Annotated in this window: 56 protein-coding genes, 2 tRNA genes and 1 riboswitch (1 of these 59 running past the window's edge); of the genes, 34 read left to right on the forward strand and 24 right to left on the reverse strand. The window is 70.0% G+C overall.

The genetic code is table 11. From position 1 onward, the window contains the following. The first annotated feature begins 164 nt into the window (after window positions 1-164). Window positions 165-725, forward strand: coding sequence for an NUDIX hydrolase (locus AB0N02_RS41055; protein WP_363958799.1), 561 nt, complete (start codon window positions 165-167; stop codon window positions 723-725). Here AB0N02_RS41055 and AB0N02_RS41060 read toward each other — a convergent pair. After that, the gene (locus AB0N02_RS41060) at window positions 706-1923 is read right to left on the reverse strand and encodes an XRE family transcriptional regulator (RefSeq protein ID WP_363958802.1); all 1218 of its coding nucleotides are present in this window, start codon (window positions 1921-1923) and stop codon (window positions 706-708) included. The two genes, AB0N02_RS41055 and AB0N02_RS41060, sit on opposite strands and share 20 nt — an antisense overlap. Window positions 1924-2193: 270 nt before the next feature. Between AB0N02_RS41060 and AB0N02_RS41065 the strand changes: the two genes are divergently transcribed. From AB0N02_RS41065 to AB0N02_RS41115, 11 genes are all read left to right on the forward strand, one after another. Beyond that, window positions 2194-2451 (forward strand): hypothetical protein, encoded by a 258-nt coding sequence (locus AB0N02_RS41065; RefSeq protein ID WP_363958805.1) that lies wholly within the window; start codon window positions 2194-2196, stop codon window positions 2449-2451. Further along, a complete protein-coding gene (locus AB0N02_RS41070) occupies window positions 2448-2750 on the forward strand; it encodes a hypothetical protein (RefSeq protein ID WP_363958808.1) in 303 nt (100 codons plus the stop codon). The genes AB0N02_RS41065 and AB0N02_RS41070 overlap by 4 nt, the downstream gene beginning before the upstream one ends. Window positions 2751-2840: 90 nt before the next feature. Then, window positions 2841-3557, forward strand: a complete 717-nt coding sequence (locus tag AB0N02_RS41075; protein ID WP_363958811.1) for a GntR family transcriptional regulator — start codon at window positions 2841-2843, stop codon at window positions 3555-3557. 19 nt (window positions 3558-3576) lie between these two features. Beyond that, entirely contained in the window at window positions 3577-4065 is a 489-nt protein-coding gene (locus AB0N02_RS41080) for a hypothetical protein (protein WP_363958814.1), read from the forward strand. 149 nt (window positions 4066-4214) lie between these two features. Continuing rightward, a complete protein-coding gene (locus tag AB0N02_RS41085) occupies window positions 4215-4667 on the forward strand; it encodes a plasmid replication, integration and excision activator (RefSeq protein ID WP_363958817.1) in 453 nt (150 codons plus the stop codon). Beyond that, the gene (locus AB0N02_RS41090; RefSeq protein WP_363958819.1) at window positions 4664-4996 is read left to right on the forward strand and encodes a hypothetical protein; all 333 of its coding nucleotides are present in this window, start codon (window positions 4664-4666) and stop codon (window positions 4994-4996) included. Before AB0N02_RS41085 ends, AB0N02_RS41090 begins: the two co-directional genes overlap by 4 nt. Before the next feature lie 87 nt (window positions 4997-5083). After that, the gene (locus tag AB0N02_RS41095; RefSeq protein WP_363958822.1) at window positions 5084-6526 is read left to right on the forward strand and encodes an FtsK/SpoIIIE domain-containing protein; all 1443 of its coding nucleotides are present in this window, start codon (window positions 5084-5086) and stop codon (window positions 6524-6526) included. Beyond that, window positions 6526-6708, forward strand: coding sequence for a hypothetical protein (locus AB0N02_RS41100; RefSeq protein ID WP_363958825.1), 183 nt, complete (start codon window positions 6526-6528; stop codon window positions 6706-6708). The genes AB0N02_RS41095 and AB0N02_RS41100 overlap by 1 nt, the downstream gene beginning before the upstream one ends. Then, complete coding sequence (locus AB0N02_RS41105; protein ID WP_363958827.1) at window positions 6705-8489, forward strand: replication initiator; 1785 nt, start codon at window positions 6705-6707, stop codon at window positions 8487-8489. The genes AB0N02_RS41100 and AB0N02_RS41105 overlap by 4 nt, the downstream gene beginning before the upstream one ends. Next, on the forward strand, window positions 8486-8680 hold the full coding sequence (locus AB0N02_RS41110) for an excisionase (protein ID WP_363958830.1): 195 nt from the start codon (window positions 8486-8488) through the stop codon (window positions 8678-8680). Before AB0N02_RS41105 ends, AB0N02_RS41110 begins: the two co-directional genes overlap by 4 nt. Further along, window positions 8677-10047, forward strand: a complete 1371-nt coding sequence (locus tag AB0N02_RS41115) for a tyrosine-type recombinase/integrase (protein WP_363958833.1) — start codon at window positions 8677-8679, stop codon at window positions 10045-10047. The genes AB0N02_RS41110 and AB0N02_RS41115 overlap by 4 nt, the downstream gene beginning before the upstream one ends. Before the next feature lie 138 nt (window positions 10048-10185). Here the strand turns inward: AB0N02_RS41115 and AB0N02_RS41120 are convergent, their stop codons facing one another. The 3 genes from AB0N02_RS41120 to AB0N02_RS41130 all read right to left on the reverse strand — a co-directional run bounded on the left by AB0N02_RS41120 (window position 10186) and on the right by AB0N02_RS41130 (window position 13858). Next, window positions 10186-10641, reverse strand: a complete 456-nt coding sequence (locus tag AB0N02_RS41120; protein WP_363958836.1) for a DUF4265 domain-containing protein — start codon at window positions 10639-10641, stop codon at window positions 10186-10188. Window positions 10642-10956: 315 nt separating this feature from the next. After that, window positions 10957-11045 (reverse strand) — tRNA-Ser (locus tag AB0N02_RS41125). A 119-nt stretch (window positions 11046-11164) separates the two neighbouring features. After that, window positions 11165-13858, reverse strand: coding sequence for an AAA family ATPase (locus AB0N02_RS41130; protein ID WP_363958839.1), 2694 nt, complete (start codon window positions 13856-13858; stop codon window positions 11165-11167). Between the two features lie 222 nt (window positions 13859-14080). On the opposite strand from AB0N02_RS41130, the gene AB0N02_RS41135 reads away from it, so the two are divergent. Both AB0N02_RS41135 and AB0N02_RS41140 read left to right on the forward strand, forming a co-directional pair. Next, on the forward strand, window positions 14081-15037 hold the full coding sequence (locus AB0N02_RS41135) for an NAD(P)H-quinone oxidoreductase (RefSeq protein ID WP_363958841.1): 957 nt from the start codon (window positions 14081-14083) through the stop codon (window positions 15035-15037). A gap of 5 nt (window positions 15038-15042) precedes the next feature. Continuing rightward, entirely contained in the window at window positions 15043-15549 is a 507-nt protein-coding gene (locus tag AB0N02_RS41140; protein ID WP_363958844.1) for a bacterial proteasome activator family protein, read from the forward strand. Here the strand turns inward: AB0N02_RS41140 and AB0N02_RS41145 are convergent. After that, window positions 15540-16358, reverse strand: a complete 819-nt coding sequence (locus tag AB0N02_RS41145) for an HAD family hydrolase (protein WP_363958847.1) — start codon at window positions 16356-16358, stop codon at window positions 15540-15542. The genes AB0N02_RS41140 and AB0N02_RS41145 overlap by 10 nt on opposite strands. Before the next feature lie 237 nt (window positions 16359-16595). On the opposite strand from AB0N02_RS41145, the gene AB0N02_RS41150 reads away from it, so the two are divergent. Further along, complete coding sequence (locus AB0N02_RS41150) at window positions 16596-16799, forward strand: cold-shock protein (RefSeq protein ID WP_179821289.1); 204 nt, start codon at window positions 16596-16598, stop codon at window positions 16797-16799. Window positions 16800-17762: 963 nt separating this feature from the next. Here AB0N02_RS41150 and serS read toward each other — a convergent pair. The 4 genes from serS to AB0N02_RS41170 form a co-directional block, all read right to left on the reverse strand. Continuing rightward, entirely contained in the window at window positions 17763-19025 is a 1263-nt protein-coding gene (gene serS, locus AB0N02_RS41155) for a serine--tRNA ligase (RefSeq protein WP_363958850.1), read from the reverse strand. Between the two features lie 171 nt (window positions 19026-19196). Then, the gene (pheA, locus tag AB0N02_RS41160; RefSeq protein ID WP_363958853.1) at window positions 19197-20117 is read right to left on the reverse strand and encodes a prephenate dehydratase; all 921 of its coding nucleotides are present in this window, start codon (window positions 20115-20117) and stop codon (window positions 19197-19199) included. Between the two features lie 120 nt (window positions 20118-20237). Beyond that, on the reverse strand, window positions 20238-20678 hold the full coding sequence (locus AB0N02_RS41165) for a DUF4446 family protein (protein ID WP_363958855.1): 441 nt from the start codon (window positions 20676-20678) through the stop codon (window positions 20238-20240). Between the two features lie 22 nt (window positions 20679-20700). Next, the gene (locus AB0N02_RS41170; RefSeq protein ID WP_363958858.1) at window positions 20701-22065 is read right to left on the reverse strand and encodes a glycosyltransferase 87 family protein; all 1365 of its coding nucleotides are present in this window, start codon (window positions 22063-22065) and stop codon (window positions 20701-20703) included. A 66-nt stretch (window positions 22066-22131) separates the two neighbouring features. Between AB0N02_RS41170 and AB0N02_RS41175 the strand changes: the two genes are divergently transcribed. After that, complete coding sequence (locus AB0N02_RS41175; RefSeq protein ID WP_363958861.1) at window positions 22132-24411, forward strand: hypothetical protein; 2280 nt, start codon at window positions 22132-22134, stop codon at window positions 24409-24411. Here AB0N02_RS41175 and AB0N02_RS41180 read toward each other — a convergent pair. The 3 genes from AB0N02_RS41180 to AB0N02_RS41190 all read right to left on the reverse strand — a co-directional run bounded on the left by AB0N02_RS41180 (window position 24293) and on the right by AB0N02_RS41190 (window position 26864). Beyond that, window positions 24293-25753: a hypothetical protein gene (locus tag AB0N02_RS41180; RefSeq protein WP_363958863.1), complete on the reverse strand. Its 1461-nt coding sequence runs from the start codon at window positions 25751-25753 to the stop codon at window positions 24293-24295. The genes AB0N02_RS41175 and AB0N02_RS41180 overlap by 119 nt on opposite strands. Before the next feature lie 80 nt (window positions 25754-25833). Beyond that, window positions 25834-26514 carry a glycosyltransferase gene (locus tag AB0N02_RS41185; RefSeq protein ID WP_363958866.1) on the reverse strand — a complete coding sequence of 227 codons (681 nt, stop codon included), beginning with the start codon at window positions 26512-26514 and terminating at the stop codon, window positions 25834-25836. After that, window positions 26511-26864 carry an STAS domain-containing protein gene (locus tag AB0N02_RS41190; RefSeq protein WP_363958869.1) on the reverse strand — a complete coding sequence of 118 codons (354 nt, stop codon included), beginning with the start codon at window positions 26862-26864 and terminating at the stop codon, window positions 26511-26513. Before AB0N02_RS41190 ends, AB0N02_RS41185 begins: the two co-directional genes overlap by 4 nt. 285 nt (window positions 26865-27149) lie before the next feature. Between AB0N02_RS41190 and AB0N02_RS41195 the strand changes: the two genes are divergently transcribed. Beyond that, on the forward strand, window positions 27150-27725 hold the full coding sequence (locus AB0N02_RS41195) for a hypothetical protein (RefSeq protein ID WP_363958872.1): 576 nt from the start codon (window positions 27150-27152) through the stop codon (window positions 27723-27725). On the opposite strand, the gene AB0N02_RS41200 is transcribed toward AB0N02_RS41195, so the two are convergent. Further along, window positions 27701-28396 carry a response regulator transcription factor gene (locus AB0N02_RS41200; protein ID WP_363958875.1) on the reverse strand — a complete coding sequence of 232 codons (696 nt, stop codon included), beginning with the start codon at window positions 28394-28396 and terminating at the stop codon, window positions 27701-27703. The genes AB0N02_RS41195 and AB0N02_RS41200 overlap by 25 nt on opposite strands. A gap of 130 nt (window positions 28397-28526) precedes the next feature. Here AB0N02_RS41200 and AB0N02_RS41205 point away from each other — a divergent pair, with 130 nt between their 5' ends. The 3 genes from AB0N02_RS41205 to yidC all read left to right on the forward strand — a co-directional run bounded on the left by AB0N02_RS41205 (window position 28527) and on the right by yidC (window position 29729). Next, window positions 28527-28697, forward strand: coding sequence for a hypothetical protein (locus AB0N02_RS41205; protein ID WP_363958878.1), 171 nt, complete (start codon window positions 28527-28529; stop codon window positions 28695-28697). After that, window positions 28694-28963 carry a DUF6412 domain-containing protein gene (locus AB0N02_RS41210; RefSeq protein ID WP_363958881.1) on the forward strand — a complete coding sequence of 90 codons (270 nt, stop codon included), beginning with the start codon at window positions 28694-28696 and terminating at the stop codon, window positions 28961-28963. Before AB0N02_RS41205 ends, AB0N02_RS41210 begins: the two co-directional genes overlap by 4 nt. A gap of 70 nt (window positions 28964-29033) precedes the next feature. Then, window positions 29034-29729, forward strand: a complete 696-nt coding sequence (gene yidC / locus AB0N02_RS41215; protein ID WP_363958884.1) for a membrane protein insertase YidC — start codon at window positions 29034-29036, stop codon at window positions 29727-29729. Between the two features lie 116 nt (window positions 29730-29845). Here the strand turns inward: yidC and AB0N02_RS41220 are convergent, their stop codons facing one another. Together AB0N02_RS41220 and AB0N02_RS41225 are read right to left on the reverse strand one after the other, a co-directional pair. Further along, a complete protein-coding gene (locus AB0N02_RS41220) occupies window positions 29846-30295 on the reverse strand; it encodes an ATP-binding protein (RefSeq protein ID WP_363958886.1) in 450 nt (149 codons plus the stop codon). 156 nt (window positions 30296-30451) lie between these two features. Next, complete coding sequence (locus AB0N02_RS41225) at window positions 30452-32323, reverse strand: PAS domain S-box protein (RefSeq protein ID WP_363958889.1); 1872 nt, start codon at window positions 32321-32323, stop codon at window positions 30452-30454. 124 nt (window positions 32324-32447) lie between these two features. Between AB0N02_RS41225 and AB0N02_RS41230 the strand changes: the two genes are divergently transcribed. Next, window positions 32448-33032 carry a methylated-DNA--[protein]-cysteine S-methyltransferase gene (locus AB0N02_RS41230; protein WP_363958892.1) on the forward strand — a complete coding sequence of 195 codons (585 nt, stop codon included), beginning with the start codon at window positions 32448-32450 and terminating at the stop codon, window positions 33030-33032. A gap of 120 nt (window positions 33033-33152) precedes the next feature. Here the strand turns inward: AB0N02_RS41230 and AB0N02_RS41235 are convergent, their stop codons facing one another. The 3 genes from AB0N02_RS41235 to AB0N02_RS41245 form a co-directional block, all read right to left on the reverse strand. Further along, window positions 33153-34508: a cytosine permease gene (locus AB0N02_RS41235; RefSeq protein WP_363958895.1), complete on the reverse strand. Its 1356-nt coding sequence runs from the start codon at window positions 34506-34508 to the stop codon at window positions 33153-33155. Further along, window positions 34499-34611: riboswitch (TPP riboswitch) on the reverse strand. Its footprint overlaps the gene before it by 10 nt. Before the next feature lie 230 nt (window positions 34612-34841). Further along, window positions 34842-35711 carry a hypothetical protein gene (locus AB0N02_RS41240; protein ID WP_363958897.1) on the reverse strand — a complete coding sequence of 290 codons (870 nt, stop codon included), beginning with the start codon at window positions 35709-35711 and terminating at the stop codon, window positions 34842-34844. A gap of 319 nt (window positions 35712-36030) precedes the next feature. After that, on the reverse strand, window positions 36031-36354 hold the full coding sequence (locus AB0N02_RS41245) for a rhodanese-like domain-containing protein (protein WP_363958900.1): 324 nt from the start codon (window positions 36352-36354) through the stop codon (window positions 36031-36033). Between the two features lie 192 nt (window positions 36355-36546). Between AB0N02_RS41245 and AB0N02_RS41250 the strand changes: the two genes are divergently transcribed. Next, window positions 36547-36921: a cupin domain-containing protein gene (locus AB0N02_RS41250; RefSeq protein ID WP_363958903.1), complete on the forward strand. Its 375-nt coding sequence runs from the start codon at window positions 36547-36549 to the stop codon at window positions 36919-36921. A 154-nt stretch (window positions 36922-37075) separates the two neighbouring features. Here AB0N02_RS41250 and AB0N02_RS41255 read toward each other — a convergent pair whose 3' ends face one another. Then, entirely contained in the window at window positions 37076-37681 is a 606-nt protein-coding gene (locus tag AB0N02_RS41255) for a transcriptional regulator (RefSeq protein ID WP_363958906.1), read from the reverse strand. Between the two features lie 116 nt (window positions 37682-37797). Here AB0N02_RS41255 and AB0N02_RS41260 point away from each other — a divergent pair, with 116 nt between their 5' ends. Then, complete coding sequence (locus tag AB0N02_RS41260; RefSeq protein WP_363958909.1) at window positions 37798-38448, forward strand: GPP34 family phosphoprotein; 651 nt, start codon at window positions 37798-37800, stop codon at window positions 38446-38448. A gap of 126 nt (window positions 38449-38574) precedes the next feature. On the opposite strand, the gene AB0N02_RS41265 is transcribed toward AB0N02_RS41260, so the two are convergent. After that, window positions 38575-39891, reverse strand: coding sequence for an LCP family protein (locus AB0N02_RS41265; RefSeq protein WP_363958912.1), 1317 nt, complete (start codon window positions 39889-39891; stop codon window positions 38575-38577). Window positions 39892-40186: 295 nt separating this feature from the next. On the opposite strand from AB0N02_RS41265, the gene AB0N02_RS41270 reads away from it, so the two are divergent. Continuing rightward, window positions 40187-41641, forward strand: coding sequence for a hemolysin family protein (locus tag AB0N02_RS41270; protein ID WP_363958915.1), 1455 nt, complete (start codon window positions 40187-40189; stop codon window positions 41639-41641). Next, a complete protein-coding gene (locus tag AB0N02_RS41275) occupies window positions 41638-42669 on the forward strand; it encodes a hemolysin family protein (protein ID WP_363958918.1) in 1032 nt (343 codons plus the stop codon). Before AB0N02_RS41270 ends, AB0N02_RS41275 begins: the two co-directional genes overlap by 4 nt. Window positions 42670-43026: 357 nt before the next feature. On the opposite strand, the gene AB0N02_RS41280 is transcribed toward AB0N02_RS41275, so the two are convergent. Then, a tRNA-Leu gene (locus AB0N02_RS41280) sits at window positions 43027-43109 on the reverse strand. A gap of 155 nt (window positions 43110-43264) precedes the next feature. On the opposite strand from AB0N02_RS41280, the gene AB0N02_RS41285 reads away from it, so the two are divergent. The 7 genes from AB0N02_RS41285 (at window position 43265) to pknB (ending at window position 52007) form a co-directional block, all read left to right on the forward strand. Next, entirely contained in the window at window positions 43265-44005 is a 741-nt protein-coding gene (locus tag AB0N02_RS41285; RefSeq protein ID WP_363958921.1) for a DUF3662 and FHA domain-containing protein, read from the forward strand. A 17-nt stretch (window positions 44006-44022) separates the two neighbouring features. Next, a complete protein-coding gene (locus AB0N02_RS41290) occupies window positions 44023-44490 on the forward strand; it encodes an FHA domain-containing protein (RefSeq protein ID WP_363958924.1) in 468 nt (155 codons plus the stop codon). Further along, window positions 44487-45782, forward strand: coding sequence for a Stp1/IreP family PP2C-type Ser/Thr phosphatase (locus AB0N02_RS41295; RefSeq protein ID WP_363958927.1), 1296 nt, complete (start codon window positions 44487-44489; stop codon window positions 45780-45782). Before AB0N02_RS41290 ends, AB0N02_RS41295 begins: the two co-directional genes overlap by 4 nt. A 4-nt stretch (window positions 45783-45786) precedes the next feature. Then, a complete protein-coding gene (locus tag AB0N02_RS41300) occupies window positions 45787-47163 on the forward strand; it encodes an FtsW/RodA/SpoVE family cell cycle protein (RefSeq protein WP_363958930.1) in 1377 nt (458 codons plus the stop codon). After that, window positions 47160-48617 carry a penicillin-binding protein 2 gene (locus AB0N02_RS41305; protein ID WP_363958933.1) on the forward strand — a complete coding sequence of 486 codons (1458 nt, stop codon included), beginning with the start codon at window positions 47160-47162 and terminating at the stop codon, window positions 48615-48617. Before AB0N02_RS41300 ends, AB0N02_RS41305 begins: the two co-directional genes overlap by 4 nt. Further along, a complete protein-coding gene (locus AB0N02_RS41310) occupies window positions 48614-50062 on the forward strand; it encodes a serine/threonine-protein kinase (protein ID WP_363958936.1) in 1449 nt (482 codons plus the stop codon). The genes AB0N02_RS41305 and AB0N02_RS41310 overlap by 4 nt, the downstream gene beginning before the upstream one ends. Before the next feature lie 82 nt (window positions 50063-50144). Further along, window positions 50145-52007 (forward strand): Stk1 family PASTA domain-containing Ser/Thr kinase, encoded by a 1863-nt coding sequence (gene pknB, locus AB0N02_RS41315; RefSeq protein WP_363958939.1) that lies wholly within the window; start codon window positions 50145-50147, stop codon window positions 52005-52007. Between the two features lie 165 nt (window positions 52008-52172). On the opposite strand, the gene AB0N02_RS41320 is transcribed toward pknB, so the two are convergent. After that, window positions 52173-52745 carry a gamma-glutamyl-gamma-aminobutyrate hydrolase family protein gene (locus AB0N02_RS41320; RefSeq protein WP_363958942.1) on the reverse strand — a complete coding sequence of 191 codons (573 nt, stop codon included), beginning with the start codon at window positions 52743-52745 and terminating at the stop codon, window positions 52173-52175. A 460-nt stretch (window positions 52746-53205) separates the two neighbouring features. Between AB0N02_RS41320 and AB0N02_RS41325 the strand changes: the two genes are divergently transcribed. Beyond that, window positions 53206-53451 carry a cell division protein CrgA gene (locus AB0N02_RS41325; protein ID WP_363958945.1) on the forward strand — a complete coding sequence of 82 codons (246 nt, stop codon included), beginning with the start codon at window positions 53206-53208 and terminating at the stop codon, window positions 53449-53451. 49 nt (window positions 53452-53500) lie between these two features. Here the strand turns inward: AB0N02_RS41325 and AB0N02_RS41330 are convergent, their stop codons facing one another. Then, window positions 53501-54376 carry a rhomboid family intramembrane serine protease gene (locus tag AB0N02_RS41330; RefSeq protein ID WP_363958948.1) on the reverse strand — a complete coding sequence of 292 codons (876 nt, stop codon included), beginning with the start codon at window positions 54374-54376 and terminating at the stop codon, window positions 53501-53503. Between the two features lie 314 nt (window positions 54377-54690). After that, window positions 54691-55215, reverse strand: coding sequence for a peptidylprolyl isomerase (locus AB0N02_RS41335; RefSeq protein ID WP_363959065.1), 525 nt, complete (start codon window positions 55213-55215; stop codon window positions 54691-54693). 218 nt (window positions 55216-55433) lie between these two features. Here AB0N02_RS41335 and AB0N02_RS41340 point away from each other — a divergent pair, with 218 nt between their 5' ends. Next, window positions 55434-55727: the 5' portion of a hypothetical protein gene (locus AB0N02_RS41340; RefSeq protein ID WP_363958951.1), read on the forward strand. 291 nt of this gene lie beyond the right edge of the window; only the first 294 of its 585 coding nucleotides appear in the window; the start codon lies at window positions 55434-55436; its stop codon lies off the right edge, out of view.

Consider the following 55727-nt stretch of genomic DNA (forward strand, 5'->3'; position numbering starts at 1 on the left):
GGTTTTTTTGTGGGGGGGGGGTGGGGGGGGGGGGCGGGGGGGCGGCCCCCCGCGCCGCCGCGCTTGACAACCCATGAGAACAATTCGGCAATGCTCCGCGATGGGATGTCGTCGTCTGTCGCGATGGCCGTGTACGCCGGGGATGTGGGCTGTAGTTTCACGGTGTGGCTACCAACGAAGAGCAGACGCGGTGGGTCGTGCACGGCGAGCGGCTGATCTACGACAACGAGTGGATCCGGCTCGGACTGGTGGACGTCGAGATCCCCGGTGGAGAGCGGTTCGAGCATCACGCGGTGCACCTGGGGCCGGCAGCCATGACGGTGCTGGTGGACGAGCAGAACCGTGTGCTGATGATGTGGCGCCACCGTTTCCTGTTCGACCGGTGGGGCTGGGAACTGCCCGGCGGCCTCGTGGAGGTGGGCGAGGATCCGAAGGACACCGCTGCTCGTGAGGTGGAAGAGGAGACCGGCTACCGGCCCAAGGAGTTGGAGCACCTCATCACGTTTCAGCCGATGGTGGGCATGGTCGACTCCGAGCATGTCGTGTTTCTCGGCAGAGGTGCCGAGCTGGTCGGCGAGCCGGTCGGGGAGGTGGAGGCCGATCGGCTGGAGTGGATCCCGATGGCGGAGATCCCGGACATGATCGCCCGTGGAGACGTATGGAACTCCGGTGTACTGGTTGGTCTCCTGTACGCCCGTGAGCGGCTCAACGGGATCCGCGGGTAGCCGCGCGAGTCAGTTCCTTGACGCGTCGTCCATGTCGACGCGAGCCGGTCAAGGTAGCGAGTTGCCCGGCCCTGTGAAGGTGCGGTTGCGCGGCGTCCAGCTCACCCATTGCGAGGAAGGCATGGGCAAGATCGCACCTCAGCCCGGCTTCGGCTCGGTTGTAAGTACCGTCCATACCTGCGAGGGCTGAACGAAGATCTTCGATGGTGTCGGGGTCTCCGAACCGGACGAGGCAGTTACCACGCCAGCGGGCGAGGTGATGTCTGTTGAGGGAGACGTAGGGCACGTCAGGGTCGGTTTCTCCTTCGGGCAGGAGCGCGGCGGCCTGGTCGAGGGCCGTACGACATGCGGCCTCGTCGCCGAGAACCGCGGCGGCCTCCGCTTCGGCAGCGGCGAGCCACGTCCGCAAGTGGCCTGGGACACGATGGTCATAGGTCGCGCGGACATGTTGGAGTAGCTCGGTGGCCTCCGCCGGCTGTCCGAGGTCAACCAGGACGTAAGCCTGTTGACCACATGCGTAGGCGAGGAGAGCGGAGTTCTCGGCTGCACGAGCGGCGGATATCGCACGCTCGTGGTGATCCCAGGCGTCCGAGAGCGCGCATGTGTCGATGGCCTGCCATCCGGCAAGGGCGGCGGTCTCCGAAAGGACGTGAGCGAGGCGGGTTCGGATGCCGGGCCGTATGGCATGCCGATGGGCCCGTTCTATCTGAGCGATCTGGGCGCGCATCTTGTCGGCGATCGCCGAGACCCCGAGTCGACGATCCAGTAGACGCAGGTTGTTGGTATCGGTCGTAAGGATCATGACCATGGTGGAGTCGACGGCAGCGGCCGCTTCGAGCCGCGCGGCGAGTTCTTCGGCTTGTTCCCTGTGACTGTCGTCCTGGTTCCCGGTAGGGGAAGCGATGTCGAGCGGGGCCAGGCCCAGGAGCATACGGGCATGGTCAGGCAGGCCGAGGCCGGTGGCGATGCGCTCATAGACCTCCAGATCGGTAATGTAGCGCTGCTTTCGAATGATTTGACTGATACGTCCCTGGGATATTCCGGTCGCCGTACTGATGCGAACCTGACTTGCTCCGCTGTACTTGGCAGCGAGGTTAAACAACCCTGATACGTCACGATTTTTTAGGGTTTGACAAGTCTCATCACGATCCCACACCCATGCCGGAATATCGATCGCATCGAAAGCACGCTTGTCCACTCTGAACCCCCGGCGAACATTCGTCGCAGCGTCGCATCACTACAGGTCAGAGCCTATATCCCTCGATGGTATATCCACGTGGAATAGGAATAAGAAACTATTGCGACCATCCTTTCGCACATGACAGAGCCAGTTAAATGCACGGAATGCGATGGGCGGGGATGGAAGATCATCACTCGTCGTGGATGCGTCGCTGCGACAAGTCTGGGTATAAATCACTCAACTCGCGAGGATTGCCTCTACTGCGACGGATCCACCCCTCTCGTCGAAATGTTTGAGTGGGAGGTGTTCCTCACCGCGGGAACCGACCGGCTCGGGCCGTGCGGGACGAGCTCGTGGCAGGCATCTTCGATGGACGCGCTCCGCATGGCGTTGCGCAAGCTGGCGCCGAACACCGATGCCTGGGGACGGATCACGCACCGGGTCTACGACTTCGGTCTCCTGCCGGACGACTGGTCGCGGCGGGTGATCTTCCGGGCGACCGTGGACCCGGCCGGATCGGTGCGTTTCAAGCGGGTCGCGTCATGAGGGTACGGACGATCATCGAGGGGCCGTCCTGCTCGGCACCGCACCCGCTTCCGCTGCAGGACGGGCACCGCATCCTCATCTGGCGTCCGCTGTACCGCTTCGGGCGTGCGCGGGTGACGGCATGGACGTGTTACGAGCACCGGATCACCTCCTACGAGTTGTGCGAGGCGAGCGGCGTGTCCTTCATCCGCCGGACGGTCGTGAGCAAGGGCAGGCGGATCGTCTCCGAGACCGACGCGTGGTCGTGCGGGGAGGCGCGGGTCATCTGGGCGGCTCTGCTGGCGGGCAGGGCGCGTTAGCGTCCTCCTGGTCGACAGAGTCCTGACAGGCTCCGCCTTAACCAGTACTGTGCTTATGCAGACAAGTGGAAGACTGATCGGGCGGTTGACATGAGCATGGACTTCGCTCCGCCGAAGTATGCCCAGGTGATGACGGCTATTCAGCAGCGTATCGAGGCCGGCGAATACGCCCCGGGTGCCATGCTGCCGTCCGAGACGCAGCTTGTCCGGGAGTTCGGCGTGGGCCGTACGACCGTGGTGCGGGCATTGCAGACACTTGCCATGCAGGGCTGGATCGAGCGGGAACACGGGCGTGGCTCCTTCGTGAAGGGGCGGCCGGAGAGTTCACCGGATCGTGTACGGCCGGGCCTGGCGGTGTCCGAGCAGCCGGAGAGCCCCGAGAGCGTCGTCGATGTTCGGCGTGTCCCGGCTCCTCGTCACATTGCCCGGCTTCTGGGCGTCGACGAGAAGACTCCGGTGATCGCGCGGCGGCGGACAGCGCAACAGGGGGGACGGCTCTCGGCCGTGGAGACCCTGTGGTTCCCGTTGGAGATCGCGCTCGGTACCGACGTGGACAAGCACAAACCGCTGCGGCAGGGAGTGCGCCAGCATCTCCAGGCGGTCAAGCATCTGCGGTTCGACCACATCACCGAACGCCTCACGGCTCGCAGCCCCAGGAAAGAGGAGAGCGAGTTGCTCGGCGGCTCGAAGCCCGTCCTCGGCGTGCTGGCCACGGTGCACGACGCGGCGGGAGCCGTGCTGTTGGTGCTGGAAGCGGCGTTGCCAGGTGATCTTCATGAGTTGCAGGATGTCTATCCCGTGACATAGGCCGACTTCGGGTGGTGCCATGCAAGACATTCCTCCTGTCGTCAGCGAAGAACCGGCCGCGAAGAAGTCGTTCTGGCGCAGTTCGAAGGGGGGCTGCCTCGTGGTCACCCTCGTACCAGTGATCGGCCTGCTTCTTCTCGTGCTCCTCGTCATGATCCCTATGTGGGTCAACAACGGAAAGCTGGCGGACATGATCGGCCGGTTCGAGGATTACCCCTTGCCGCCCGAGACTGGCTGGTCCGACTACGGCGGTGAAGGATCCATCGTGCTTCGCGGCAACGGCAACCACTGCGACTACCGCGCCCGGTTCACCTTTGAGACGGGCCTGGCCATCGACGAGCTCACGGCCTACTACAACCGGGCGAACATCGCGGGGATCGAGGGAAGTCGGGCGGCCATCACCCTGTGGATACAGCCCTCCTCGGAAGGTGCCGCCTACCGCAGCCAGACAGTGATCGTGGAGCTGAACAGCAGCACGGACGCCGGTATGGACATCCGCTGTCACTGACCTGGGCGAGGCTGCCTGCCGGGTGAGCTGAGACTTCTTCCACCCACCAACCTCAATCACTTGTGCGGACGAGTTGAAGGAGCTACTCTCAACTCAGTCGGACAAGTGGACGACCGAACATCGGTCTCTCTTGAAAGGAGTGAATCACCATGGCCATTCAGGGCCCGATCTCGATCGGCTTCGATCAGGTCTTCCCGCACGGCTGCTACCTGGTCGGCGAGGTGCAGCAGGTCAAGGACTTCGACGCCTCGACGGCCACCCGGGTCGTCTACGCCAAGGACAAGACCACCGGCCTTCCGGTCTGGCAGGTCTCCGTGGTCGACGCCGACCCCGAGGCCAAGGCCTCGCAGAAGTCGGTCACCGTCAAGATCCTCACCGAGGTCCAGCCGGTTCCCCCGCCCCCGCTGCCGGGCCTGCCGTTCACCCCGGTCGAGTTCGACGGGATGAGCGTCACGCCGTACGTCGGCCAGGAGTCCGGACGACTGGCCTACTCGCTGCGGGCGCGGGCTATGCGTGCTCCCCGCACCGCCACGACCAAGCACACCGCCTCGGCGTCGGCCAAGGACGCCACCACCACGACCAGCAAGGAGATCGCAGCATGAGCGCCCACGACAACTACCAGCCCTACACCTACGTCACCGCCTCCATCCACGATGGTGACACCCGGCTGGATGTGTCCTTCCACACCGCCGAGCTGTCGGTCATGGCGATGACCGTCCAGGGCATCCGGCCCTACCTGTGCTTCGGCAGCGCCGAGGGCCAGCTGTCGATCTCCACCACCGGCGGCGGACCCGTCACCTCCGCCGACCTGGACCTGGCCCGCGAGATCGCCACCGCCGCCATCCGGTACCGCGACGAGTGCGAGCGGCTGTACGCCGTCCAGGCCATCGTTCCGGCCCCCTCGCCCAACTGGGACGACGACCCGGCCTGATCACGTAAGCGGGGCCGCTGGAAGTTGCAGCTCCCGGCGGCCCCTCGGTTCTCCCCAGACTCCACATCAAGGAAGGCCTTCAGCCTAATGTTCAAAAAACTGCCCGGCGACGAGGCACAGCGCCTCGTCTCCACCACCCCCGACACCGCCGTGGTGTTCCGCCCGGCCGTGGTCCGCACTCCCGCCCTGGTGACGCTGGCCGTCTTCGCCTGGCGCACGGTCACCGCACTCCTGCGGCTCATCTGGCGCCACCCGATAGCCTCGGCCATCGTCGCGATTCCCGGCGTGATCTGGACCGTCTACGGCTGGCCGTACGGCCTCGGCGTCGTCGTCCTGCTGGTGGCTGTCCCGACCGGATGGGCGCTGGTCCATCGGTCCTCGTTCCTGCGCCTGGTCGGCTGGCGGCTGCTGGCCTTCTGGCGGCTGGTGTGGGTCTACCGGCGGCACTGGCAGCCGGTGATGACCATCTCCGGCCTGGCCCGCCACCTCGGCGGACGCGACTACCTGCCCCACCTGCTGGGCGTGGCCTGCACCTCGTGGGCCGACCTGGTCACCGTGAAGATCCTCACCGGTCAGGCCGTCACCGACTGGGCCGACCGGATCGAACAGCTCGCCCATGGGTTCGGCGCCGCCTCCTGCCAGGTGACCGTCATCCGGTCCGGCCGGCTGCTGCTGACCTTCCCCCGCCGGGACCCGTTAGCCGTACCGCTGCCCGCCGTACCGATCCCCGTTGAAGCGTCGGTGGGGCCGGTGGAGATCGGCCGATGCGAGGACGGCGCGCGATGGCGGCTCAAGGTCCACGGCACTCACGTCCTGGTCGCCGGGGCCACCGGGGCGGGCAAGGGGTCGGTCATCTGGTCGACCATCCGGGGGTTGCTGCCCGCCGTCAGTTTGGGACTGGCCGAGATCTGGGCGCTGGACCCCAAGCTCATGGAACTGTCCTTCGGCCGCGACCTGTTCGGCGACCATTACGCCGCGTCCCCGGAAGCCTGCGTCGCCCTCCTCGAAGCCGCGGTGAAGGTGATGCAGGAACGGGCCGGCCGCTTCGCTGGGGTCCGCCGCAACCACACCCCCACCGTGCAGGATCCGTTCGTCCTGGTCGTGGTGGACGAGGTGGCGTTCCTGACCGCCTACCAGCCGGACAAGGGCCTTCGGGTACGCACCATCGCCGCCCTGGCGACTCTGACGACTCAGGGGCGGGCGGTCGGGGTCGGCGTTCTGGCCGCACTCCAGGACCCGCGCAAGGACGTGCTGACCATCCGCAACCTGTTCCCGGACAAGATCGCGCTCCGGTTGGACGAGTCCGAACAGGTGGACATGGTGCTCGGTGACGGAGCCCGGGACCGGGGCGCGCTGGCCGACCTGATCCCTTCCCGGCCTGAGCAGGGGGCGGGCATCGCCTATGTACGGCTGGAGACCTCCCCGGACCCGATCCGGGCCCGCGCCGCCTACGTCTCCGACGACGACATCCGCGACATGGTCGCCGTGTTCACCGCCGACACCCTGCCACTACCCGAGGGGGTGGGCTGATGCGCGTCGTCTTCCAGGCCACCCTCGCCGAACTGAGTGCCTCCGGGCTGCTCGACCTCGACGACGCCACGATCCAGCCGCGTCTCGTGCTGGTCAACCTTCAGCTCTGCAAGGACCCCTACAGCGACGCCTACCGGCTGCACGCCGACGTCCTCGACCCGTACCGGAAGGAGGCCAGATGACCGACACCACCCACCCGTCCACCCTCCAGCCCTTGCCCTTCACCGCCGACATGCCGAACGGTGCTGACCGCACCCTTCCTCGTCTGGTGCGCGACACCCTGCCTCTGGCCTTGGACGTGGCGGTGGAAGTCGCCAAGCTCAACGGCGTCTGCATCCGACCGATCGAGCTGCGCCGCTTCGACACCCACACCGGCCGCACCGAACCGTTCGACATCCCCTGCGGCACCACCAACGAAGCCAAGTGCCCGCCGTGCGCTACCCGCAACAAGCAGCTGCGCAAGGCCCAGTGCCGGGAAGGCTGGCATCTGGAGACCGAACCCGTGCCCGAGCCACACCCGGCCACCGACGATCAGAAGTGGCTGATCGAGTTCCGAGCCGATGTCCAGGCCAAGCGGGATACCGCCGAACGTGACGGTCAGGACGTGGCCGACTGGGACGAGGCGATCGCGGGCATCGACGCGGAGATCAACGCCGCCGGGATGCGAGGCAACATCACCGGCGGCCGAACCGCTCCCCGCCGCTCCCGCTCCACCCGACGGCGGCAGGACGCCCCGGACCTTCCCAAACGGGCTCGGCAGAACACCACCCTCGGGCGGACCTTCATCGCCCCGGACGGGCAGGTGTTCCGGCCCTCGCTGTTCGTCACGCTCACCCTGCCGTCGTACGGCAAGATCCGCCCCGGTCAGGGCGTGCCGGTCGATCCGGCCAGCTACGACTACGCGGCGGCGGCTCGGGACGCGCTGCACTTCTCCAAGCTGGTGGACCGGTTCGTGCAGAACCTGCGCCGGGTCGCCGGGTACGACCTGCAGTACTTCGCCACAGTGGAGCCACAGAAGAGGTTCGCGCCGCATCTGCACATGGCGATCCGCGGGACCCTGCCCCGTGCGGAGATCAAGCAGATCGCCGCCGCCACCTACCACCAAGTGTGGTGGCCCTCCATCGACGAAGTGCGCTTTGAGGGCGACCACCTGCCGGTCTGGAGTGAGCGGGCCGAGCAGGCCGAGCCGTACCCGGACGGGCAGGCCGGCGACTACCTCGACCCCGCCACGGGAGAGCTGCTTCCCACCTGGGATGAGGCCCTCGACCGGCTCGACACCGATGACGAAGCCGAGCCCCTGCACGTGATGCGCTTCGGTGCCCAGGTCGACGTGCAAGGTCTTCTGGCCGGATCAGCGGACGCGCACAAGCGGATCGGCTACCTGACCAAGTACCTCACCAAAAGCCTGGGCGACACCCTCGACCTCGACGAAGACGATCAAGACGACGAGGGGGCCGGTTCCACCCGTGCCGCGATCAACCAGGCCCGCCGGGACCACGCCGCCCGCCTGGTCGAGGCGCTGCGCTACGAACCCTGCTCGCCTGCCTGCGCCAACTGGCTCCGGTACGGCATCCAGCCCAAGAACGGCAAGCCGGGCATGACGCCGGGCCGGTGCCGTTCCAAGGCTCACAAGGCCGAACATCTCGGCTACGCGGGCCGTCGTGTCCTGGTCTCGCGCAAGTGGTCGAACAAGACCCTGCGTGACCACAAGGCCGACCGCCGGGCCTGGGTGCTCGACATGCTCGGCCTGCCCGCCGACGCCACCGCCACCGACCCGCACCGCTACGTCTGGCGGCCGGTCTCGACCAAGGACCCGACCCGAACCCCGCTGCCGGTGCGGCTACTGCGCGGCGTGGCCAACCGACAGCAGACCAAAGCACGACTCGACGAACTACGGGCCAGAGCCGACGGCAGACCCATCCCCGATCTTTCGGCAACCACGGCACTGAGGGAGGCGGCGTGAAGAAGAACCGCGACGAGCTCATGACCGTCCCCGAGATCCTCCATGAACTCGGCGGGGTGTCCCGGCGCACCTTCTACCGCTGGCGCGAGATCGGCCACGCACCCCAGGGCCTAAAGCTCCCCAACGGAGAGATCCGCGTCTGGCGCAGCGAGTTCACGACCTGGCTGGAATCCCTCCGGGAGGCGGCGTGACCGCCTCCTATGACGTGAAGTTCTGGGAGGTGCGGCGGAACCAGTCGAGTAAGACCGCCTCCTATGAGGTCCGCTGGAAAGTGGGCGGCCGTCAGAAGTCGAAGACGTTGCGTACGAAGGCGCTCGCCGAAAGCTTTCTCTCGGATCTTCGCCAGGCGGCCAAGCAGGGCGAGGCCTTCGACATGGAAACCGGGTTACCCGTCTCCATGACCAAGGTGAAGAACGCGGTCACGTGGTTCGCCTTCGCCTTGGCGTACGTGGACATGAAATGGCCTCATGTCGCGGCCAAGACCCGTGACAGCCTCACTGACGCACTGGCAACTGTCACCCCCGCCCTCGTCGACGAGAATGCGCCCGGTAAGCCCGAGCCGCTCGTTCTCCGGGAGGCTCTGCGACAGTACGCGCTTCCTCCGGCCTCCCGGCAGTTGAAGCGCTCGGAAACGATTCGGTCGGCCCTTATGTGGCTTGAGCGCCATTCCTTGTCCGTGCACGCCCTGTCCAAGGTGCGTAACGTACGGCTCGGCCTAGACGCGCTGACGCTCAACCTCGACGGTGGGGCCGCCGCGGCCACCACGATCGCCCGTAAGCGGTCGGTCTTCTACAACGCTCTGCAGTACGCCGTGGACCTGGAAGAGTTGGCCTCCAACCCGATCGACAAGGTGAAGGCCTGGAAGCCGCCCAAGGTCCGGGAGGTCGTGGATCGCCGGGTGGTGGTCAACCCGGTTCAGGCTCGGGAACTGCTGACTGCGGTGACCTACGTGGGCCGACCGGATCGAGGGCAGCACCTTCGGGGATTCTTCGCCTGTCTCTACTTCGCAGGGCTACGTCCGGCCGAGGCACTCGGGCTCCGCGTCCAGGACTGTCACCTCCCAAAGTCTGGGTGGGGACGGCTCGTCCTGGCCAGGTCCAAGCCGCAGGCCAACAAGAGGTGGACCGATTCCGGGCAGGCCCACGACGATCGGGGACTCAAGCACCGGGCCGAGGACGAGGGGCGGCCGGTGCCCGTCCCGCCGGAACTGGTGGCCATCCTGCGGGAGCACCTCGACGAGTTCGGAGCCCACGAGGACGGCCGACTCTTCCGGACCTCGCGCGGCGGAGTGATCTCTATCGGGACCTACTGCGAGGCGTGGAAGGCGGCCCGGCTCCTGGCGCTGACTCCCGAGCAGCAGGTCTCCCCGTTGGCGGCCCGGCCGTACGACCTGCGGCACGCGGCCGTCTCGCTCTGGCTCAACGCCGGAGTGGCCGCTCCCGAGGTGGCCGAACGAGCCGGGCACGGAGTGGACGTACTGCTCAAGGTCTACGCCAAGTGCATCGACGGCGGCGTGGAGATCGCCAACCGGCGGATAGACGACGCGCTCGCGGCATGATCGCCCCTGTCCGTTCTGTACGGCCTTGCCAACGTCCAGGGTGCTGACCTGCGGGAGACAGAAGGAGCCCCGGAGACGGTCGGCCGGGGCCGCTCAGAGTCACCGTGCCGCTTCGGGCTGGGATCGTGTGGGGTCCGGTCACGCGGGATCGAGCGCGCACCAGTCGTCGGTGATGCAGCCTTCCTCGTAGTCCCACCGGCCGTTCTGCCCCTCCCGGAGGAGCCGCCTCACTCCGGCGAGGTCCGCTGTCGGCGGGACATTCAGCGCCACCAAGCCGAACTGCTCAAGACCTTCCCCCTCGACGCCCAGTGGCGCGAAGAGATCGAGAACGGCCCCCAGGTCGCCTTCGAGATCACCGTCGGGGTATGGGATGACCCGGATCGTGCAGTTACCGGAGAACTCCACGACCTCCTTCGCCCACACGACACCTTCGGCGTCCGTTTCGAGGTGCACCACGTCGCCGCAGGCGACCCCGGGGACGAAGAAGGGGATGTTGTCCAGCCGCGCACGATCCGGCCCCACGGGAATCGCCCACACCCCTTCGGAACCGACTGGCGGCCAGCCGTCGTCGTCCTGCTGGAGATCGAACAGCACACGCACGTGGTCAGCCGGAGCGCTCTGCGTCACAGAAGAAGGATGCCCTACGGGCCAGATCGCTCCCAGGGGAATTGGATCATGCGACCTCCGGCCAGAGCGTTGACGGAGCGCACCCAAGGGGTCCCGTTCGCTGCGGGGCCCCTTCGTTTTGCGGGCGCGACCTGGGGAAACGTCTCAAGATCTATCCCGCGTATATCCCGCGAACACCGGCCGAGGGGTGCTCACGACGGCGTACGGCTGCGCAGCCCGGAAACGATCAACGGCGCCTCACCAAGGGAAAAGCCCTGGTCAGGCGCCGTTTTGCGAGGTGAGCGGAGAGCGTGGGATTCGAACCCACGAGGACTGTCACCAGCCCTAGCGGTTTTCAAGACCGCCGCCATCGTCCACTAGGCGAGCTCTCCTGGCTGACACGCCTCAAGAACGTGTCAGATTGCACTTTAGTCTCTCACTGTTCCGGACGTGTCCGGGACTTGGCGAGCGCCTCGGCTCCGCTTGGGAGTGAGGCGCTCGCCGTACCGGGTCAGGGTTCCTGGACGGCGAAGCCGTCGCCCACGGAGGCGGCCAGGCGGAGGTAGGAGTCGCGGGTGGCGGGTTGGAGTCTGTCCAGTTCCATCTCGGCTCCCTCCTCCAGGTGGGGGTCGTAGGGGACGCGGATCACGGCCCGGCAGCGGGCTGCGAAGTGGGCTTCCAGGCGGTCGAGGTCCACGGTCGACTTCGACCTCGGGCGGACGCTGCACAGCACCACCGTGGCGGAGCGGACCAGTTCCTCGTAGTGGTGGGCCTCCAGCCAGTCCAGGGTCGCCGAGGCGGCGCGGGCGCCGTCCACGGACGGTGAGCTCACCAGGACGAGCTGGTCGGCCAGGCCGAGGACGCCGGACATGGCCGAGTGGAGCAGGCCTGTGCCGCAGTCGGTGATGCAGATCGAGTAGAAGTTCTCCAGGACCTGGGCGACCGCCTGGTAATCGGACGCGCTGAAGGCCTCCGACACCGAGGGGTCGCGGTCGGAGGCGAGGATCTCCAGTCGTGAGGGGGCCTGCGAGGTGAAGGCCCGGATATCGACATATCGCCTGATCTGCTGGCGTTCGTTGAGCAGGTCGCGGACGGTGGCGGAGGTTTCGAGCTCCACCTTGTCCGACAGGGTGCCGCGGTCGGGGTTGGCGTCGACCGCGATGACCCTGTCGCCGCGGGCCTGGGCGAGGGTCGCGCCGAGCCCGACCGTGGTCGTGGTCTTGCCGACGCCTCCCTTCAGGCTCAGTACGGCGACCCGGTGGTGGCCCGTGGCCACCGGGGTGCGGGCGCGGGCGATCAGTTCGCGACGGCGGCGGGCTTCGGGGGACTCACCCGGCTTGATCAGCCCGGCGGACGCCCGGTAGATCAGCCCGCGCCACCCCCCGGAAGGGGCGTTGCGGCGTCCTCTGAGCAGCGAGTCCGGGTCCAGGCTGTCGGCGGACGGCCTGGCCCCCGAGGGCTGCCTGGACGGCGCGCTGAAGGCGGGTGGCGGGGTCGAGTGACGACGGCGCGGCTGGTACGGCTCCCGCACCGGCTCGGTCGTGTCCCCGCCCTGTGCGAAGGGGGCCTCTCGCTCGGGAGCCGGAGGCCGCTCCGCGGCGAAGGACCTGTCGGGGCCGGGAGCGAAGGCCGTGTCCCTCTCCGACGTGAAGGACGCCTCCCTGTCAGACCTGCTCGGTGAGAAAGACCTGTCCCAGTCTCGGCCGAAGGCCCCGCTACCGGCCCCCGTACCGGTACCGGCTTGTGCGTTGCCGGCGGTGCTCGCCGAAGGGGTACCGCCCGCCGTGGTGGACGGCGCGGAACCGAACGCCCCGGAAGTCCCTGAGGTGCCGGGAGCCGCCTGCTCGGGCGACGGGGCCGGCTGCGGCGAAGCGGTCTGTTGCGGTGTGCCGGTGCCGAAGGAGCCGGGCTTCCGGAACGGCTCGGCGACCTCGGGCTCGGTCCGCTCGGGACGGTCGAAGCGCTCGGCGGTCTCGGAGTGACCGGGGCCTTCGGCGCGTTCGGGGGCCTGCCGGAGCGGCGCTCCCGTCGTCGGCGGCTCCGCTGCCTCGAACACGGACCGGTCGCGCTCTTGCGCGGCGCCGCCGAAGGCGGCCCGTTCGTGCCCGGAGGCAGCCCGTTCGTGCCCGGAGGCGGTTCGTTCGTGGCCTGAATCGCCTCCCGTGGGTGCCGATCCGTCCCGGCCGGAGTCACCGGCCGCCGGCGCGAACCGGTCGGACTCACCGGTGACCGATGCGAAACGGTCGCGGCCGGAGTCGGCGTCCGTGGACGTGAGCCGGTCGTGCTCCCGCTCGGCGCCACCGACGGCGGGCCGGTCGCTGCCGGAGGCCGTACCGCCGAACGCAGGCGTCTTGAGCTGAGGGGCCGTGGGCATGAACGGCTCGAGTTCGGGACCGCGTGACGCGCCCCGGCCGTGTGACGACTCGGAGCCGCGCGACGACTCGGGGCCCGGTGACGCGTGGGAGCTCGGCGCGGTGTCCGGGCCGGGTGACGTGTGGGAAGCGGGCGACGGGTCCTGGCTGTGTGGCGTCTGGAGACCGGGCGAGGTGTCCTGACCGTACGACAGCCGGAGACCGGGAGACGTGTTCTGGCTGCTCGGCGCCTCAAGATCCCGTGGCTCGACGTTGATCAGCGGGAAGGTCTCCAAGGCGTCGATCGGACGGTGCTCGAACAGGCCGCGGGACTGCTCGGAGCGAGAACCGGACTCGGGCTCGGGGTCGGTGTACGCCGGGTCGGGCTCGGTGGGCGCCGCGTGAACCACGGGCTCGACGGACGTCGTCCGCGCCGCGGGCTCGGTGTGCGTCGCGTGAACCGCGGGTTCGGGGTGGGGCACCGGGTCGGGGTCGAGACGGGGCGTACGGGTCTCCGGTTCGGTGAACCGGCCCGTACCGTAGCCGCCGGTGTCGTCCGCCTCCTGGCGGGGCAGCGGCTTGAGAGGGGCGAGGAAGGCCTCGTCCCGTGTGGAGGCCCCCGTGGCGGGAGGCGCGGGAGGTACGGTGAAGGAGCTCGCCGGACCGGACACCTCCATCCAGTCGGCGGCGTCGGCCTCCTCGATCGGGGGGTCCGTCACGGCCGTGGACGTGCCCGCGAGGTTGTGGGAGGGGTCGGCGGCCGTACGGAACAGCGATGACGACGTGGCCTCCGGCTCGGCGGGAACCGAGCTCCAGGGGTCCTTCGGATATGGCGAAATGACGGCGTCGTCCACCGCACTGCTCTTTAACGCGATGGGGGGCGCCTCCTCCTGTTCCTTGATAGCGTCGAGCCAGGCAAGCTGTTCCTCGAGAGATTCCTCACGATCGTGTCTTGCCACCGTGTTCCCCCTCGGGATGGGCGTAAAAGGGCAGCAAACACATAGCAGGTTAACGCCCTGTGTTCTCGTCAATGCGGGCAACCACCAAGTTGATCCCCAGCGGATAGCGTTGGAGACATGCACGCCATCGTGATCGATAAACCTGGTGGACCCGAAGTGCTCCGCTGGCGGGAGGTCCCCGATCCCCGTCCCGGATCGGGTGAGGTCCTCATCGACGTGACCGCCTCCGCGCTCAACCGGGCCGACATCCTCCAGCGGCAGGGACTCTACAACCCTCCGCCCGGCGCTTCGCCGTATCCCGGCCTGGAATGCTCCGGCGTGGTCGCCGAGGTGGGTCCGGACGTCCTCGGCTTCGAGCCCGGCGACCAGGTGTGCGCCCTGCTGGCCGGCGGGGGCTACGCGCAGAGGGTCGCGGTGCCCTGGCAGCAGGTGATGCGCGTGCCCGAGGGGGTGGACCTGGTCGAGGCGGCCGGGTTGCCGGAGGTGGCGTGCACGGTCTGGTCCAACGTGTTCATGACCGCGCGGCTCAGGAGGGGCGAGACGCTCCTGGTCCACGGCGGTGCCAGCGGGATAGGCACGCTGGCCGTACAGCTCGCCAAGGCGTTCGGCTCGCGCGTGGTCGTCACCGCGGGGTCGGCGGAGAAGATCTCCCGCTGCCTGGAGCTGGGCGCGGACGAGGGGATCGACTACCACGACGGGGACTTCTCGGAGAAGGTCCAGGCCGATGTGATCCTCGACATCGTCGGTGGACCGTACCTTTCGAAGAACGTCCGGGCGCTCAGGAGCGGCGGCAGGCTGGTCGTGATCGGCATGCAGGGCGGTTCCAGGGGCGAGCTGGACCTGGGTGCGCTCCTCGCCAAGCGCGCCTCCGTGCACGGCACCACGCTACGCGCGCGACCGGTCGACGAGAAGGGGGCCATCGTCCGTGGCGTCGTGGAGAACGTGTGGCCCCTGGTGGAGGCGGGAGCGATCCGTCCCGTGATCCACTCCCGGGTGCCGATGAGTGAAGCCGCCGAAGCTCACCGGATCCTGGAATCCGGAGAGCACATCGGGAAAATCCTGCTAGTAGGTTGAGGACTATGAACGCTGAGGAGAGCACTCCGCATGTAGTGGTCGTTGGCCCCCAGGGGGTCAAGACCGAGGAGGACGGCGAAGAGCGCTCTGTCGCCGATATGGTCGAGCAGCCCGCCAAGGTTATGCGCATCGGCAGCATGATCCGCCAGCTCCTTGAGGAGGTCAGGGCGGCCCCGCTCGACGAGGCGAGCCGCAAGCGCCTCATGGAGATCCACCAGAGCTCCATCAAGGAGCTCGAGGACGGCCTGGCGCCCGAGCTGGTCGACGAGCTGGAGCGGCTTTCGCTCCCGTTCACCGACAACAACGGCACCCCGCCCAGCGAGGCGGAGCTGCGGGTGGCCCACGCACAGCTGGTCGGCTGGCTCGAAGGTCTGTTCCACGGCATCCAGACGACGCTCTTCGCCCAGCAGATGGCGGCCCGCGCCCAGCTGGAGAACATGCGCAGGGCGCTGCCCGGCGGCGTGTCCATCCCCCAGGAGAGTCAGCAGGGCAGCTCGGGCCCCTATCTGTGAGCCGGATGCGCCTGCCCGTAGAGAGTTTCTAGGATCCTGGCGACCCCGTCGTCGTCGTTGGCCGCGGTCACGTGATCGACCGCGGCCAGCACTTCCGTGTGGGCGTTGGCGACGGCGTACGAGATGCCGGCCCACCGCAGCATCGGCAGGTCGTTCGGCATGTCGCCGAAGGCGATCACCTCGGCCGCCCTGATGTCCCGCCCCTCGGCGAGGGCCGCCAGCGCCGAGGCCTTCGTCACGCCGCGGGCGCTCATCTCGATCATGGCCCGGCCGCTGGAGTGGGTCGGCGTGACCAGGTCGCCGACGAGGCCCTGGACCGCCGTCTGCAGGATGTCGGGGTCCATCCGGGGGTGCAGGGCCAGGAGCTTGGCGCAGGGCCGCGAGGTGAGCGTGACGGTCTCGACCGGGAACCCGCCCTCCGCCGCGAGGTCCAGGCCGTCGAGACGGAAATCGACCTCGTGGGCGAACCCGCCTTCGTACTCCACGGAGAACGTCAACTCGGGGATCTTCTCACGGAGTCGTCTAACGGCCTCTTCGAGCACCTCGGCGTCGATGAGGTGCGACCTCACGATCCGTTCGGTGTGCAGGTCGTAGACGAGCGCGCCGTTGGCGCATATGGCCAGTCCACGGTGGCGTACGGCTCCCGCGACCGGGTGTATCCACCTGGGCGGGCGCCCCGTCACGAAGACGAGCGTGGCTCCGGCCCGTTCCACGAGGGCGAAGGCCTCCGCGGTACGGGGAGAAACGGTGCCGTCGGAGCGCAGAGCGGTACCGTCGAGGTCGGTGGCGACGAGCCGGGGGCTTCCCATAACAGGCTCCAGTCTGCACCGTGATCCGGTGGACGCCGACCTCGGGATCCGTCTCGGAGGAATCTTCCTCGTGGCGGGAACACGGCCGCGCCAGATAGTGTTAGATGTGATGGCGTTGTATTAGCTGAATCCCGTTGTGAAAACCAGTTTGACTGAGCCACCCCGGGGCCCGCTGTACGACACATGGGGTTCATGAGGTGTGAATCCCAAAGTTTCAAATCCTGAGGGAGAGCTTTAATGGCTCAGGGAACCGTCAAGTGGTTCAACGCTGAAAAGGGCTTCGGCTTCATCGCACCGGACGGCGGTGCACCGGACGTGTTCGTGCACTTCTCCGAGATCCAGGGCAGCGGCTACCGTAGCCTCGAGGACGGCCAGCGGGTCGAGTTCGAGATCACGCAGGGCCAGAAGGGTCCGCAGGCCTCGCAGGTTCGCGCCGTCTGACGCATAGACCTCTTGGTAAGCGAGGAAGGCGGGGTTCGCTCAACGCGAACCCCGCCTTTCTCGTTTTGTCAAGGGCCTGTTCGGGGCGGGTGGGGGCCAGCCGGGGCCCCTCCGGGCCGTTTGGCCCTAATCTGAGGGCTGCTCGGATTTCTAAAGCCCCTCACTGCCTTTCAGGCTCTCCGGGGCCGGTTTGGGCCCCGTGGAAGCGGCCGGATTCCGGAGACCGGCGGGACTCCGGAGGCGGGAGACGGGGCCGACCATCGGAGTCCCCGGGAACGGGCTCCGGATCAAGAGCGGGTTCCGGTCGGGCGCACGTTCCGGATGGGACGCGGACCCCGATCAGGCGCGGAGCCGGATCAGGCGCGGGGCCGGTTCAGGCGCGGGTCTCGGTTCACGTCGGCGGGCCGGGACAACGGTCCCGTGAAGGCGGCTGCTCACGTGGCGATCGGGCGGCAATCGGGCGGCGCGGCTCCGCTTAGGCGCACAGGACCACCCAGGACCCCCTGTCCGCCCCTCAGAGCCACCGTGAGGGCCTCACCCGGGGCAGGGCGGGAAGAAGGAATGCCGACGCCGCCCCTCGCTCTCCTGCGAGGCTGTGGACGTGTGCGGCGCCACCCGCCGACCGGCTGGCCGTCCACCGACCCCGGAGGCGTTCCCGCGATCGCCCGCTCTGCCCAAAGAAAATCGGGAAAACCGGAGAAACCGGTAAAAGAAAAGAAAGAACCCGGAAAACCGGAAAACAGTGACGGCCGGGTGCGGACCGGAGTGGTCGTGCCCCGGCCGTCGTGAAAGCCCCACCGGGGAACCCTGCCCGACCGGCCCGGACAAGCCCAAGCGGCCCGGACAAGCCCGACCGGCCCGAGCAGGCCCGAACAGGCCCGAACAGGAGAGGGCCGGAGCGCGCCGAGGAGGGAACTCCCGCCGGAGAGGACCTGCCTGGAGGAACTCCCCGACGGAAAGGACCTACTTGACGGGTTCGAGGACGTCGAGCCCGACGTAGGGACGCAGCGCCTTAGGGATCTCCACCGAGCCGTCGGCCCGCTGGTGGTTCTCCAGGATGGCGACGATCCAGCGGGTGGTCGCCAGGGTGCCGTTCAGCGTCGCGGTGTGCCGGGGCTTGCCGTCCTTGTCGCGGAAGCGCACGGCGAGGCGGCGGGCCTGGAAGTCGGTGCAGTTGGAGGTCGAGGTGAGCTCGCGGTAGCGGCCCTGGCTGGGTACCCACGCCTCGCAGTCGAACTTGCGCGCGGCACTCGCCCCGAGGTCGCCGGCCGCGGTGTCGATGATCCGGTAGGGCACCTCGATCTTGGCGAGCATCTCCTTCTCCCAGTCGAGCAGGCGCCGGTGCTCCTCGGCCGCGTCCTCGGGACGGCAGTAGGAGAACATCTCGACCTTGTCGAACTGGTGGACCCGGATGATGCCCCGGGTGTCCTTGCCGTACGAGCCCGCCTCCCTGCGGAAGCAGGAGGACCACCCGGCGTAGCGGTACGGCAGCGCCGCGCCGTCGAGGATCTCGTCGGCGTGGTAGGCCGCCATCGGCACCTCGCTCGTGCCGACCAGGAACAGGTCCTCCTCCGGCAGGTGGTAGATCTCGCTCGCGTGGGCGCCGAGGAAGCCGGTGCCCTGCATCGACTCCGGCTTCACCAGCACCGGGGGGATCATCGGGATGAAGCCCGCCTCGATCGCCTGCTGCATGGCCATGTTGAGCAGGCCGAGCTGGAGCCGGGCGCCGACGCCCTTCAGGAAGAAGAACCGCGAGCCGGAGACCTTCGCGCCGCGCTCCATGTCGATCGCGCCGAGCAGCTCACCGAGCTCCAGGTGGTCACGGGGCTCGAAGTCGAAGACCGGCTTCTCGCCGATCTCCTCGAGCACGACGTAGTCGTCCTCGCCGCCCGCGGGAACGCCCTCCTCGACGAGGTTGGGCACCGTGTAGAGCAGCTCCTCAAGCTCCCCGGCGAGCTTCTCCGCCTCCGTCTCGGCCGACTTGACCTGCGCGGAGAGGTCCTTGGCCCGGTCGAGCAGAGCCGCCTTCTCCTCGCCCGAGGCGCGGGAGACCGACTTGCCGATGCTCTTCTGCTCGGAGCGCAGCGTCTCGAAGCGACTCAGCGCGCCACGCCTGCGCTCGTCCAGGTCGAGCAGCGTTTCGACGACCGAGTCGTCCTCACCGCGGGCACGCTGCGACGCCCGTAGCCGGTCGGGATCCTCACGAAGGGTACGCAGGTCAATCACAGAACAAGGCTACCGACGTACGGCACGCCTCCGCGCACCTATTACACCCTTCGAGCCCTTGAAGCCCTCGGAGCCCTCTCAGATCCCGTGAATCCCCCGGAGACCGGGCTCACGCGTTTCGCCCCCTTCCGCGACGCGTCCGGCGGGAGGGCCGGGGAAAGGGGGCGGCGATCAGGGGCGACCGGCGCGGATCCTGGACAGCCAGTCGGCGGCCTCGACGAAGTCGCCGTCGGCCGTGCCCCGCTTGACCTGCGGGAACAGGCCGTCGGCACGGGGGTAGCTGCCAAGGAAGCGCACGTCGGAGCAGATCCGGTGAAGCCCGGAGACGGCCTCGCCGACCCTGGCGTCGGCCACGTGGCCCTCGAAGTCGAAGTGGAAGAAGTAACGGCCGATGCCGTCGCCGGTGGGACGCGACTCGATGCGGGTCAGGTTGACGCCGCGCACGGAGAACTCGGTGAGCATCTCCAGCAGCGCGCCCGGGTGGTCGTCGGTGAGGAAGGCGACCAGGGAGGTGCGGTCGGAACCGGTGGGCTCGGGCAGCGGCCCGGGGCGCTCCACCTTCACGAACCGGGTCACGGTGTCGGAGCGGTCGCCGACGTTGGCTGCGAGCTCGACCAGCCCGTAGTTGTCGCCGGCGATGCGCGCGGCGATGGCCGCGTCGTACGGTGAGCCGGGCAGGGCCACCTCCTGGGCCGCCCCCGCGGTCGACGGGGCCGCGACCACCACGGCGTCGGGCAGCTCGCGGGCGGTGAAGTTGCGGCACTGGGTGATGGCCGCCGGGTGGGTGAAGATCCGCTTGATGTCCCGCATGCGGGTGCCGGGCCGTGCCAGGAGCGAGAACTCGACGGGCAGCAGCAGCTCGGCGGCGATGAACAGCGGCTCACCCCAGGCGAGCTCGTCCAGGGTCATGGCGATGCCGCCCTCGAGCGAGTTCTCCAGCGGGACGACGGCGCCGTCGGCCTCACCGCGCCGGGCGGCGTCCAGCGCGGCGCTGACGTTCACGCTCGGCAGACGCTCGGCGTGCGGTGCCAGGATCCGCAGGGCCTCCTCGGTGAAGGTGCCCTCCGGTCCCAGGTAGGCGAGTCTGGACATGTCCAACAGGCTATCCGGAGCCCGTGAGAGGATGCGCCGGGAATCGCATATTCGGGCATTCCACTACATGACCCGCCGCATGTGACGCCCGCGACCGGCCACACGGCGGCTCACGCCCGGTCAACCGGCGGGCGGGGGCGGCTCCACGTCCGGGCCGCGGCCGAGCCTGGCCGCGCGCACCGCGTACTCCTCCTCGGGGGACAGTGGCTGGTGGCCCTTGCCGCCGCGGAGCGAGCGGACGTAGGAGCGGTTCTCCGAGCGGGTGCTGATCGAGGTCAGCACGACGCCGTCGCCGAAGCCGTTCAGCATCGCGACCGAGAACGACAGCCGCCCCGTCATCCCCTCCAGCGCGTCGTAGCGGAAGACCGCCACGTCCCTGATCGCCCTGAGGTCGCCGCCCGCGACCCCGCCCGCGCCCCCGGCCGCCTGCCCGGCCAGGATCCGGCGGCAGTCGTCGGCCGCCCGGCGCGCTCTTCGCGACGCGTGGAGGCCGATCACCACACCGGCGACGGCGGTGATCCCGGTGACACCCCCCACGACGGTCCACACGGTAACCAGCACGGAACCCAGGGTAATCGCCCGGTCAGGGAAGTGTCCGGAAAACCTCTCTGCGTCTCGGCAGCCACACCCCCAGCAGCCAGACCAGTCCGAGCGCGCCCAGCCCGAACGCGTTCTGCACGATCTTGCCCACCACCGGGCTGAGCACCGGCACCTCAGCCGCCTTGATCGCCACCCCCCACCAGGGGATCGGCAGCACGTAGTAGAGCCAGACCCCCGCGGCGACCCGGACCCGCACCGGATCCCGCCCGTCGCCCAGCAGCGCGGCGAGGACCACGACCACCCAGGCCAGGTGGTGGATCCAGGCCACCGGCGACAGCAGTACGGCCATCAGCCCGACCAGTGCGACCGCCGTCACGGCGTGCCCGTCGAGCAGCGCCCTGCGCGCGTGGCGGAAGCCGTACCAGGCGACCACCGCGACCAGCGCCAGCCACAGCAGGGAGGTCAGCTGGTCGGGAAGGTAGAGGCGGATGAGCATGCCGCGCATGGACTGGTTGGTGGTGGCCGCGTTGGCGCCGAGCCGCTCGGGGTCGAACAGCGCGCCGAACCAGAAGTCGGCGGCGTCGGACGGGATGACCAGGAACGGCAGGAGGGTCAGCAGGGCGGCGGTGAAGGCCGCCATGAGGAAGGTCTCACGCTGCTCCCGCCGCCCGCCCGGGCCGAACCCCGTGACGAGCAGGTAGATCAGGAAGACACCCGGGGTGAGCTTGACGGCGGTGGCCAGGCCGATCAGCATGCCGCGCGGCCACACCGGCCTGCGGGCGACGCAGTCGGCCAGGCAGAGCGCGACCAGCAGGATGTCCACCTGGCCGAAGCGGACCTGGTCCCTGATCGGCATCAGGTACGTGCACGCGACCGTCAGGAACGCGAACGCCATCGGGAGCGCGAGGGCCCGCACCGGACCCGGCAGGCGTCCCGCTCCCGCCACGCCGTCCGATCCCGCCGCGCCGCTCACTCCCGCCGTGCCGCCAGGCCCCGCCGCGCCGTCCGGTCCCGGCCTGTCCCCCCCGTACGGCCCGGCCGCCCGCCCCAGGATCGCGCGGAAGGCGTGTCCCACCGTGACCGCCAGCGCCACGAAGATCCCGGCCGTCCACACCCACTGCGCCACCGGCCAGGACATCAGGGCCAGCGGCGTGGCCAGGATCGCCGCGACCGGCGGGTAGGTGAACGGCAGCAGCTGCGGCGCGGGCGTCACGAAGTCGTAGACCGGCCGTCCCTGCAGGAGGGCCTGCCCCCCGGTACGGTACACATCCAGGTCGACCAGGCGCTGGTCGTCGACGTTGCCCAGCCACTGCAGCACCAGCGGGGCGACCGCCACCGCGGCGAACAGCAACGCGAGCGCCCACGTCCACGGTGGCCGCCTGGTCGTGGTCACCTCGCCAGTCCTCACGACCAGGCAGGCTACCGTGGGCCTGGAGGAAACGACCGCCAACGGGTACGGATACGGGGGAAGCGGATGGGTTCGGCGCACGGCGGTCGGCTGCGTGGTCAACGCGCCACCCGCACCACGCTGGTCGCTGTCCTGCTGTCGCTGACCGGGTTTCTCGGGCTCTTCGGGCTCCTCGGGACCGGTACGGCGGCCGCCACGGTGACCGGATCTGTGACCGGTTCGGTGACCGGATCGGTGACCGGGGCGCCTCCCACCGGAGTCGTGGTGGTGGGGGTGCCCGGCCTGGAGTGGGGCGACCTGGACCGGACGCGGACGCCGAACCTGTGGAAGCTCGTGGACGGGGGCGGGGCCGCGTCGATGTCGACCCGGGCGGTGCCGCCGCCGGTGCGGAGCATCACCTGTCCGGTCGCGGGCTGGCTGACCGTCTCGGCGGGGCAGCGCTCCGGCGCCCCCGGGACGACGTGCGCGCCGCCCGCGCCGCCGCTGCCCACGCCCGACGGCGGGGCGAGCGTGCCGGACTGGTCCGCGCTGACGGCTTTCAACACGACCCAGACCTCCTACCGGGCGACGCTCGGCCGGCTCGGGCAGCTCGTCGTGGACGCCGGGGGGAAGGTCGCCGCGGCCGGGCCGGGAGCCGCCCTCGGCGCCGCCGACAAGTCCGGAAAAATCGGTAAATACGTGGCGAGCGTTGAGGAGCTCGGCGACCTGACGCCGTACCGGCTGGTCGTGGCGGAGATCGCCGACCTCTCCCAGGCGTGGCTCGCGGCCGGTCTCGACGCCGACGGCGCCCCGGTCTCGCTGAGTCCCGAGGCCAGACGGGAGGCCGTGGCGGCGGCCGACCGCCGGATCGGGGCCCTCGCCGACCGGCTGCCGCCCGGCGGCGCGCTCCTGCTCGGCGGCCTGTCGGACGCCGCGGCCTCGGCCCACCTGCACGTGGCGATCGCCCGCGGGCCGTCGGCGGACGGCGTGCCGTACGCCCACGGCTATCTCACCGCCACCTCGACCCGGCAGGACGGCCTGGTCACCAACACCGACCTGACCACGACCGCGCTCGGCCTGCTCGGCCTGGAGACCCCGGACGGCGTCGTCGGACACTCCTGGCAGAGCGCGGGGACGAGCGGTGATCCGACCGCGGGCATCGTGGGCGACCTGGCCGACCAGGACCTGGCCAGCCAGGTGCTGCGCCGGGTGCAGGGGCCGTTCTTCACGGTGTTCGTCAGCGTGCAGATCCTGTTCTACCTGCTGGCCGCCGTGGCGATCCGCCGCGGCTGGGGCGGGTCGCGGGCGCTGACGGCCACCGGGGTCGTCGGGACGGTCAGCGGCGCGATCGCGATCGCGACCTTCCTCGCCCAGCTCGTGCCCTGGTGGACGCTCCCGGCCCCGATGGCGGCGGTGATCCTGACCATCCTCGGCATCGCCTGCGCGATCGCCGGGCTCGCCTTCGCCGGGCCGTGGCGCACGCACGTCCTCGGCCCGCTGACCGTGGTCTCCGCGATCACCTCGCTGGCCCTGCTGGCCGACGTGATGACCGGCTCCAGCCTCCAGGTGAACGCGGTCACCGGCTACGAGCCCGTCACCGGCGGGCGCTTCTACGGCTTCAGCAACATCGCCTTCGCCGTCTACTCCGCCGGGACGATCCTGGCCATGGCCGGGATCGCCCAGTGGCTGATCTCCCGGGGACGACGCCCGCTCGCGTTGACGGTCTGCGCCCTCTACGGCGGCCTCACCGTCTTCGCCGACGGCTGGCCCGCGTGGGGCGCCGACTTCGGCGGGGTCCCCGCCTTCCTCGTCGGCGTCGCCGTCTTCCTGATCCTGCTGTCCGGCAGCCGGGTCTCGCCGGTCAAGCTCGCCCTGGTCGGCCTGGCGGGCGCCCTGCTGATCGGGGTGATCGCGGTGGCCGACTGGCTCAAGCCCCCGAGCCAGCGCACCCACCTGGGCGCCTTCGTCCAGCAGGTGCTGAACGGCGAGGCCTGGACGGTGGTCGGCCGCAAGTTCGGGGCGATGGTCGGCGTCACGGTGGGCAACTGGTCGCTGACCCTGCTGTCGCTGGTCGCGCTGGCCTTCCTCTTCCTGGTGCTGGACCGCCCGTCCCGGTGGGGTGCCTCCGCGCTCGACCGGGCCTACCGGCTCGCCCCGCCGCTGCGCGCCGGGCTGATCGGCGCGCTGGCCTGCGCGCTGATCGGGTTCCTGATGAACGACTCGGGCATCGCGATCCCCGCGATGGCGCTCACGGTCGCGGTGCCGCTGACGCTGACCGCCTGCGTGCGCGCGCTCCGGCTCTCGCCGCCCACCACGCCAGCGCGACCGTCAGCACCAGCAGAGACCACGGCACCACCCGTTCCCTGAGCACGGTCTTCAGCCAGAGCAGGTCCTCCGGGCGCATGGCCTCCCTGGCGGGCAGGTAGCCCAGCGACAGCACGACCGTCCTGGCGATCACGAAACCCTCCAGGGCGGGCCAGGCGACCATGGCCAGCAGCGCGAAGGCCAGCCCGTCGTACCAGGGCAGCGCGTACGTCGCGGCGAACAGCCAGGCGACCACGATCCCGGCGGCGACAGCGGGGGCGCTGTGCCGGGGCGCGGCCCGCAGCAGCAGCCAGGCCAGGACGACCAGCAGCAGCAGCGAGCCCACCTGGGTCCAGGCCGAGTAGGCGCCGGGCCCGAACATCGCCTGCAGGCCGGTCTTGACCGGCTGCCACGGCGTGCCGAGTGAGACCTTCCTGCTGGCCGCGCCGACCTGGTCGAGCACGTGCGACCCGGCCAGGCCGTAGATCACGAGCACGGTCGCCGTGGCCGTCCCCGCGACGACGGCCAGCCTGCCCGGCGAGCGCCGCAGCTCCCACGCGGGGCCGAGCGCGACGAGCCCGGCGTTCAGCTTCACCCCGATCCCCACCCCGAGCAGCAGCCCGGAAGCCGCGCCCCTGGCCGCGAGCGCGGCGACCATGCAGGCCACGGCCAGGGTGTCCACGTGCATCCCGGCCGCCAGGTGGTAGATCATCAGCGGGTTGGCCGCCCAGAGCAGCGCCGCCCGCAGCCTCAGGTCCGCGTCGGCCCGGGTGAAGCGGTCCAGCAGCAGCGCGGTCCCGACGAACGCCGCCGCGTTGACCAGCGCCATCGCGAAGACCGTGAGCCTGACCGAGTCGCCGCCGACAAACCCCGCCAGCGCCTGTACGGCCGTCGCCACCGGCCCGTAGACGCTGGTCACGCCGCCCCACTCCTCGACGGCGCCGAGCACCGGATCGGCGGGCAGCGCGGAGGGGACGGTGACGTAGGGGTTGTGCCCGAGCGTCACCAGGCGGCCGTAGGCGGCGTAGTTGAGGTGGTCGGCCGAGCCGGACGGCGGCAGGAACGCCAGCAGTACGGCCGCCGCGCAGCCCGCCACGAGCGGCCAGCGCGGATCCGGCCGCCAGCGGGACCTCAGGGCCCCCGCCAGACCGGCTCCGCCCAGCACGATCGCGGCCGCGGCCATGGCGATCACCAGGTGACCGTCGGGTCGCGCCCCCAGCGAGAACGGCGGCTGCCAGGCCGGGCCGGGCAGCGCCGGCACCATGGCCGACGGGCCGAGCAGCCCGATCAGGACCGTCAGTCCGACGGACAGCCCGACGGCCGCGAACGCCACGACGTCGAGCACCCGCGGCCCGCCACGCGCGGGAACCCGCAAGTCATCGACAACCGACGCGTCCCGAGTCACCTGCAAATTCCAGCACATCCCACGTGGTACCCGGCCCCGCGCGACGGTCGCGCCCGCACCGGGCGGGGAGACACGGCGGGCTATCCGCGGACCAGCAGCGCCCAGGCGACGTCGCGGAACTGCCTGGCCCGGTGGAGCTGCGCCCTCCAGTCGGTGCCGGTGGCCCGGTGCGCCATCTCCACCTCGACCTCCCGCACCCGGAATCCCCTGCGGATCAGGTCGATCGTCAGCGCCGTCTCCACGCCGAACCCGCGGGCCAGGGGCCGGGCCGCCTCGTAGGCCGTCCTGGTCAGGCAGCGCTGGCCGTTGAGCGGCTGGGCGGGTGTCCAGCCGGTCGCGCGCTCGATGCCCCGGCGGGCCAGCTTCACCACGAACCCGTGACCGCCCAGCTTCACCCGGGTGACGAACACCGCGATGGTCATGTCGGCCTCGCCCGCCATGACCGGCTTGATGAGGGGCTCGGCCGCCCGCGCGGTCTCTCCGAGATCGGCGTCCAGGAACAGGAGGTTCCGGGGCGTCTCCCCGTCGAGCAGGCGCACGGCCTCCGCCCCGCTCTCCATCGCGGCGGCCTTGCCCCGGTTTCGGCTGTGCCGTATGACGCGGGCCCCGGCCGCCTTGGCCACCCGGCCCGTCTGGTCGGCCGAGCCGTCGTCCACGACCACGACGAGATCGACGCCGGACAGCGCCAGGGCCGCGGCCACCGTGGCGCCGATCCGGTCCGCCTCGTCCTTGGCCGGGATGATCACCGCCGTGCCGGTCATGCCTGCCGCTTGACCGTCAGCAGCTTCTCGGGCATCGCCTCGTGCACGGTGAACACCGAATCGAGGCCGGTGACCTGGAGAATCTTACGAACGGCCGGCCGGGGGGCCGCCAGCTCCAGGGCGCCGCCGCGCTCTCGCAGTCGCTTGAGCGCCGACAGCAGCACGTTCATCCCGGTGGAGTCGCAGAACTCCACGCCGGACATGTCGATGACCACGTTGGTGGCCGAGCTCTCCTGGAGCAGCCGAGCGAACTCGGCCTGCAGGCCAGGAGCGGTATATAGGTCGATTTCGCCAGTAATGGCCATGACGGTGTGCCCGGCATGTGATCGAGTTGAGACTTTTAGCTCCACAGCGGGCACACTAGCGGCGCGAAGGCAACTGGTCACGTTCTCCCGTCAGACCACGAGTCGCCGGCCCTTTGTCCCCCGTTTGGCCTCCAAGGAAACCCAGAGTGCGCAAAACTTGACTCTGAGCGATACCGGCTTAGCCGGAAAGGGGGGAGACCCGGAATCTCCCGGCCGTCCCTGCGCTACGGCAGCGGCGGCCGTTGAGTGGAAACGGGCTCGAACACAGCGATGAACACCGACCTTCCAGAGGATCCCCAGCGACAGCGACTCCGGGAGCACCTGGAGTCCATGATCACTCGCACCGAGAAGGCCACGTCCTGGCACGACGCGGCCAACTCGTTGCGCGGCCTGGTGAACCGTGAGGGATACGTCCCGATCAGAACCCGTCTGGCGAGCGAGGACCTCGACTTCCTCGAAGGCGCCCGAGAGGAGCTGCTCGGCTTCGCCGCGCTCGGGGTCAGGCTGCTCGACCTGCACCAGCCCCGCGACGCGGGGGGCATCACCAGCGACACCGCCAACCCGATCCTGCGCTGCCGCAGCTGCATGTGGCGCTGGCCGTGCCCGACGTTCCGCGCCATGGCCGAGTCCTTCTGCGCCCCGCCAGCCCCGACCTCCTGCCAGCGCGTCGAGCCCGACCACGAGGGCGGCCCGGCGGTCGCCCAGGGCCCGGGAGAGCTTCCCGGCGTCGGCCCGGACCGGGACCGCCCGAACCCGGACCGCCCGGACCCGGACCGCCCGGACCGCCTCGCCCGCCGGCCGTACCCCCTCGGCCCCGGCGAGCGGCTCCGCGACGGTCGTCGCGACCACGGGGATCACAGGGATCACGGGGATCACAGGGATCACGGCACGGCCAGGGGTTCGTAGCGGTATCCGACGCCCCACACCGTGACGATGCGCCGGGGGGCGGTCGGGTCCCGCTCGATCTTCTCGCGGAGCCGGCGCACGTGGACGGTCACCGTCGAGGAGTCGCCGAAGGACCAGCCCCAGACCTGGTCGAGCAGCGCGGGGCGGCTGAAGGCCTGCCGGGGGTTGCGCATCAGGTGGGTGAGAAGGTCGAACTCGCGGGCGGTCAGCGTGACCTCGGCCTCGCCGAGCCGTACCTCGTGGGCGCCGACGTCGACCGTCAGGTCCCCGTCCCTGAGCACCCCGGTGCCCGCCGGCGCCGAGGCGTCGCGCGCCCGCCGCAGCACGGACTGCACCCGCAGGGCCAGCTCGCGGGGGCTGAAGGGCTTGGTGACGTAGTCGTCGGCGCCGATCTCCAGGCCCACGATCCTGTCGGTCTCCTCACCGAGCGCGGTCAGCATGATCACGGGGACCGGCCAGCGTTCCCTGAGCTTCCTGCAGATCTGCGGACCGTCCGTCTCGGACGGCCTCAGGTCGAGTACCAGCAGATCGGGCGGGCCGGCCAGCGCGCGCCCGAGGGCCTCCGCGCCGTCCCCGACGCATTCGACCAGGTGACCGTCGCGCTCCAGGTAGCGGGTCACGACCTCGGCCACCGTCGGGTCGTCCTCGACCAGCAGAATCCGCGCGCTCATGGTTTCCACGGTAGGCCCGTCCACGACCGGCGCCACCGTGCGTCACCACTCCGTGAGGATCGCCGGGGCAGGACTGGATCGTTATGGTTCGGACGCGCGCCGGGCAGCCCGTGGACGTACGGTGGCACGCATGACTCGTACCGTGCTGGCCGTGGTGGGCGCGATCCTCGCGCTCTACGTGGTTTTCGGGCTCGTGCTGCCCGCGCTCTTCGGGCTGCTGAAGTTCGTCCTCGTGCTGGCGGTCGTGGCCTTCGTGGTCGTCGCCGCGGTCACGGTGGCGGGCCGGTTCTCCAAGAAGTGAACACTCTGTTCGCCGTCCAGACGCTGTTCGCCTGGATGTTCGGCGGCGGCGGCGGCGCCGTGACGGCCGCCGCCGTCATCGGGCTGGGTGTGCTCCTGCTCGCCTGGGCGCTGCGCGGGGTCCCGGCCGCCTCCCGAACGGAACGCCCCTCGCCGCTGTCCCGGCGGGAGCGGGCCGGGCGGATCATGTTCGTCCGCCAGCGCGACCCCGACGGGGCGGGGCGGTCGCGGCCGAGAGCGCCTTCCGCGGGCCCGGCGCCCGCGTAGCCGAGCAGGCCCACGTCCGCCGGCGCGGGCGCCTTCTGTGCTGATTCCATCCCGCTCAGAAGGGCCGCCCATGTTCGACCCCGTCATCACGTTCACCGCCGGTCTCATCACCTCACTCGCCCACCCCCTCGGCTCGACCGCGGCGGCGATCGTCGTGTTCACCGTCGCCGTCCGGCTGCTGCTGCTCCCGCTCAGCGTGATGCAGGCCAGGAGTGCCCGGGTCCAGGCCCGGCTCGCGCCGAGAATCCAGGAACTGCGCGGGCGGTACCACCGCGATCCGGCGCGGCTGTACCAGGAGGTGAACGCGCTCTACGCCGAGGAGAAGGTCTCGCCGCTGGGAGGCGTCCTGCCCGGCCTGGCGCAGGCGCCGTTCTTCATGGTCATGTATCGGGTCTTCGTCTCCTCGACGATCGCCGGTCACGCGAACGCGCTCCTCACCCACGGCCTGCTCGGCGTGCCGCTGGGACAGCAGCTCGCGGGGGCGGTGGCCGGATTCGGCCTGATCAGCGGGCCGACGCTGGTCTTCGCCGGTCTCTTCGCGCTGCTGCTGGCCGTGGCGCTGGTCACGTCCCGGCGGATCCGGCGGACGATGGGCGAGGAGGTCCGGCCGGGGGCGCTGCGCACGATGATGCCGCTGCTGCCGTTCGCCACGATCCTGGCCGCGGCCGTGCTGCCGCTGGCGGCCGGGCTCTACCTGCTGGTCACGACGGCGTGGACCGCCGGGGAGAGGGCGGTGCTGTACCGTCCCGCGCTCGCGGGGCACTGACCGGAGGTTCTCACGGGCGGCCCGCGAGTGTTCGTGAAGTGGGCTTCCGGGGCAAAGGAACGTCTCTCAGGGACAGGAGATCGTGTCCCGCCTCATCGCAGGAGGCGGGACACGGCCTATCCGCACTCCCGCAGCGCGGGTTCGGGTACGGAAACCTTGCCGTTACTCACCGTGCTCACGGTCGTGACCACCGCCCAGACCGTGGTGATCTCACCCTCGTGTCTGACCCCCCAGCTGGCGGCCAGATACTCGACGATACCGAGTCCCCTGCCCCCCAGAGAGGAGAGCGTGGGACGTCCCGCCCGCGGTTCCGTGGCGGCCCCGCCGTCACTCACCGCTACTTCCACGTGCTCGTCGGTCCAGCGCCACGCCACTCTGATCTGTCCGGACGGCAACGGATGCGCGTGCCTGAGCGCGTTGCTCAGCAGCTCGCTCACCACGAGGACCGCGTCGTCTATCGCGGTCTCGTAGACTCCCCATTCCTGCAGGTCAGAGCAGAGGCGTTGGCGTGCGACAGCGACGCTGGACGGTGCATAGGGCAACAACACGACGCTCGACGCACTCACCTCCCCGTATCCCTGTTCCCCCTGAGGAACACACCCCAGTACGACCGAAATGCCCCGTTGGCCGGTCTTAGAAACCGAGCACCAATTACAGCTTGTGTACATTCGACAATAGATCAGCTCATCCGTTACCGGCTCGTTACCGGATCGGCGTGTCGGTCAGGTAAGGGCGCCCGGCGTGTCGGCAATGCGCAGTGCCAGCCGCATCCTGGTACCGCCTCCGGGACGGGGATGCGCCGAGACCTCTCCGCCCTGCGCGCGAGCCAGGCTCCGCACGATGTACAGACCGAGACCGACTCCGCCGAACCGGCGGCGGTCGCCGCTGTCCACCTGGACGAAACGCTCGAAGATCCGCTCCCGGCTCGCCGGCGCTATGCCCACCCCCTCGTCGTCCACCACGACTACCACCCAGTCACCGTCCGCCCAAGCCTCAACCCTGATCAGGCCACCGTCCGGTGAATATTTGAACGCGTTCTCCAGTAACTGGCCCAGCACGATATCGGTGGCGAGTGCGTCACCGGATACCGGGGGCAGGTTTTCAGGGACAATTACCTCAACTCTATGCACATCGGACAGAACCGGCAGGCCCAGCGTGGCGGCCCGGAGCAGTTCGCCCAGGTCGATTCCCTCGATCCTGAGCATGAGCTCTCCTGCCCCCGCGCGTGAGCCCAGCAGGAGGTTGTCCATGAGCTTGCCGAGGGAGCGCGCCCGCTCGGCGATGATGTGCACGGCGGCGCGGCGCTCGGTGTCGGCCATCCCGTCCCAGCGCGCGTCGAGGGTGCCCGCGAAGCCCTGGACCACCGTGATCGGGGTGCGCAGCTCGTGGCTGGTCGTGGCGAGGAAGAGGTCCTTGGCCTCCTCCAGTTCCTTGGCCCGGGTGACGTCGCGGAAGTCGACCACGATCTCGCCCGTCTCCACGATCTCCGCGCAGAGCACGTCCAGCCAGGCGCCGGAGGGGAGCTGCAGGGTGAGCTTGTCGCCCGGCTCCGGCAGCGGGAACGGCGGCGGACCGCCGATCACCTCGCCCGCGTCGAAGCCGGTCAGCTCGGTGGCCGCCGGGTTCCACTGGATGATCCGGCCCCGGACGTCGAGCACGGCGATGCCGTCGGCGCTGGCGTCGAACACCGCCCGCTGGTGGGCGCGCTGCCGTACGACCTCCTGGTAGGCCATGGCGTTGCCGACGGCGATCCCGGCGTGCCCCGCGAGCAGTTCCAGCAGCTCCAGCTCCACGTGCCCGGCCTTGTGCTTGGCGAACAGGGCGTACAGCGCGCCGTACGGCCTGCCGCCGACCGCCGCCAGACCGAGCGCGATGGTGTGCAGGCCGGGAAGCTGCGACCAGATCAGCTCGTCGAGGCGGGCCTGGTCCCCGGTCTCCAGCATCACGGTCCTGCCGGTGCGCAGCAGCTTGCCCACCAGGCTGGTGCGCATGTGGGCGGTCGAGTCGCGCAGCGACTCGGGAAGCCGGTGACTGGCCACCAGGCGCAGCCGGTCGCCCTCGATGAGCACGAACCCGCCCGCGTCCGCCCCGGTCAGCTCGGTGAGGCTGGCCGCGATCCGGTCGAGCACCGCGGGCAGTTCCCGCTCGGCGTTGATGTCGGCGACCACGTCGGTGAGCCTGCGCACGAGCCGCGCCCTGCGGACCACCCGGTCCTGGGCGCTCTCGTCGTCCTGGACCAGGTGGTAGACGCTGACGTAGCCCAGCAGCGCGCCGGCGTCGGAGCGCAGCGCGCTGGTGTCGACCCGCACGTCCAGCAGGTTGCCGTCCCGGCGGAAACGCTTGGTCCGCAGGGAGACCTGACCGCCGGTACGGACCCGTTCGAGGACGGCGTTGTGCTCGGCCGTCAGCTCCTCGGGCACCACCGGAGCACGGCGTCCGACCATCTCCGCGGCCGACCAGCCGAACAGACGCTCGGCGGCCGGATTCCACACCAGGACCGTCTGATCTCGGTCCAGGGCGACTATCGCGTTGGGCGCACCGGCGACGACCGCCCGGCCGATGCCCTCGTCACTTTCGGCCCTGTCGTCACCCACACATCCATAGTGCCGTGTCAACTGGCCTGATCTTGGCACTTCGTCCGCATGTGCTGACACTCGTTGGGGGGATCCGTCCGATACGCTGCGGTGACCACACGCCTGGATACCGAAGGGTGGGGCCATGTCATCCGGCGACCTCGACGCATTGCTTCGGGTGACCTCGCCCACCTACATGGGGAGCGCGCACCCGGACATCGCGTTCGGCACCCTCGACGGCCCGGTGGGACGGCTGACCCTCGCGGTGACGCACCGGGGCGTGGTGGCGTGCAGCTACGAGAACGAGCACGTCATCTTCGAACGCGTCAGCAGGGCGGTCGGCTCGTTCATCGGGCCCGACCCCCGGCGGCTCGATCCGGTCCGCCGGGAGCTGGACGCCTACTTCTCCGGCAGGCTCCGCGCCTTCACCATCACGATCGACCTGCAGCTGGCGACCCCGTTCGCCAGGACCGTGCTGCAGATGATGCTGGCGGTGCCGTACGGGACGGTGACCACCTACCGCGAGATCGCCGAGCGGATCGGCAGGCCGCGGGCGCTGCGGGCGGTCGGCAACGCGCTGGGCAGCAACCCGGTCTGCGTGATCGTGCCCTGCCACCGGGTGGTCGAGAGCGAGGCCGTCCTGGGCGGTTACGCGGGGGGCCCGACCGCCAAGGAACGGCTGCTGCGCGTCGAGAGAACGGCCGGAGGCCGTTCCCCCCGCCTCTCGTAGCGGGGAGAACGGCTCCCGGCCTCCCGCGGTCTGCCGCCCTGCCTCCCGGATCACCGGGCCCCTCGGTGTCCCCCCGTGTCCCCCGGTGTCCCCCGGTGTCCCACGGTGTCCCACGGCCTGTCACGGTCCGGACGGACGGCGGCGCAGCGCTCCCAGGGCCAGCGTGACCAGGCCGGCGACGAGGAAGGCGCCGACGGACGCGCTCATCCAGGGCTGCCGGGTGAATCCGACGGCGTCCCTGACACCGTCCCAGATCGCCGCCCACCAGGACACCTGCGAGGAGGCCGCCAGCAGCCACCAGGTGACGAAGCCCAGCGCCCACGGCAGCACCATGAGCCAGCGGGAGGGCGCGTCCTGTGAGGTGTCCCAGTCCCTGCCTCCGCCGAGCAGGAAGTAGTCCACCGCCAGCACGCCGAGCATCGGCACGAACACCGCGCCGATGATGCTGAGGAAGGCGCCGTAGGAGTTCACGTCGACGACGAGGGCGACGGCCGTGGTCAGTACGCCGATGGCCACGGAGAAGACGCGGCGGTCCACCTTCGGCATCAGGTTCTGCAGTGACATCGCGGTCGAGTAGACGTTGGCGAAGGACTGGTCGGTCTCGCGCAGCACGAGGATCCCGAAGAAGAGCGCGCCCAGCGGAGCCGCGACGAACGGCGCGAACACGGCGGTCGGCTCGTTCTGCACCGCGCCGTGCCCGGCGAGCGCCACCGCGTAGACGCCGACGGCCAGGCAGGCCACCTGACCGAGGGTGTAGCCGCCGACGACTCCGGTGAAGGCCGCCCGGGTGGAACGCGAGTGCCGGGCGTAGTCCGCGGCCACCGGGACCCAGGAGACCGACAGGGCGACCACGAAGTCCACGGCCGCGGCGAAGGCGTCCCACGAGCCGCCGCTCTGGGCGGGGGTGTCGCGCAGGAAGATCACCGCGAACCAGGCGATGGAGATGACCACGCCGACCGTGACGAACCGCCGCAGGAGCCTGATGGCACCCAGCGGGTAGATGGTCAGCGCGGTCGTCAGCGCTCCGGCCGCGATCGCCCAGACCGCGTAGGGGACGGAGGAGCCGAAGATCGCCTGGGCGCCCATCGCGACCACCCACAGCTCGAACGCGCCCCAGCCGATCATCTGGATGATGTTGAGCACGGTCGGGACGTAGGAGAGCTTCGCGCCGAACAGCCCGCGCAGCAGTACCATCGCGGGCCGGCCGGTCTGTACCCCGGGGACCGCGGCGAGGCCGACCATCGCGGTGCCGATGAGGCTGCCGACGAGGGCGGCGAGCAGTGCCGCGCCGAAGGTGAGCGGGTTGTCGTCGAGCAACGGGTTGATCAGGAAGAGCGCGAAGGAGAACCCGAGCAGACTGACGCCCAGGTTGGCCCAGAACGCGCCCTGGTCGAGCATGCCGAGGGTTTTCGGAGGAGCCTGGTCGAGGGTGAGGGGTGCCTCGGCATGCTTGGAATGAATGACGTCAGACGTCACGACGTGCTCCCTACGCCGGCATTACCCGGACAGGTTCATGCGGTCGGCAGCGGCGGTAGCTGCCCTCTCAGCCCGGTTGCCCCGAGCTCCCGCGTTGGCTTACGTGCCGAACCGGGATCAGCCCGGTTCGCGCCCCAATGATGCACCATTTGCCCGATCTCGGCTACCACCCCCCTGGCGAGGGACATGGCACGGCGCGCCCGCCGCATCCCCCCGTCCGCTGGCTGAGCGCCCTCGACATGCCCCAGGGCCGCCCGGGTCGGGAGAGTCGCCCGAAGGAGACGCTGATTCCCCGCCGAGGTGTTCTCGGTGAGAGCTTGTGAAGCGGCGTGCTCAGCGTGCTCCCGGCTTGTCCGGCAGTCGCACGACGGCGGTACCGGCCTGGGACTCGCCGAACCCCCAGCCTGCGACAAGGGAGCAGCCGGCCGCCTCCAGGACATCGGTCCACGGCCAGTGGCCGGTGCCGCAGTAGAAGCCGCCCTTGCTGCGCGCGTCGTCCTCGGCGAGGCAGAGCATGCGGAGATGGTCGCGGAGCGCGGGATGCGTGACCGCGCTCAGCCTTTCCTCCCAGGGCTCGTCGGCGGAGCAGGCGTCGTCCACGTCGTGAATCGACACCAGGTGTTCGGGGCCGCGCTCGGTGAACGTGGCGGCCCGCATCGCATCGGTGAGAGTGCCGTCGGTGGCGACACGCAGCAGCACGGTCAGCCAGCTGTTCAGTTTCCTGGATTTCTCGTCGGTCAGGTCGACGCCATGGCGGCCCAGGAGCGGTCCCAGCTCCGCGCCGTGCACCAGCGCTTCACCGGCCTCGTCGACCGAGGAGACGACCCGCAGGTCGGCGACGAAGGCGTCGTCGAACGGCCGGGGGCCCTTGTGGCCGCCGTCGCCCCACGGTCCCGTTCCTGCCAGAAGTTCGGCGTCGAAGCGGAACAGCGACTCGCTCAGGTCGAACCGCCATGTCCAAGGGGAGAAGGGGTACTCACCGTCCGAATCCGGAAGGTGCCTGGGCTCCCGGCCTGACAGCGCGTCAGGGGTGGCCCAGGGATTCGGGAACAGGAACTCGTCGAGGGGGTCCGAGGCGTAATACACCCCGTATCCGGCGGCGGGGTCGACGGCCGGCTTTCCACCGAGCAGTATCTCGAAGGCACCGGCCAGCGCGGCACCCCACCCGCCGAGGTCGGTCGCCGGGTCCGTCTCGGGTGTCACGATGAGCACTCCTTTATGTCGTGTCGCGCGGGTTGACGCAAGGTATCGGCCGCCGTCGGCACCCTCCGTGAAGCCAGCCCGTACGGCCTCCGGAACATACCCCCTGCCCGGGGAAACAGAAGCCCCACGAGCCGGCCCGGCACCGGGTCCCCGAAGTCCGTCTCTCGACAGCCGTTCGTCTCACCGCCCGCCCTCAGCGTCTCGGTCGCGACCCGAGGCGGCACGACCGGGTGACAGCCGCGTGAGGGCCGGACGGGACACCCGGGAAACCGCTCGCGGGGAGCGGACGTCGCGACTCCGCCGGTCCGGCGCCGGGAGCTCAGGCGACGAACGGGTCCTGGCCGCTCTCGCTGACCATGGGGCGGCCCGCGAAGCTCCACGACTGCATGCCGCCGCCGACGTTGATCGCGTCCCAGCCGACGTGGTTGAGCCAGGCGGCCGCGTTCGCGGAACGACCGCCGACACGGCAGACCACGTAGACGGGCGCGTCCTTCGGCACCTCACCGACGCGAGCCTGCAACTCGCCCAGCGGGATGTGGACGGCACTGGGCGCGTGACCCGCCCGCCACTCGTCGTTCTCGCGCACGTCAAGCAGGAACGCGCCGTCCGGCACGGCCTGCGCCTCGACCTCAGGAACACTCATGTCCTCATTGTTCCAAGTCCCTCGACCAATGGGGAACAAAGCCCTCCGACCGGCCCTATCTCGTCCACAAGCGGCCACGGACCGTATGCAGGCACGCGGACTTCGCCCCACTTGTCCCCTCACCCGTTGACGAGATAGACAACCTGGTTTACCTTCTGAGAAAGACAACAAGGTTTACCATCTGGAGGATCCATGACCATCGCGGACCTGGCCGGGGCCCCGGTCTTCGACAACGGCGGCATGACCGTCCGCTCGCTGGCCGTCCCCTCCCGGGGCTCGGCGGAGCTGGCCGTCTGGTCGATCGACATGGCGCCCGGCATGACGAGCCTGGAGCACACCGTGGATCGCGAGGAGGTGTTCGTCGCCCACTCCGGGCGGATGATCGGCACCGTCGGCGGCGTCGAGTACGTGATCGAGGCGGGAGACGCGCTGATCGTCGCACCGGACACCCCGTTCTCGATCCGCAACGCCTCGCCGACGGAGCGGGCCACCGCCACGGTGTGCACCTCGGCCGGGATCAAGGCGACCCTCGACGGCCGGACCATCCTGCCGCCGTGGGCCCAGTGACCCACCGTGGACGCGCCGGCCGTACGGCCGTGACCCCCGCCAGAAAGGCGGCGGAGGTCACGGCCCGGGAAGAACGGGGGTCACGCCCCGGCAAGAGCCCCGGGAGACCCGGGAAGAGGAGGGCGGGGTGCGCCGCGGCGCGCCCCGGGCGAGGTCAGGGCACGTCCCAGAAGGCGATCTCGTGGCGCATGCCCTCGGTGAACAGCCGCTTCGCCCTGTCGAGGTCGGAGACGGCCTCGTCGATCATCACGGCGATGCGCTCGGTCAGCTCGGCGAAGCCGGGGTGGGCGTAGGTGTCGACCCAGGCCCGGTAGCGGGGCTCGGCGGGCGGGTTCTCCGCCAGGACGCGCCCGAGGGTGGAGTAGCCCCACATGCAGGGGTAGAGCGCGGCCAGGCCGTCGGCGTAGGTCGCGGCGGAGTCGAGCAGGAACGAGGTGTAGGCGGCGCAGGCGGGCCCCTTCCGCGCCTCGCCGAGCTTCGCGCCGAACTCGGCCGACAGCGAGCGGTGCAGGTCCAGCTCCTCGTGGAAGGTGGCGTGGGCGAGATCGACCAGATCGCCCAGGTGACCGTCCGGGGCCTGCCAGGCCAGCCGGGAGAACACCCGCACGTAGTCCAGGAGGAACAGGTAGTCCTGTTCGAGCCACGACCGGAACACCGGCTCGGCCAGGTCACCCCTGGCGATGCCCACCACCGTCGGGTGGGCGAGCTGCACGTCGACGAGGGGGCGGCCGATGGTGTGGAGTTCCGCGGAGATGCTCATAGGACGAGCATTCTCTCAGGCCGGCGCGGCGCCGCCCGGGGAGGCCACCGGGCGACCGCCCGGCCCCCACGGTCCCGCACGCCGTGTCGGCGGTGTCCGCGCCATAGAGTCGGAGAATGACGACCATCGCCGAGGAAGTCCTCCTGCTCGCCCACAGCGAGGAGGAGGGCAGGCAACTGGTCGGCTCGACGGAGCTGGACGCCGCACTCGGCGGTTCCCTTCTCGCCGAGCTGGCCCTCAACGGACGGATCGACCTGGACGGCAAGAAGGTCGCCGTCCTGAACTCCGCCCCCCTGGGAAACGAGGAACTGGACGCCGCGCTGGCCCGGATCTCCGCCGACCCCAAGGAGCGCAAGCCCGACTGGTGGGTCGGCAAACTCCACTCGGGCGGGCTCCGCAAGCGTCTGCTGTCCGCCCTGGCCGAGCGGGGCGTGCTGGGCGAGGAGCGGCGCAAGATCCTCGGGATCTTCCCCAGCACCCGCTATCCGGAGCTCGACCCGAGCGTCGAGCGGGAGGTCCGCGAGCGCGTGGAGAGCGTGCTGGCCGGGGCCGTCCCCGACGAGCGGGTCGCCGTGCTGATCGCCGTCCTGCACGCAGCCAAGATCGACCGTAAGGCGTTCCCCGGCGTGAGCAAGGAGCGCGTCAAGGAGATCGTCGAAGGCAACTGGGCGGGCGACGCCGTCGCCAGGACCATCGCCGCCGTCAACGCCGCCGTCATGGCCGGGGTGATCGCGGGGGCCGTCGCCGCCACCGCCGGCTCCGGCTGATCACCGGGACCGGCGAAAGGGCCGTGGCAGGCGAGGTGCCGGCTCCGGCCGGGCCGTCGTCCGCCGGGGGAGACGTGACCGGTCACCGGGTCCGGGCCGTGCCGTACGGCCCGGACCCCGTGGGCGTCACTTGCCGAGAACGTCCTGGGGGACCGGCTTGTCCTGGGCGAGGGCCTCGAACAGGCGCAGCGCCTTGGCGCGGTCCCACTGCACGACGGCCTCGCCGTTGATGGTCGGCAGCGAGCCGATCGGGACGACGGTGGTCACCGGGTTGTCGCCCATGGCCAGCCCGAGGGAGAGCAGGTTGAAGGCGCCGGTCTCCTCGCCGACCGCGACCGAGTCGGCCGCGGCGAAGGCGAGCGGGACGGACCGGAAGGGGTTGAGCAGGACACCCGGGCTGGCCGCCTTCTTCACCACGGCCGAGAAGAACTGGCGCTGGCGCTGGGTCCGCTCGAAGTCGGGGATGGCCCCGGTGGCGCGGGTGCGGACGTAGCCGAGGGCGGTGCCGCCATCCAGCACCTGACGGCCCTTCTTCAGATTGATCCCGGCCTTGCGGTCCTTGATGTCCTGCTTGACGTCGATCTCGACCCCGCCGATGGCGTCCACGATGCCCACGAAGCCGCCGAAGCCGATCTCCATGTAGTGGTCGATCCGGATGCCGGTCACCTGCTCGACGGTTTTGGCGAGCAGCTTGGGGCCGCCGTCCCCGTAGGCGTAGGCCGCGTTCAGCTTGGCGCGGCCGTGGCCGTCGATCGGCACGTAGGAGTCGCGCGGAAGGCTGACCAGGGTCGGGCGGTCGCCGTTGTCGGGGATGTGCAGGAGCATCATCGTGTCGGTCCTGCGGCCGACGGCCGAGCCGGTGGCGAACTTCTTGCGCTGGGCCTTGGTCAGGCCGGCCCGGCTGTCGGAGCCGACCAGCAGCCAGTTCGTGCCGGGGGTGTCGGCGGGGCGGCCCGTGTAGTCGGTGAGCGCCTCGATCCGCTGCATCCGCGAGTTGATCATGAAATATCCGCCGACGGCGACCACGAGCAGGACGACCACCAGCCCGGCGAGGATCCGCAGGGCCAGCCTCCCCGGCCGCTTGGGCCGCCAGGACCGCAGGCCACCGCCCCTGCCTCCGCCCCCGCCCCTGCCGCCGGAGGATCCGCCCGAGAACCGCGCGGGGTCTCCGGATGCCCCCTCGGGAGAGGCCGCGCCGGACAGTGGCCTGACCGGCGCGGAGCCCTCTCTGGGCTTGCCGTAGACCCGGGAGGTCCCTCGCAGCCGCGCGTCGCCCGGCGGCTCCTCACCGCGCCGTCCCCCGCCGCCCGCGGGCGGCTCCGGGTGGCGTCCGGCCCCCTGCGCGGGGTAGGCGGGCTGGCCGGCGGCTCGCGGCGGGGGCGCCCCGGGCGTGGGCGACCGCAGCGCACGGGTGCGATCGTCGTCTTCCGTCCAGTCACCCACGTCGTCTCCCCGCCGCCTCTTGCCCTCACGATGTGACCGTCATTATCGACGCTACGTCGTGACTCCGTCGCACGCAGGCGTGCCCTCAAGCTTTCCCTATGGAAAAGTACATAAAAGGGTGCTTATCCACCAACAATGGGATCGTTGGCCGATCTGGAAACATCGACCGGCGCGCGGATCGTTACGGTAGATGACGACCGCTGTTCGAAAGGAAGATCGTGTCCACTCCGGACCCGTGGAGTACCTGCCCGTGCGAACGCACGGGAACCACTGACCCAGCCGGGAGAGCCGCCCGGTGAACACGGCTCTAGGCCTGCTGGCCGTACTGCTCCTCACCCTCGCGACCGGCTACTTCGTCGCCCAGGAGTTCGCCTTCGTGGCCGCGGACCGCGGTGTGCTGCGCGAGCAGGCCGACGCCGGTGACGCGGCGGCCGAGCGCGCGCTGGCGGTGACCGGACGCCTGTCGTTCATGCTGTCGGGCGCGCAGCTCGGCATCACCGTCACCGCCCTGCTGGTCGGCTTCATCTCGGAACCCGCCATCGCCACCGTGCTCGCCCCTCCGCTGGAATGGGCCGGAGTGCCGGGGGCCGTGGTGCCCGGCCTCTCGGTGGCGCTGGCCATCGCGGTCGCGACCGTCGTCCAGATGGTGTTCGGCGAGCTGGCCCCGAAGAACCTGGGCATCGCCCGGCCCGAGCCGATGGCGAAGTTCCTGGCCCGTTCCACGATCGTATACCTCAAGATCGCCGGCCCGGTCATCCGGCTGTTCGACTCCGCCGCCACCGGCCTGCTGCGCAGGGTCGGCGTCGAGCCCGTCGAAGAGATCGAGCACGGCGCGAGCCCGGAGGAGCTGTCCCGGATCATCTCCGACTCGGCCACGGCCGGCGACCTGCCCCCGCGCCTGTCCGAGCTGCTGGAGCGGGCGCTGGAGTTCGGCGACCGCACCGCCGAGGACGTCATGGTGCCGCGCCCCCGCGTGGTGCTGCTGCGCGCCGAACGTCCCATCTCCGACCTGATCGACGCCATCGCCGAGCACGGTCACTCCCGTTACCCGGTGCTCTGCGACGACAACGGCGAGGACGTGGTCGGTGTCACCGGCGTGCGGGAACTGCTGAGGTCCGGCCTGAGCGAGGGCCCGCTGGAGCGGATCACCCGCCCGGCGCTGCTGGTCCCCGACTCGCTGCCGCTGCCCGTCGTGCTGGAGCGCATGCGCGCCGCCCGCGACGACCTGGCATGCGTCATCGACGAGTACGGCGGGCTCGCGGGCGTGGTCACGGTCGAGGACCTCGCCGAGGAGCTCGTCGGCGAACTGGTCGACGAGAACGACCCCGAGCCCGCGGGAGTCGTCGCGAACGACGACGGCACCTGGAACCTGCCCGGCACGCTGAGGCTCGACGAGGTGGAACGCGCGACGAAGCTGGCGCTTCCCGAGAGCGACGACTACGACACCGTCGCGGGCCTGGTCCTGGCCACCCTCGGCCGGATGGCCGAGCCGGGCGACGAGGTCACCGTCACCCTGTCCGCGGAGACCGACCTGCTCGACGACGACGGCGAGGAGGAGAGGGACGCGGTGCTCACCGTGCTGTCCGTGCACCGCAGGGTCCCCGAGTGGGTACGGCTGACGCTGCCCGAGGCCGGGACCGAGGCCCGGGACGACGGGAACGACGAGGACCTCGAGACCGACGAACCCGTGATGGCCGCGACACGGGCGGCCGGACGCGGCACGGAACGGAACCGGGTGGACGAGCGATGAGCACGACCGGAGCCCTGCTGCTGGGCATCGCGCTGCTGATCGGCAACGCCTTCTTCGTCGCCGCCGAGTTCGCGGTCATCTCGGCCCGCAGGCACCGCCTGGAGGAGCTCGCGGGCAGGGGTGGCAGGCTGACCAGGATCGCCGCCCGCGCCGCCGTACGCGGCGGCAGGGAGCTGTCCCTGATGCTCGCCGGAGCCCAGCTGGGCATCACGCTGTGCTCGCTGGGCCTGGGCATGGTGACCGAACCGGCCGTCGAGCACCTGCTGGAGCCGCTCTTCGGGGCGGTCGGCGTGCCTGAGTCCCTGCGGGTCCCCATCTCGCTGGTGATCGCGCTGGCGCTGATCACGTTCCTGCACATGGTGATCGGCGAGATGGCCCCCAAGTCGTGGGCGCTGACCCATCCCGAGACCGCGGCGATAGGCCTGGCCCTGCCGTTCCGCGGCTTCACCCGGGTGGTGCGCCCCGTGCTGGCCGCGCTCAACGGCATGACCAACGGGGTGCTGGGCCTGTTCGGCGTGCGCCCGAGGGACGAGCTGGCCACCACCAGGACGCCGGTCCAGCTGGCGATGCTTGTCGGCGAGTCGGGACGGATGGGCCTGCTCGACCGGGCCGAGCACGACCTGCTCACCCGGGCGCTGCGGGTCCACCAGCAGCCGGTCGAGCGGCTGATGCTGCCCATCGCGAAGGTCGCCTGCGTGACCGGGGACGCCACCGACGCCCAGGTGCGCCGGGCGGCCGCCGACAGCGGGCACCTGCGCCTGCTGGTGAACTCGGGCAGGCCGGGTGACGTGCTGGGCGTGCTGCACGTCAGGGACGCGCTGGTCCGCCCGGGGGCGACCCCGGCCGAGCTCGCCCGCCCCGTGCCCCGCCTGGACAAGAGCACGACGGTCCCCGAGGCCGTCTCCGTCCTGCAGGAGGCCCGCGCCCACGTGGGCCTCATCACCGACGGCGGCGAGGTGGCCGGCATGGTGAGCCTCACCGACCTGCTCGGCGAGCTCCTCGACATGCGGGTCCTGGCCACGCGTTAGGCGGGCCGCGGCCCGGGACGCCGGGCGGACGGGAACGCACGGGCCGGGAAGGGATCCATCCCTTCCCGGCCCGCTTTCTCTGTCAGCGTAATCACATCCGGCGATCAGACCTGGTGCAAGTGGTTCGAAAGTGATCGTCAAGGGCAGACGGCTACAACGTGCAGGCAGGCCGTACCCGGCTCGGAAACCCACGGGAAAACGTACGGGGCCGGGACTTCTCTACGACGGAGCAAGCGACTACCTTGATCGGCAACCGACCCGCCCCCGACGGAACACGGACGGCCCCGATGAACACGCGCTTCCCGCGAGAACGAAGAAGCCCCGGTGCGCTCTCGCGCGGCCGGGGCCTGATCTGAGTGGGCGAGGAGGGATTTGAACCCTCACGTCCTTTCGGACACACGGACCTGAACCGTGCGCGTCTGCCGTTCCGCCACCCGCCCTTGTTGGGTGCGGTGAAACATTAGCACGGATCAGCCGATACCCACGAACCCGGATACGATCCTCCTAGACGCGGAGCGGAGTAGCTGGGTGCGAGAGAGCGAGGAACAGCCCCAAGCGGCCGTGACCTACATAGACGGAAGAAGGGAGGGACCCGGTGGGAGTCCTTCAGCGCTTCGAGCGGAGGCTCGAAGGTCTGGTTGAGGGGGCCTTTGCGCGGGCGTTCAAATCCGACCTTCAACCGGTCGAGGTGGCCAGCGCGGTTCAGCGGGAGATGGACGAGCGGGCGGCGATCGTCGCGCAGGGACGCACGCTCGTGCCGAACGACTTCGTGGTCGAGCTGTCGATGACCGACAGCGAGCGCCTCGACGTCTATGCGGACAGCATCAGCCACGAACTGGCCAACCTCGCCAGGGAGTACGCCAAGGAGCAGGGTTACTCCTTTGTCGGACCGGTGCGGGTGCGTTTCGAGACCGCGGACGACCTGGCGGTCGGCCTGTTCCGGATCCGCTCCGGCGTGATCCGCGGGGCGACGGTCGAGCAGGACGAGATCCGCCAGCCGGTGAGCGACGTGCCCGCGGCCAGGCCGCAGGCCTTCGGCGGCCGTCCCCGCCTGCTGGTCTCGACCCAGGACGACCCGCAGGGGCAGCGTTCCTACGACCTGACCACCCCGGTGACGCTGCTCGGCAGGGGCACCGACTGCGACCTACGGCTGGTCGACCCGGGAGTGTCCCGGCACCACGCCGAGCTGCGTGTGGAGGGCCCGCAGGTCATGCTCGTCGATCTGGGCTCAACGAACGGCACCTTCGTCAACGGCCAGCCGGTTCGCCGGGTCGAGCTCCAGAACGGCACTCGCGTGACGCTGGGGCGGACGACTCTGGTTTTCCGGCGCGATTAAAGGTAGACAGACGGTCCATGTCCGATCTCACGCTGCTACTGATCCGCCTGGCCTTCCTGGCGGTGCTGTGGTTCTTCGTGATCGCGGCGGTCGGTGTGATCCGGACAGACTTGTTCGGATCACGCACCACCGCGGCCGTGCCCGCGCGCAAGGCGCCGAAGGCCGTAAAGCCCGTAGCCAAGTCCAAGAAGGGGGAGCCACGGCAGATGGTCGTCACCGGTGGCCCCCTTCAGGGCACGACCATCACCCTCGCGGAGACTCCGATCACCATCGGCCGGGCGAACGACGCCACGCTGGTCGTCAGCGACGACTACGCCTCCAGCCGGCATGCCCGGCTCTTCCCCCAGGACGGTCAGTGGATCGTGGAAGACCTCGGTTCTACCAACGGAACGTACCTCGACCGCTCTAAAGTCACCCGTCCGACTCCGGTGCCGCTCGGTGTTCCGATCCGCATCGGCAAGACCGTCATCGAATTGCGCAAATGACCATCGCACTCCGTTACGCCGCCCGCTCCGATGTCGGCCTCCTCCGCGAAGGCAATGAGGACTCGGCGTACGCAAGCGGCCGCCTGCTCGCCGTCGCGGACGGTATGGGCGGCCACGCACACGGCGAGGTGGCCAGTTCGGTCGCCATCGCCGCGATGTCCTCCCTGGAGGAGGAGACCCAGAACGCCGACCTGCTCAGCGCCATCGAGGCCGCGGTCCGCGACGCCAACCGCAGGCTGTACCAGATGGTCGGGCGCGATCCCAGCCTGAAGGGCATGGGCACCACCCTGACCGCCATGCTGTGGTCGGGGACGAGGGTGGCGCTGGTCCACGTCGGCGACTCCCGCGCCTACCTGCTGCGCTCGGGGGAGCTCTACCAGATCACCCACGACCACACCCTCGTGCAGTCGCTGGTGGACGACGGCCGCATCACCCAGGAGGAGGCGGCCACCCACCCGCAGCGGTCGATCCTGCTCCGGGCGCTCGACGGCAGCGGCGAGGTCGAACCCGACCTGTCCCTGCGCGAGGCCCAGGTCGGCGACCGCTACCTGCTGTGCTCCGACGGACTGTCCGGCGTGGTGACCGCCGAGACGCTGCACCACACGCTCAGCACGATCGACGACCCCGAGACGGTGGTCCGCGCGCTCATCGACCTGGCCAACCGCGGCGGGGGGCCCGACAACATCACCTGCGTGCTCGCCGACGTGCTGGAGGTGGACGAGGGGACCGCCCTGCCGGTGGAGGCCGCCGTGGTTGGAGCCGCCGGCTCCACCCGGCAGCGCTCGGAGGCGCCGGACACCCCGGCGGGCCGCGCGAGCGCGGTCACCATGCCGCAGCCCGTCATCACGGACGACGAACCCGAGGAGCCGGTCGCCAGGGCCACGCGGCGGCCGGTCAAACGTCGCCGCCTGTGGCCACTTCTGGTCTCGGTGGGAGGCGTCGTCCTCGTCGGCGGCGGCCTAGGCTGGTACTTCGGGACCCAGTGGCTTGAGGATCAGTACTTCGTAGGGGCGAAAGGTGACGAGATAGTGGTTTTCCAGGGCGTGAAAACCAACGTCGGCCCCTTCGAACTCTTCGACGTCGCCAAGAGCACCGCGGAGTCGGTCTCGGCCCTGGGCGCCTTCCAGCAGGGCCAGGTCCGCGACGGCATCCCCGTCGCCAGCGTCGACGCGGGCCTGCAGAAGATCGCCGAGCTGAAGTCCTCCACATCCGCCTCCCCACAGAAGCCCACCGGAAAAGACAAGCAGACTCCCCCGCCGAGCGGCACTCCCACCCCGGAACCGACAAAGTAGACACATGAGCACCCCAAGCGTCGAGCCCGTCCCCCTGCCCGCCAAACGGCGGGTGGCCCAGTTGGCGATGCTCGCCTTCGCGGTCGTGATCGTCATGGGCGCGTACGCCAACGTGGGGCTGGCGATCGACAAGCAGATCCCCGCAGGCATGCTCACCTACGGCCTCGGCCTCGGCGGGTTCATGCTGGCCGCCTACCTCGTGCTGGCGAAGTTCGCCCCCTGGGCCGACCCGCTGATCCTGCCGCTGGTGACGCTGGTCAACGGCCTCGGCCTGGTGATGATCTACCGCCTCGAGTCGGCCAAGATGCCGGGGGCCTCGGCGACCAACCAGCTCGTGTGGACCGGCGTCGGGGTGGTGCTGTTCTCCGTGACGCTGATCGTGCTGCGTGACCACCGCGCGCTGCAGCGTCTGACCTACACCGCGGGCGCGGCCGGCCTGATCCTGCTGGTCTCCCCGCTGACCCCGTTCCTGGGCAAGGAGATCAACGGCGCCCGCATCTGGATCGGGATCGGCGGCGCGAGCCTCCAGCCGTCCGAGTTCGCCAAGCTCGCGCTGGTCGTCTTCTTCGCCGGTTACCTCGTCGCCAAGCGCGACGTGCTGGCGCTGGCCGGGCGGCGGCTGCTGTTCATCGACCTGCCGCGCGCCCGCGACCTCGGCCCGGTCCTCATCACCTGGGGTTTCAGCCTTGCCGTGCTGGTCGTGCAGAAGGACCTCGGCTCCTCGCTGCTGATCTTCGGCACGTTCATCGCGATGCTCTACATCGCCACCCAGCGCACCTCGTGGGTGCTGATCGGCATCCTGCTCTTCGTGGGCGGCGCGATCCTCGCCGGGATGATCTTCACCCACGTGCAGGACCGCTTCACCGTCTTCATGCACCCCGAGGACCCCGACCTCTACTACAAGGTCGGCGGCAGCTTCCAGCTCCTGCAGGGCCTGTTCGCCATGGGCCAGGGCGGTGTGATCGGCACCGGGCTCGGCCAGGGCCACCCCAACCTGATCCCGCTGGCCTTCTCCGACTTCATCTTCCCCGCCACCGGCGAGGAGCTCGGCCTGACCGGCCTGATGGCCCTGCTGATGGTCTACGCGCTGATCGTCGAGCGCGGCCTGCGCACCTCCATCGCGGCCCGCGACCCGTTCTCCAAGCTGCTGGCGGGCGGCCTGTCGTTCATCCTCGCCTGGCAGGTCTTCATCATCGTCGGCGGCGTCACCAACCTGATCCCGCTGACCGGCCTGGTCACCCCGTTCATGTCCCAGGGAGGATCGGCGCTGCTGGCTAACTGGATCCTTATCGCGCTGCTGGTACGGATGTCGGATGCGGCCAGGAAGCCGCCGCCCCAGGCCATCCAGGACGAAGGAATGACACAGGTGTTCCAGCGATGAACGGTCCCCTCAAGCGCGCCTCCCTCGTCTGCTTGCTGATGTTCGGCCTGCTCATGATCAACGTGAACTACCTGCAGGTCGTGCGGGCGGACGGGCTGCGCACCGACTCGCGCAACACCCGCAACTTCTACGCCCGCTACGAGGTCGAGCGCGGCCGGATCACCGCGGGCAACAAGGTGCTGGCCGAGTCCGTGGACACCGGCAGCAACCAGTTCCGCTTCCAGCGGCGCTACCCCGAGGGCAAGGTCTACGCGCCCGTCACCGGGTTCTTCGCGCCGGAGAGCGCGCGCGACATGGAGGCGGCGGAGAACAGCCTGCTCGACGGCACCAGCGCCGACCTGCTGATCCGGCGCAGCATCGACCTGCTCACCGCCAAGCGGTCCAAGGGCGCCAACGTCGACCTGACGATCGACCCCAGGGCCCAGGAGGCCGCCTACAAGGCGCTGGGCGCCAGCGGCAAGAAGGGCGCCCTGGTCGCGATCGAGCCGAAGACCGGGGCGATCCTCGCCATGGTCTCGATCCCCACCTACGACCCCAACCCGCTGTCCAAGCCGAACAAGGCCGACGTCAACAAGGCCTACAACAAGCTGGCCAAGGACGAGGACCAGCCGCTGGTCGACCGGGCGATCGAGCGCAGCTACCCGCCGGGCTCGACCTTCAAGGTGGTCACCCTGGCCGCCTATCTGGAGAGCGACGACAGCGTCGGCCCGCAGACCGAGGTGGACGCCCCGCAGCGGCTCGAGCTGCCCAACACCAGCGTCGGCCTGCCCAACTACGGCGGCGCCGCGTGCGGCTCCGGGCGGGTGACGCTGACGTTCGCGCTCGAACGCTCCTGCAACACCCCGTTCGCCAAGATCGCGATGAGTCTGGGCTACGACGCCCTGAAGGAACAGGCCCTGAAGTTCGGCATCGGCGGCGACCCGTTGGAGATCCCACTGCCGGTCGCGGGCAGCGGGATCGGCCCCGAGGAGGACCTGGCCGCGCTCGCCCAGACCTCGATCGGCCAGCGCAGCAACCAGATGACCCCGCTGCAGATGGCCATGGTCGCCGCAGGCATCGCCAACAACGGCGTGGTCATGAGGCCGTACCTCGTGAACAAGATCGCGGATGCCGAGGGCGGCGAGATCGACAGCGCCAGCCCCAAGGAGCTGTCCACCGCCATGAGCGAGGACAGCGCGCGAAAGCTCCAGGAGATGATGGTCAGCGTCGTCAACAACGGCACCGCGAGCGCCGCGCAGATCTCGGGGATCACCGTCGCGGGCAAGACCGGTACCGCGGAGACCGCCAAGGGCAAGGCCCCGCACGCCTGGTTCATCTCCTTCGCCCCCGCCGAGGACCCCAAGATCGCCCTGGCCCTCATCGTCGAGTCCGGCAGCGCCGGCGACGACGCCTCGGGCGGTCACACCGCCGCCCCCATCGCCAAGAGCGTGATGGAAGCGGTGCTGGGCAGATGACCGCCCTGCTCGGAGGTCGATACCGTCCGCTCGGGCGGATCGCGACGGGCGGCATGGGCGAGGTCTGGCGGGCGAAGGACGAGCTGCTCGGCCGCGAGGTCGCGGTCAAGCTGCTGCGCAGGCACGTGGCCACCGACCCGGCCTTCCGCGACCGGTTCCGGATGGAGGCCAGGCTCGCGGCAAGGCTGGCCGACCCGGGCATCGCCCAGGTCTTCGACTACGGCGAGGCCGAAGACGTCGCCTATCTCGTGATGGAGCTGGTCCCCGGCGAGTCGCTGGCGGGCATCCTGGCCCGCGACGGCGCGCTGGGCACCGCGATCACCCTTGAGGTGATCCGGCAGACCGCCAGGGGCCTGCGAGCCGCGCACGCCGCGGGGATCATCCACCGCGACATCAAGCCGGGCAACCTGCTGGTCACCGAGGCCGGTGTGATCAAGATCACAGACTTCGGCATCGCCAGGGCGCTGGAGGCCGCGCCGGTGACCCAGACGGGCACCGTGCTCGGCACCGCGCAGTACCTCAGCCCCGAGCAGGCCTCGGGGGCGTCGCTGACCTTCGCGACCGACATCTACTCCCTGGGTGTGGTGGCCTACGAGTGCCTGGCGGGCAGACCGCCGTTCATGGCCGACACGCAGGTGGCCATCGCGCTCATGCACATCAACGAGACCCCGCCGCCGCTGCCCGCGAGCGTGCCGCCCGCGGTGCGCGACCTGGTCATGTCCTGCCTGTCCAAGGACCCCGGAGCGCGCCCCGCCGGCGCCGCGGAGCTGGCCGAGCGGGCACGCGCGCTGCGCGAGTCCGCCGACGTCGCTGCCACCGCCGGTGCCGCCGACCTGGCCATGCTCACCGACCCCGCGGGCTGGCGGGCCGAGCCCGCGGGCGAGTGGCCGCGCGAGGTCGCCCCCGCCCTGGTCACCCGGGAGGAGCCCGACGGCGGCACCGTCCCGGCCGCTCCGCCGCCCGCGGACGTCCCCCCGGGCGGCCCGGATCTCGCGGGCGCGCCCCGGCCCCGCCCGCGGCGCGGCGGGCTGCGCCGGAAGACGGTGATCGTCGCCGCGGTCGCCGGGTGCGCCGCCGCCCTGGGACTGGGCACGCTGATCGCCCGGGACATGATGGAGCAGCCGGGTGGCAACGGCCACCGGGAGCCGGTCGCGCCGACGAGCCCGGCCATCCGGACCCCGTCGGCCCGGCCGAGCAAAACCAAGCCGATGACGCCCAGACCCCCGGTCCTGCCGACGAAGTCGTTCAGACCTACACCCACGCCGTCGGCTACGGTAAGCACATCGGCCACGCCCAGCGTCGAGCCGACGCAGTCACCATCGCCCAGCCCCACTCCGACCACCTCGACCCCGACGCCCACCACCACCCCGCCGGCGACACCCAGCCTCACACCGAGCACCAGCCCCACCCCCGGCGACACAAACGAGCCGAACGGGGAGACGTGATGTGGCAACGGGTCGATGATGGACACCGGTGGCCCAAGAGCTCACCGGCACCCAAGATGAACGGTAAGGGACAGTGCAGGAAATGACTCAGCCCCGACGCCTCGGCGATCGCTACGAGCTTGACGGCGTCGTCGGGCGTGGCGGCATGGCCGAGGTCTATCGCGCACGAGACATCCGGCTGGATCGGATCGTCGCCATCAAAACCCTCCGCGCGGACCTGGCAAGGGACCACATCTTCCAGGCCCGTTTCCGCCGGGAGGCGCAGTCCGCCGCGTCACTGAACCACCCGTCCATCGTCGCGGTCTACGACACGGGCGAAGACGTGACGGACGGCGCGCCTGTGCCGTACATCGTGATGGAGTACGTCGACGGCCGCACGCTGCGCGACCTGCTCCGCGCCGACCGGCGGCTGCTGCCCGAGCGGGCGGCCGAGCTGGTCGACGGGATCCTGCGGGCGCTGGACTACAGCCACCGGGGCGGCATCGTCCACCGGGACATCAAGCCGGCGAACATCATGATCACCCGCAACGGCGACGTCAAGGTCATGGACTTCGGCATCGCCCGCGCGATGGCCGACTCGGCCGCGACCATGACGCAGACCGCGCAGGTCATCGGTACCGCGCAGTACCTGTCGCCGGAGCAGGCCAGGGGTGAGCGGGTCGACGCCCGCAGCGACATCTACTCCACCGGGTGCGTGCTGTACGAGCTGCTGACCGGGCAGCCGCCGTTCACCGGCGACTCCCCCGTCGCGATCGCCTACCAGCACGTGCGCGAGGACCCGATCCCGCCGTCGCAGATCGACCCCGACATTCCCAAGTGGGCCGACGCCATCGTGCTGAAGTCGATGGCCAAGGACCCGGCGCACCGCTACCAGAGCGCGTCGGAGATGCGCGCCGACATCCAGCGGGCGATGTCGGGCATCCCGATGGACGCCCAGACGATGGCGCTGGCCAACAACTACGGCGCCGCCACCCACACCATGCAGCAGCAGCCCCTGGCTCCCGGCGGCCCGGCGACCCAGCGCACCACCGCCGTCCCCGCCTACGAGTACGGCTCGCAGGAGGGCGGCGGCGGCCGCGGCAGGCGCCGCCAGCAGAGCGGCGGCAACACCGCGGTCAAGACGGCGGCGTGGATCCTGGTCCCGCTGCTGATCATCGGTGCCTTCATCGGCGTCGGCTACATGTTCCTGAGCTCGCCCGGCGACACCGCCACGGGGGGCAAGGTGAAGATCCCGGCGCTGGCCACGCAGTCCGTCGGCGCGGCGACCAACGCGCTGAGGGATCTCGGGCTGAAGGTCAAGGTCGTCGAGGAGTTCGACGAGAAGCTGCCCAAGGACACGGTGATCGACACCGACCCGCCGGCCGACACCGAGGTGGACAAGAACACCGAGGTCACCCTCAAGGTCTCCAAGGGCGTCCAGAAGGTCGAGGTGCCCAACGTGCTGAACATGAGCGTGGAGGAGGCGACCGCGGCCCTGGAGGCCAAGGAGTTCCAGGTGAGCGTGCAGTCCAAGGTGTCCAGCCGCCCGCAGGGCAAGGTGTTCCAGACCGATCCCGAGGCGGGGAAGAAGGCTGGCAAGGGCAGCACGGTCCGGATCTACATCCCCAAGGAGGCCATCGAGGTGCCGGAGGTGGCCAACCTCACGATCGGGGACGCCACCCGGATGCTCAAGGAGGCCGGCTTCAAGGTCAAGGTGGTCAAGCAGGAGAGCGACCTGCCCGAGGGCACCGTGCTCAGCCAGGGCCCCCAGGCCGGTGCGAAGCTCATGCCGGGCACCACGGTCACGCTGGTGGTCTCCAGCGGGAAGGCCCCCGAGCCGACCTACCAGCCCACCTTCACGCCCGAGGAGCCGACGGACACCGAGCAGCCCGAGCCGGAGCCGACCGAGACCGACGACGGCTCGATCTTCGACAACCCGCCGGGCGACAGCGGCAACCAGAACTGAGCGCCCGGTTCCGCCGGGGCCCATCGGGGCCCTGACGACATCCTGAGAAGGACCCCCGCCCTCCGGCGGGGGTTCTTCTCGTTTCCGAACGAAAAAGAGCCCTTCCGCCACTCGGGGGCGATGGCGGAAGGGCTCACTGGTTAGTCGTTCAGGACGGCCCGCGCGTTACACGATCCCGGCGAGCCAGTTCCCGAGCAGTCGATGCCCGTGTTCGGAGATCACCGACTCGGGGTGGAACTGCACACCCTCCAGGGGCGCGGTGCGGTGGCGCAGCCCCATGATCACGCCGTCGGCGGTGGTCGCGGTGACCTCCAGGACCTCCGGGACGGTCCCGGGCACGACGGCCAGCGAGTGGTAGCGCGTCATGGTCACCGGGGACGGCAGCCCGGCGAAGACGCCGCGTCCGTCGTGGCCGATCAGGCTGGTACGGCCGTGCATCAGCTCGGGGGCCCGCGCCACGGTGGCCCCGTAGGCGATCGCGATGGCCTGGTGACCGAGGCAGACACCCAGCAGCGGCAGGTCGCGGGCCTCGCAGTAGCCGACGAGCGGGACGCTCACCCCCGCCTTCTCCGGGGTCCCCGGCCCCGGGCTGATCAGGACCCCGTCGAAGCCGGCCGCGTCCTCGGGCACGACGTGGTCCCGTGGCCGCACGTCGCAGGTGGCGCCGAGCTCGCGGAGGTACTGGACGATGGTGTGGACGAAGCTGTCGTGGTTGTCCACGACGAGGACGCGGGTCATCGGCCCGGCGCGGCGTGGCCGGCGGGGACGAGGGGTTCGATCCGGGAGAACACGACACAGCAGGATACGGCCGCCGGCCGGAAGGATCCCGCCCCGGCGGAGGTCTTGGCCGCGTCGCGGACAGGCCGGTTCTCCACTGGCCGGAGGCCGGTTCTCCGGAGGGAGCGGGCGCGAGGGAGCCGGACGGTCACCCTCACGGCGGCCGCCTTCCCCGGCGTTCTCGGCCTTCTCCACGCAACCCGCATGAGTTCACCCTAATGACGATGAACCATTGCGACCTGACAAGACATGACAGGAATCGCACCATTGAAGCAAGGTTTGCGCAGTGATGGCACCGTATGGGATCGCCATGACACGGGTGTGCCGACTATTCTTACTCGGGTCTTCGCCACCAGCGATTACGCTAGCTGACACGGCCTGCGCACGATCCGACCGCGCAGGGTTGACGCAGGAGAACCCAGTGCCCAAGTCCAAGACTCGCAAGAAGGCGGTTTACACCCCGCCGCAGACCTCCCAGCAGGTCAAGATGAGCCCGCGCTGGCTGGCGCCGGTCATGGTGGCCTCCTGGATCATCGGGATCCTGTGGATCGCCGTCTACTACATCGCCCCCACCGCGCCCGGCCTCGCCTACCTGCACAACTGGAACCTGCTGATCGGGTTCGTCTTCATCATCTTCGGTGTGGTGCTGTCCACCCGCTGGCGTTAACTTTTTCCACAGTGTTTATCCACACCCTGGGGAAGCATCAGGGTGTGGATCAGCCGACCAGGCCGAACTGCATCTCGTAGACGTACGGCGGCAGCAGTGTGACCAGCGCCACGAACACCACGAACAGCACCGCGCAGCCGCCCCACTGGAACAGGTTCCTGTTCTTCGCCGGGGCGTAGGCGAGGATGCCTCCGACCAGGGCGCCGGTGATCAGGCCGCCGAGGTGTCCCTGCCAGCTGATGTTCGGCACCATGAAGGTGAGCACCGCGTTGATGCCGATCAGCCAGAGCACGCCGCGGGCGTCGTATCCCAGCCTCCTGGCGACCACGAACAGCGCGCCGAACAGGCCGTAGATCGCGCCCGAGGCGCCGACCGCGGCGATGCCGACCAGGTAGACCGCGACGGACCCGCCGAGCGCGGACAGCAGGTAGAGCGCCAGGAAGCGCAGGGAGCCCAGACGCCGCTCCAGCTCGGGGCCGATGGCGTAGAGCGCCCACATGTTGAACACGATGTGGGTGATCGCCAATGAACCGCCGGCCAGCGGCGCGTGCAGGAAGGCGCCGGTGAACAGCCGCCACCACTCGCCCGCGGCCACGGCGCCCGCGTTCATCGCGAACTCGCCCAGCACCTGGTTGGTGCTGAGGGTCTCCGCGACGTAGGCCAGGACGTTGACGACCAGCAGCGTCCAGGTCACCCTGGGCGTGGCGACCGCCTTGCCGCCGAAGACCGACTGCGCCCGCCGTACCGTCCTGTTGCCGTCGGCCACGCACTCGGGGCACTGGAAGCCGACCGAGGCCTCGCGCATGCAGTCGGGGCAGATGGGCCGCTCGCAACGCTGGCAGCGAACATAGGTCTCACGACCCGGATGCCGGTAACACGTGGGAACGGCGGTGGTCTCGGACTCGCTGGGTGGCTGAGTGGTCATGGCGTGTCGCTGGCCCCTTCGACCGTGCTGTTATCCACAGACTGCCAGCCTATTCATGATCCTGAGCACACGCACCAGCGAACGGGGCCCGTCGGCGGGGTGCGGCCCACCGGTGGGACGCGTGGGACGCGTGGGACTCGGGTGACGACCACGCGCCCTTTTCCGAGCCCGGGACGCTCCACGACTTTCGGGCCCGGGACGCTCCCGGCTTTCGAGCCCGGGACGCTCCACGGCGGCGGCCGGACGCCTGCCCGCCCGGATCCTCCGCGAACCCGGGCGGCCGCCTCGGCACGGGAGGCCGCCGCCCGGAACGGTCAGCCCTGAACGCGCTCGATGGTGACCGACTCCAGGACGACGGGCTCGGTCGGACGGTCGCGGGCGTCGGTCTCGGTCTTGGCGATCGCGTCGACGACGTCCTGGCCCTCGACGACCTCACCGAAGATGGTGTGCCTGCCGTTCAGGTGCGGCGTGGGCACCACGGTGATGAAGAACTGCGAGCCGTTGGTGCCCCGGCCGCCCTGGATGCCGGCGTTGGCCATGGCGAACAGGTAGGGACGGTTGAAGTACAGGTCCGGGTGGATCTCGTCGTCGAACTTGTAACCCGGGCCACCGATGCCCTGGCCCAGGGGGTCACCACCCTGGATCATGAAGTTGTCGATGACCCGATGGAAGATCGTGCCGTCGTAAAGCTTGGCGGTGGTCTTCTGCCCGGTCTCCGGGTGCACCCACTCGCGGGCGCCCTCCGCCAACTCGACGAAGTTGCGCACGGTCTTGGGCGCGTGGTTCGGGAAAAGCTGGATTTTCACGGTGCCGCGATTGGTCTTCAGGTTCGCGATCAACTGCTCAGCCACGATCGGGCTCCCCCTTCATGTCGTCGGCCAAAGCCTCTGCAACGTGCTGTTTCATGGTGTTTCGATGGCTGCGGCCGTAGCCGCTCCACCTAGCATCCTCCCACGACCGGTAATGATTGAGCCGCCACCGAGCGGGAAGGGGAGGCAACGGGGCCCCGACAACTGGGGAGGTTAACGTGCCTCTTACTCTATTTGGAAAGCGCCGCGTGATCGTGATTCCGGACGTTCAGCTGGGCCAGATGAAGGCTCAGATGGCCCGCGCCTCCGAGCGGGTCGGCCCGGTGGCCGTCCAGGCCCGTGACATGGCCGGTCACGCCCGCGACATGGCGGATCACGCCCGCGACACCGCGGGTCATGTCCGTGACACGGCCAACGACAGGATCTACGTCGCCCGTGGATGGGCGGCGCCCAAACTGGACGCCGCCGCTCACTCGGTCGAGGAGCAGCTGGCGCCGAAGGTCAGCGCGCTGCTGTCACAGGCGGCCAGCAGGATCGACCCG

Origin of the sequence: Streptosporangium sp. NPDC051022 (assembly GCF_040683035.1) — a bacterium.
GTDB lineage: Bacteria > Actinomycetota > Actinomycetes > Streptosporangiales > Streptosporangiaceae > Streptosporangium.

Excerpts from the sequence above, each read along its gene's own strand:
- AB0N02_RS41140 (WP_363958844.1), top strand. The coding sequence starts at position 15,043 with ATGAACGCTGAGGAGAGCACTCCGCATGTAGTGGTCGTTGGCCCCCAG.
- AB0N02_RS41065 (WP_363958805.1), top strand. The coding sequence starts at position 2,194 with ATGTTTGAGTGGGAGGTGTTCCTCACCGCGGGAACCGACCGGCTCGGG.
- AB0N02_RS41075 (WP_363958811.1), top strand. The coding sequence starts at position 2,841 with ATGAGCATGGACTTCGCTCCGCCGAAGTATGCCCAGGTGATGACGGCT.
- pheA (WP_363958853.1), bottom strand. The coding sequence starts at position 20,117 with ATGTCCAGACTCGCCTACCTGGGACCGGAGGGCACCTTCACCGAGGAG.
- AB0N02_RS41250 (WP_363958903.1), top strand. The coding sequence starts at position 36,547 with ATGACCATCGCGGACCTGGCCGGGGCCCCGGTCTTCGACAACGGCGGC.
- AB0N02_RS41070 (WP_363958808.1), top strand. The coding sequence starts at position 2,448 with ATGAGGGTACGGACGATCATCGAGGGGCCGTCCTGCTCGGCACCGCAC.
- AB0N02_RS41135 (WP_363958841.1), top strand. The coding sequence starts at position 14,081 with ATGCACGCCATCGTGATCGATAAACCTGGTGGACCCGAAGTGCTCCGC.
- AB0N02_RS41275 (WP_363958918.1), top strand. The coding sequence starts at position 41,638 with ATGAGCACGACCGGAGCCCTGCTGCTGGGCATCGCGCTGCTGATCGGC.
- AB0N02_RS41305 (WP_363958933.1), top strand. The coding sequence starts at position 47,160 with ATGAACGGTCCCCTCAAGCGCGCCTCCCTCGTCTGCTTGCTGATGTTC.
- AB0N02_RS41245 (WP_363958900.1), bottom strand. The coding sequence starts at position 36,354 with ATGAGTGTTCCTGAGGTCGAGGCGCAGGCCGTGCCGGACGGCGCGTTC.
- AB0N02_RS41080 (WP_363958814.1), top strand. The coding sequence starts at position 3,577 with ATGCAAGACATTCCTCCTGTCGTCAGCGAAGAACCGGCCGCGAAGAAG.
- AB0N02_RS41300 (WP_363958930.1), top strand. The coding sequence starts at position 45,787 with ATGAGCACCCCAAGCGTCGAGCCCGTCCCCCTGCCCGCCAAACGGCGG.
- AB0N02_RS41230 (WP_363958892.1), top strand. The coding sequence starts at position 32,448 with ATGTCATCCGGCGACCTCGACGCATTGCTTCGGGTGACCTCGCCCACC.
- AB0N02_RS41100 (WP_363958825.1), top strand. The coding sequence starts at position 6,526 with ATGCGCGTCGTCTTCCAGGCCACCCTCGCCGAACTGAGTGCCTCCGGG.
- AB0N02_RS41330 (WP_363958948.1), bottom strand. The coding sequence starts at position 54,376 with ATGACCACTCAGCCACCCAGCGAGTCCGAGACCACCGCCGTTCCCACG.
- AB0N02_RS41105 (WP_363958827.1), top strand. The coding sequence starts at position 6,705 with ATGACCGACACCACCCACCCGTCCACCCTCCAGCCCTTGCCCTTCACC.
- AB0N02_RS41205 (WP_363958878.1), top strand. The coding sequence starts at position 28,527 with ATGACTCGTACCGTGCTGGCCGTGGTGGGCGCGATCCTCGCGCTCTAC.
- AB0N02_RS41255 (WP_363958906.1), bottom strand. The coding sequence starts at position 37,681 with ATGAGCATCTCCGCGGAACTCCACACCATCGGCCGCCCCCTCGTCGAC.
- AB0N02_RS41310 (WP_363958936.1), top strand. The coding sequence starts at position 48,614 with ATGACCGCCCTGCTCGGAGGTCGATACCGTCCGCTCGGGCGGATCGCG.
- AB0N02_RS41150 (WP_179821289.1), top strand. The coding sequence starts at position 16,596 with ATGGCTCAGGGAACCGTCAAGTGGTTCAACGCTGAAAAGGGCTTCGGC.
- AB0N02_RS41175 (WP_363958861.1), top strand. The coding sequence starts at position 22,132 with ATGGGTTCGGCGCACGGCGGTCGGCTGCGTGGTCAACGCGCCACCCGC.
- pknB (WP_363958939.1), top strand. The coding sequence starts at position 50,145 with ATGACTCAGCCCCGACGCCTCGGCGATCGCTACGAGCTTGACGGCGTC.
- AB0N02_RS41295 (WP_363958927.1), top strand. The coding sequence starts at position 44,487 with ATGACCATCGCACTCCGTTACGCCGCCCGCTCCGATGTCGGCCTCCTC.
- yidC (WP_363958884.1), top strand. The coding sequence starts at position 29,034 with ATGTTCGACCCCGTCATCACGTTCACCGCCGGTCTCATCACCTCACTC.
- AB0N02_RS41260 (WP_363958909.1), top strand. The coding sequence starts at position 37,798 with ATGACGACCATCGCCGAGGAAGTCCTCCTGCTCGCCCACAGCGAGGAG.
- AB0N02_RS41145 (WP_363958847.1), bottom strand. The coding sequence starts at position 16,358 with ATGGGAAGCCCCCGGCTCGTCGCCACCGACCTCGACGGTACCGCTCTG.
- AB0N02_RS41200 (WP_363958875.1), bottom strand. The coding sequence starts at position 28,396 with ATGAGCGCGCGGATTCTGCTGGTCGAGGACGACCCGACGGTGGCCGAG.
- AB0N02_RS41185 (WP_363958866.1), bottom strand. The coding sequence starts at position 26,514 with ATGACCGGCACGGCGGTGATCATCCCGGCCAAGGACGAGGCGGACCGG.
- AB0N02_RS41290 (WP_363958924.1), top strand. The coding sequence starts at position 44,023 with ATGTCCGATCTCACGCTGCTACTGATCCGCCTGGCCTTCCTGGCGGTG.
- AB0N02_RS41090 (WP_363958819.1), top strand. The coding sequence starts at position 4,664 with ATGAGCGCCCACGACAACTACCAGCCCTACACCTACGTCACCGCCTCC.
- AB0N02_RS41085 (WP_363958817.1), top strand. The coding sequence starts at position 4,215 with ATGGCCATTCAGGGCCCGATCTCGATCGGCTTCGATCAGGTCTTCCCG.
- AB0N02_RS41195 (WP_363958872.1), top strand. The coding sequence starts at position 27,150 with ATGATCACTCGCACCGAGAAGGCCACGTCCTGGCACGACGCGGCCAAC.
- AB0N02_RS41095 (WP_363958822.1), top strand. The coding sequence starts at position 5,084 with ATGTTCAAAAAACTGCCCGGCGACGAGGCACAGCGCCTCGTCTCCACC.
- AB0N02_RS41320 (WP_363958942.1), bottom strand. The coding sequence starts at position 52,745 with ATGACCCGCGTCCTCGTCGTGGACAACCACGACAGCTTCGTCCACACC.